The following is a 57,671-nucleotide window of genomic DNA, read 5'->3' as shown; positions in this document are numbered from 1 at the left end:
TAGCTTGCTGGTTGCCGGGCCAGAAAGTTACGCAAAGCTGCCCGTGCTGTCGGCCGCATTTGCCGCAATAGGCTGTGTTTTGGTCTTTATTGCTAAGTATTTTGAAAAAAGAATGCAGGCAGAACAACCCACTCAAAACGCAGCCTAAACAGACGCACACTTTACAAGGCTGGCAGGCCGTAAGCCTTATGGGGTGGGGTAGTTTTAGCCGTTACTCTTTGCAGGCTTTGCAGGCCTTTGGCGGTTTTAGGGGCAGTATTTTTTGCCCCTACTGCTCCAGTATGGCCGTTGCAAAAAGCCGCTGTGCTCAGCCAAAACAGCCCCATGTCCTCTCTCAGTTTTACGCATTTAAAATAGCCTAAAGGCTCTCATTGTTTGGGGGCGGAGGGGGTAGGTAGCTACACGGCAGTAGGGGGCAAAAAGCACAGGCCCTAGCGTAAAAATGTCGCTAAATGGGCAAAACTCTTTTCCAATAACTCCCCATAGCTTTGGGGCTTAAAAACTCAGCACAGCATCGCAGTTAAACGTCAGCATGTTTTCATCCCCATTGGTTATGGTGGGGGCGTCTACAGTGCCTGCGTGGTTAAAGGGGCGTGTACCATTTAAAGATTTATCAAGCCGTATTTCAGGCCGCAGGGTAAAAGTGCCCTTGCCCAAATGCCGGTTTATGGCTTCTGGCCGGTAGGTGGCGCCTAGGGTCAGGTCTCCATAAGTGGTGGGGGGCGCGTTATAGTAAGAATAAGGCTGGTTACGCAGGGCGTTTACATACGCCATGCTGCCCGTGTACTGGCTAATAACCGCGCCGTTATTATCCCTAAATATTTCCCCGCGTGCATTAAGCGTTAAAGACGGGTTTATGTCCCACGCTAGGTAGGTTGAAATACCGTAGGCATCATCGCGCGTGGCGTCATCATGCAGGTAAGTGGCATCAAGCGTAACAGAGACGGTTTTGCTGGCGTGGTAGGTTACCATCACGTCTGGGTTGTATTGCATCAGGTGGTTGGCCTTGGGGCCAATACCCGCGCTGCTCCACCCTAGGGCAGATATGCGGGTGGGGCCATTATTGCCCCCCGGCCCAAAATGCCCCACTGCATGAATGTTCAGCCTGCCATCAAGCAGGTTGTTCCATGCAAACCCAAAATACCCTTTGGGGCGGCTGTTATTGCCTGCCTCACCAAAGGTAACAGAGCTGCCAGCATCAATGCCCAGTATCCAGTCCATATGTTTGCTTAGGTGCATGGTGGCGACAATGCCTACCATTTCAAAGGGCATAATATAGTCTGCGGCGTAGCTGAAAGAATACATCTGCCGTGCCAAGGCAGGCGTGCCCTCTGTTCCCATAAGCCCATACATCTGGCCTATTTGCACATCTATGCCGTGTTTAAATATCCATGGTAGGTGGGCATCTAGGTGTATTTGGGTGGGGGCCCATTGGTATTGGCCTGTCAGGCTGCCATCACCCATGCCAATGGTGGGGTCGTAGCGGGCGTCAGAGCCGTACATGGCCTCTATAACAAAACCCACCCCATACCCGCCGCCTATAGGCGTTATGGGGTGCGAGAGAGACCCCATAATCTGGTTCAGGGTCGCGGTGTTGGCCCTGTCCATATAATACTGGCCAAAGTTGCGGCCTGTGTGTGTCCATGGGTTGCCAGAAATGCCGCCTTCTATGCTCACATGCCCCACCAGCCCGTCCCAATAAGAGCGGGGTTGCCCATTAGGGGGGGTAAACAGGTTGCCCACACGCATGGTGGGCAGGTCTGGGTCTGTTTCTACAGTTTGTTTAAGGGGGGCTGCTTGTGCTGTAGCCTGTACCGGCCCTTGCCCCGCAGCGGGTTGGGCCGCGTTGCTACCCTGCATGGTTTGCGCGTGTGCCAAGGCTGGTAGGGCAACGCCCCATAATAGGCACAAAAACGCAGGGGTGTGTTTACAGGGCATAGGGTGCTCCGGCTTTTTATGCCTATTTACCGGGCTGCGCTGCAAATAAAATAGGCAAGTAGCGCATTTCGGCTTTGCACGCTCCTAGCAGGTGCCCATGCCCTTACGCCACTGCGGTTTGTGGTGGTCAATTCCTAACCCTGCCCTTGCACAAGTCTGCTCTGTGCAAGGGCGGGGTCTCACATTTCTGTTAGCCCATTGGCGGCGTGGGGGCAGGGTATTTTGGTACAGCCCGACTCTGCACCGGGCCGGAGGGCACGGGCAGGGGTTAGTGCTCCCGCCATGCCCCCACGGCCAGCAGGGTTTGTGCCAGCAAGGTTTCTGCACGGGGTATGCTATCGGCTTCTACATACACACGTAATTCTGGTGCATTGCCAGAGGGGCGCAGGTGCACAATCTCGCCCGAGGCAAAGCTCATGCGTACGCCATCGGTGTCATCAACATCGCACAGTACGCCGCAGGCCGTGCTTAAACCAAGGTTTGCCACTCCTTGCTGGGGGGCGGCCCGTAGGGCTTCAAGGTGCTTCTGGCTTAGGGTGGTTGGCATATCTTTGAGCCTGTCGCTTACGGTAAAGCGGGGCGGCAGAGTGGCAACAAGGCTGCTTAAGTCTTGCTTTTGGGCTTTGGCTGTTACCAGGGCACAGAGCATGGGCAGCACGGCATCTCGTGTTGGGAGCGCGTCTAGGGTGCGGCCTTCTTGTTGCACGGCACTGGCCAGCAAAAAGCCGCCATTTGCCTCGTACCCTACGACAGGGCCTTGGCCCGCCTGTGCGGCGTGGCTCATGGCTGCCACGACATACGGTGAGCCAATGCGCGTGCGGTATATGTTGGGCACCGCGCCAGATTTTTCGAGCGCTGTGTTACTGCTTACCGGGGTTGCAACACTCCCAGCGCCTAAAGTTTGTGCGGCCAGAATACCCAGCACATCACCGCGCAGCCATGTGCCGTTTTTGTCTGCCAGCAGGGGGCGGTCAGAGTCCCCATCTGTGGTTAAAATGGCATCAAAGCCGTGGGTTGTGGCCCAGTCTCGGGCCAACACAACATCTTCAGGCCGCACGGCTTCTGTATCGACCGAGACAAAGCGCTCTGAGCGGCCTAGTGGCACGACCGTAGCCCCAAGGGCTTCTAGCAGGCGCACCAGCACATCGCGCCCAACGGCAGAATGTTGGTACACCCCAAGGCGCATACCCTTTAAGGCAGTTGCCCCAAAAAAAGTGCGGTAGCGGTCTATATAGGCGTCTTCAATTTCGGTTACGGCGGGTAGGTCTATGGTGCGGGTTAAGGTACCGTGTGCATCAAACCAGCCATCGGGCAGGGTTACGTCCTGCATTTTCATGGCTGTTTCGTCTGTTTTTAAAAACTCACCCTTTGCGCGGTTAAACTTAATGCCATTGCGGTCATCGGGTATATGGCTGCCTGTTACCATTAAAGATGGCATAGCTCGCGCAAAGGCAAAGTGGCACAGCGCAGGGGTTGGCACATAGCCGCAAAACACGGGCACACCGCCTAGGGCTTCAACCGCAGCAACGCAGGCCCGTAAAATGCGCGGGGTGCTTGGGCGCAAATCTCCAGCAAGGGCTACAGGCTTGCCGGGCGCAAACTCGCCCAAATTTTGCAAATGCAGCAAAAACCCCATGGTGTACGCGCAACAGACGGCATCTGTCATGGCACTTACTAAGCCGCGGGCACCACTTGTGCCAAACGCTACGCCAGACTGTTCCATCCATGTTGCTATTTTCATTGTGTTTCCGTTGCGGGTTGTTTGGTCTTGGCCCTAGTTTACACCAAATGGGCTGCGGGTAGAAATTGGCGGCCTGTATGCGGGTTAGCACGGGCAAATTTTAAAGTATTTTTTAAGGGGGATTTTGCCGCGCTGCTGCGTCTACATAAAACCTAGTTTCTGTCTACCAAGAGTTTTATGACACTTATATTGCATTCCGGCTGGCGGGTTGCAAAGTCTAAACAGAGGGCGCAATGCTTGCCCCGCATATGTGGTCTTAAACGTATAAGTTTGGTGTTTTCTTAGTAAAGCGCTAGCTATTTTGTGTTTCGTTATTTTTGCCGGTCATAAGCTGTAGCGTCTTTAAGTGTGGTTGGGCGGCATATAGGTATTGATAAAAGCAGGAAGTGTCGGTCTATGTTTCGCTCACGCCCCTCAACGCGCCGCCGCCTTATAACCGATGCCGCGCGTCTGGCAGCGCTTAGCTCTGCTGCAACGCTCATGCCGCCTAATGTGCGCAAACTTATGGCGCAAACCCCTAAACGGGCAGGCTCGCTTAAAGACATTAAACATGTTGTTCTGCTCATGCAGGAAAACCGCTCTTTCGACCATTATTTTGGTACGTTGGCGGGTGTGCGCGGGTTTAACGACCCAGACGCTCTCACCCTTAAAAACGGCAAAAGTGTTTTTTACCAACCAGACCCAGATAATTACCACTCAGACTATCTGTTGCCTTTCCACCTTGATACCAAAACAACCAACGCGCAAAAACTGCCCTCAACCAGCCACGCATGGAACGTGCAGCATATTGCCTGGAATGGCGGCAGAATGGACCAGTGGCTTTTAGCTCACCGTTTGGTCGATAAAGAAAATGCCCCTTATGTTATGGGCTATTTCAAGCGTGAGGATATTCCATTCCATTACGCCTTAGCCGATGCCTTTACAATTTGTGATGGCTACCATTGCTCGGTTCTGGGCCCAACGGGGCCAAACCGCCTGTACTACATGACCGGTATGATAGACCCAGACGGCACCGGTGGCGGCCCCATTACCAGCAACATTCAGCCAGAAGAAGGCTTTGGCTGGAAAACCTACCCAGAACGGTTAGAAGAGGCCGGTGTAAGCTGGCGCATTTACCAGTGCGGCAAGCATGGCCGCCCCTTTAACCAGTTGCAACATTTCCGGCAGTTTATGGATGCCCCCCATAGCTCTGCCCTGTACCGCAAAGGTGTGCCAGAACCGTCTGAAGGCGAGTTTGAGTATGATGCCTTGCACGACCGCCTGCCAACGGTTTCTTGGCTATGCCCCCCCGGCTGGGCGTGCGAACACCCTGACCATATGCCCGCTGCCGGTGCTGAATTTATTGCGCAAAAACTAAACGCACTTGCCGCCAACCCAGATGTCTGGGCAAAAACGGCCTTTATTCTCAATTATGATGAAAATGACGGCCTGTTTGACCATGTGCCCCCACCGTTTGCCCCCCGCGGCACACCGGGCGAATATGTTGATAAATGGCCTATTGGGGCGGGCTTTCGCGTGCCGTGCATCATTATTTCTCCATGGACAGTGGGCGGCTGGGTTTGCAGCGAAACCTTTGACCACACCTCAACACTCCAATTTCTTGAGCGTATAACAGGTGTGCGCGAGCCTAATATTACCCAGTGGCGGCGCGATACGTTTGGAGACCTCACTTCAGCTTTTCGTTTTGGAGCAATGCCAGAAGCCGCGCCCGCTCTACCGCCCACAGCAGACCTGCTCAAGCAGGCCGAATACGCCACTGAGCATTTTAGTGACCCTGTTTTTCCAGATAAGCACCAAGTTGCCCCCGTGCAGGAAGCAGGCACCCGCAAACGGGTAGACCAGTAAAAGGGTGCCTAGCATGCAAAGCATACTGCGTTTTACGCAAATAACCGCGTGTGGCCTGTTGGTGGTGCTTCCCGTGCAAGGGCGGGCGGCCCCGCAGGCGGCGGGCAGTGCCGCTCCCTCACAGCAGGTGGCGCACGGGGTGGCGCTTTATAAACAGCGTTGTGGGGCATGCCATAACACCCCCTCTCGGAGTTTAGACGAGGCCCCACTCCTTGCAGGCCCAGCGTTTGCGCAAAAATGGTTGGCACGGCCAGCCGCATTGTTCCAAAAAATCCGCTATTCCATGCCGCAAGATAACCCCGGCACTTTAAGCGATGAAGAAGCCCAAGCCTTAGTCGCGGCGTTAGCAAGTGGGTATATTAGCGGTAAAGCCCCGGCAAAATAAGGGCGACCACAGGCAGCTACAGCGCGGCTTGCGGTCTGAGGGCCGCCGTGGGGTTACTCTGCTTCTTACACTTAAGCCGGTCTCAGTTCAGTGTTGCGCAGACATTTTTCAGCACTTTTGGCAGGCAAATATTCTTACAGCACCACTCTATTGTTTATAATGAGAGAAATTAAATGTAACACACTGAAAAACAATAACAATATGAGCGGTTCGGGTGCTCTATTAAGGTGCGGGGAATGCCCCAATACATTTTATACTATGACGGTTTTATGAAATGTAACCCGTTTTGTTGAGGAAACAGCGCAGCAGAATTGTCTGCTCAGTAGACCCTGTTTTTTCAGAAAGCTGAACTCTCACCATGCGTATCAAAAAAACCAAGGCTACTTCCCTAAGTTGCGCTGCATTCCTTGGTGGCACGCTTTTTACGCCGCTGCACGCATGGGCTGCCCAAGCTGGCGCAATTGCCGGTTCGGCTATGCCAGTGCATATTCCTGCGCAAAGCATGGGGAGTGCGCTAGACGCTTTGGGGCAACAAACGCATACAATGGTTGTCTATACGCCAGATGCCGTAAAAAACCTGCAAGCGCATGCGGTTAATGGCGTATTTACTCCCCACGATGCACTGACCCAACTTTTGGCAGGCAGCAATTTAGAGAGCATAGAAAAACCGGGTGGTGGGCTCATCATCAAAAAAAATAAGGCCGGCAAAGCAGTTAAAAAAAGTGCACGCAAAGAACCAGATGATGCTGAAACAGTTTTCTCTGTCGGGCACCGTTACGTTAAGGCTGAAAAACGCACGTCCAATATCGTTATGGACAGTATCGCCTATGACCCCTACGAAAACCTTGGCGGCAACTCGTCCATTGCGTCTTCTTTGGTGCTTTTGCCCGGTGTTACAGGTATTATTAACGGTGACGAACCGCGTTATGTGAGCTTGCGTGGTATTAGCCCAGACCTTAACCACACAACGGTCGATGGCCTTACCATGGCCTCCATTGGTGAAACAGGGTCAGGCACGCGGCGTGTAAACCTGCAAGATACACCAGTCGAAATGACATCGCGTACCAATGTTTATAAAAGTTTTACCGCTGAACAATCAGGCGATGCAATTGGCGGTATCATAGATCTTATTCCCATGAGCGCGTTCGACCATAAAGGGTTTTATGCACATCTAGATGGGTATGGTATTTATTCTACCTATAAAGGTTCCGTTGGGAATAATGGTATTAAAGGGTACTCCCCCCATTTAGGTGCGGGCGAAAAATCCAACATTTCTTACCGGTTTGGTAAAGAAAAACAATTTGGTATTGTTATCTCCAGCCGCTACCAAGACCGAGTTACAAACCAGACAGGGTCATCAAGCGGTTTTCAATATCTTGATAAATCCGGAAAAGCCCTTTCAACGACAACAGACCCAACAACCAACCCAAACTGGAACGGTAGAATGACCCCGTCCAGTTACTCCAATTCAGAATATGCCAATATGGTCACCACGTTGGGTGGTTCAGGTAAACTCGAATGGCGACCTGTTGGTACAAATATTAAGGCCTCTATTCTGGGTTGGACATATAGACGTTCAGAAAATGTTATGGGTGATATGAATGTTTATAATTTAAAAAATACCGTACAAAACCAAACAGATAATAGCGGCACTATACAAGTTAACTCTTTATATGTGCGTCGTATTCAAAGTACCTACTCTCGTAATTCAAATGGCATAATGGGCCATCTTGACTGGAAACATGGTAATCATTCTGTTGTGGTGCGTGCAGGGTACACATGGGAAGGGTATGATAACTACCAGCCTTTAGAGCGCATGCGCGCATATCCCAAAAAACTTTACGCAACCTATTCTGGTAACGCAAAAGATGGTGATATTATCCGCCTGACATCTCTTTCCAGTGCTACCGCGCTACAAAACTCCACATGGTCTGCTTACCAAATGCAGCAACAATGGCGCAGCGCGGAAGAAGGTATTCCCACTGTGCGGGCCGATTACACCTACAATACAGATTACAAGTCCCGCGGTTTCGGCCTCGCTGCCGGTTTTGAATGGCGTGAATTGTCGCTCGAAAACAATATCAGAATGCAGGAATATGATACTGGTTTTGATATGACAAATTATGCAAATTTTACAAATTATGTGCCATCAAAATGGAACCTGCCTTACGTCTTTCTTAATGCAGATGGGCGCAAATTTGATTGGAGCAGTCTAACGCAGGGGTCTTCTAAATTAGCAAGTAGTATTTACGATTCAAAAATAAGTAATTTTAGATACAAAGAAGACGTAACAGACGGGTATGTTTCTCTGCATTATGCTCTCAAAAATACTGTCTTTATTGCAGGTGTCAGAGCAGATGATACCAGTTACTCAGCCTGGATGCCGACTGTATCAAATAACCTTGTGTCAGATAACTTCACGAAAAAAAGCGGTAATTATATTAACCCGCTGCCTTCTTTTGATTTTGTGCACCGTTTTCCATGGAAAATGAACATCCATGGGGCTTATAGCCGTTCTATCGGGCGCCCAACCCCGTCCAATATTGCCCAAGCTGAAAATATTACTTGCGGCACATCAGATGAAGATGGTGGTGCAGCGTGCTCTATTAGTCGTGGCAATCCTAACCTTAAACCACGTAAAGCGCATAACTTCGATTTCTCTATCGACCAATATTTTGACCATAGTCAGGGTATGGTCAGTCTCGCTTTCTTTGACAAAATGATTCAGGACGATATTTACACACTCAGAAACTTAACCATGCAAGACGGTGTCTTATACAACGTCTCTCAACCCATGAATGCTACAGGTTCCAACATTCATGGGCTTGAACTGTCAGTGCTTGACCGTTCAGTTGCCCTATGGGGTCAATTCTTTGACCTGTCCATGAATGCAACATGGATGCAGGGCAACATGAAATATGTCAATTCAAGCGGCCAGCAAACACGCATTAACCACATGATTTACCAGCCCGATGTGTTGGTGAATGGTGCCGTAACATGGCATATTCCCGCCATTCAAGGTGGCCTACGTGCAACGGCAACCTATACAGATAAATACCTGACCAGCATTGGTAGTTACGCAAGCAACAACCAAGGGCAGGGTGCCTATTTTATGCTCAATATGGCTTTTTGGCATAAAGTTTATAAAAACGTCTCTTTCCGTTACGAGGTGCAAAACCTCACGGGTACACGGTTTAGCAACGTTGTTGGTAACAAACTACAATACACCAATAACACAAGCTATTTAGGGCGTGGTATCTACTTCCATGTTGTTCTTAACTCTCTGTAAGAAAAGCGATCTTCTAACTCAATGACATTTCGAGCAACCATTCTGGTGACAGCAGCTTTCTCGCTGCTGTCACCTTTGCTTTGTTATGCGGCATCCCGCGTTGCCCCAGCACAAGCCGTACCCCATGCCGCAGCAGGCGCAACCGTAACATGGGGGCATGCCCGTTTTACGGTTTTAACCTCACGCCTTATTCGTATGGAGTGGTCGGCAGATAGTCATTTTGAAGACCGTGCAACTCTTGTTTTTCTTAACAGGCAATTACCTGTACCACATTTTACGAAAACGTCAGACGCCAACGGCATAACGCTTGAAACACAAGACCTAACCTTAACCTACCACCCAGATGCGCAAGGGCAGTTTACCGACAAAACGCTGCAAATTACCCTAAAAGGTGGCCCAACACCTGTAACATGGCATGCTGGCCAAAAAGATACTGCAAACCTGCTTGGTACAACCCGCACGCTAGATGGCTCATCAGGCTCTCATCTCAAATCTCCTATGGAAGATGGGCTGGTGTCACGCTCGGGGTGGTCTGTGGTTGATGATAGCCAAAGCCCCGTGTTTAGCGTATCTCCCAAGCCGGTGGTCAGAAAAACCGTTGTTGATGGCGCATGGGTAGAAGAGCGCACAACAGCCCCCCACCAAGACCTATATTTCTTTGGGTATGGGCATAACTACCGTCAAGCACTAACAGACTATTGTGCAGTTGCGGGGCGTATTCCACTGCCACCTCGGTACGCTTTTGGGGTGTGGTGGTCGCGTTACTGGTCATATACCGACCAAGACCTGCTTTCTTTGGTACAACAATTCCATGAAAACAGCCTGCCGCTTGATGTAATGGTTGTTGATATGGATTGGCACCTTAATGAAGATCAGCTCAAAAAACGTGGCCTTAAAGATTTATCTGGCCACCGTTTAGGGTGGGATGGTTATACATGGAATAGCACGTTTTTCCCTAACCCCACGGCCTTTATGGCGCAATTACACGCGCAGGGTATCAAGGTTGCTCTTAATTTACACCCGGCCTCTGGTGTGCAATCTTGGGAAAGTGCATTCCCAGACATGGTAAAAGCCATGAACATGCCAGAAGGCACTCAGTATGTGCCTTTTTTAATTACGCAAAAAAACTATGCACAAGCCTATTTTTCAGTGTTGCACCACCCGTTGGAAAAACAGGGGGTAGATTTTTGGTGGCTTGATTGGCAGCAGGAAAAAACCACACCTATTGCAGGGCTTAATCCAACATGGTGGCTCAATTACCTGCATTTTACAGATCAAGAACGACAGGGTAAGCGGCCTCTTGTTTTCCATCGTTGGGGGGGCTTAGGCAACCATAGATACCAGATAGGTTTTTCAGGAGATACTATTTCAACGTGGGAGTCTTTGGCGTTTCAACCGTGGTTTACAGCGACGGCTGCCAATGTTGGGTATGCCTACTGGAGCCACGATATCGGGGGGCATTCTCCCGGCGCTATCGACCCAGAGCTTTACACACGGTGGGTGCAATATGGTGTGTTCAGCCCAATTTTTAGAACACATACCACAAAAAACCCCGAGGCTGAGCGCCGTATTTGGGCTTATCCTGAGCCATATTCAGATATTTTACGCGCCAGCTTTCGCTTACGGGCAGAGCTAAAGCCCTATCTTTATACAGAAGCCCGCAAAACATACGACACGGGTATCGCGTTTAATCGGCCTCTCTATTACGACTGGCCCGAAGAAAACGATGCCTACACCATGCCAAATGAATATATATTTGGTGATAATATGGTTGTAGCCCCTATTGTGCAGCCCGTAGACCACAAAACAGGCTTGGTGCAGGCTACCTTGTGGGTGCCGCCTGGCCAATGGGTTGAACGCTCAAGTGGTAAAACCTACACCGGGCCAACAAAAATTACGCAATACTTCTCTCTTCATCAAACACCAATGCTTATAAAAGCAGGCGCTATTATGCCGCTTGAAGAGGCTGTGTCAGGGCAAAGTGCTGAGCCCCAGCGGGTTATAGAAATTTGGCCAACATCCCAAAAAGAAAAAACATATTATAATATTTATGAAGATAACGGGCAGGGTGTAGAATACCAAAAAGGCGCATATGGGTTCATTACGGTAAGCGCTCAACAAACTAATACAGAAAAGCGCGTTGAGATAGCGCCCCTTTCTGGCCATTTTAAAGGCATGCCTGCGCTACGGCATTATGCACTACGTTTTCCCGCAGCTATGCCGCCCGCACGTATTCTGGTAAATGGCCATGTGCTGGCTCCTACCCCCTTTGCGGGCCAAGTCGGCTGGTATTACGAAGGCAATTTGTTAACAACCCATGTTGTGTTGCCCCCACAAGCTGCGCATACCCCGCTTTCTGTTGTGCTGGTTTACGATGCCAACCACCCCGTACAGGTGCCCACCCAAGGCTTTACAGGGCGTCTAACCCGCTTAATAGAAGCCTACCACGCCTTGGCCCCTTTTGAGCGTATGCAACAAGCCCCAGATGAACTGGTGCGGGCCGCGCAAACTGGCAGCAGGTTAGGCTACGCGCCAGAAACGGCAAAAGCAGAACTCGAGACTTTTTCTGCTCAGGCTGCCTTGGCTGAGCAGGTGGTAAAAGCCGATGCTGTGCAACTTCAGGCTGCTGTGCAGGCTGAAAAGAAAAGCCTTTTCTTTGGCCAAAAGCACAAGACTTTGGAACAAAAGCAAAAAATAAAAGACACCCTTTTGCAAGCTATAAACCAGGCCCTCACGTTGGTTCATGACGCACAATAATATGCAGGCAGCCGTGCCTTTAGAGCCAAAAAGGCACGGCAAAATGTCACGGAAGTATAACATAATCTGCTATGGTATTTCAGCTATGCCGGGCACTCTCTCCTTTGCGTTGGGAAAAGTGTTACCAGCATGATAAAAAATTTTCTGATGCACCAAAAGGAATGGTCTGTTCTGTACCGGAAAGTACGGTCTATTACCAAAGACAACGACGCAGAAGACCATGTGCAAGCTGCGTTAGTGCGTTATTTGGAAAAAAAACCAACAGAAGTAGAAAATAAAGAAGCCTATGTTGTAAAAAGTGCCGTTAACAATGCTAGCAACTCCAGAAAAAGAAGTAGCATTTTACAAATTTTCTCTATTCATAAAGATGATACGATTTTAGAAGAAGAGGCCTGCCCCAACCCCTTACCAGATGAGGTCTATGCAGCCCGACAAAGGCTTGAAAAATTTCAAGATGGTTATAATCAGCTTCCAGAGCGTACGCGGCAAATTCTTTTTTGGCACCGTATTGAAAAAGTACAATACAGAGACATTGCGCAACGCTTAGGTATCAGTGAAAGCGCTGTCGAAAAGCATATTGCAAAAGCCTTAGTTTTTTTAAGCACATGGGTTGAGAATTGAAACAAAGTACATCTGACCAGCACATACGGGAGCAAGCGGCAATTTGGGTTGCACGCCTGCATGCAGACCACGTGTCCGAGCAGGTCAAAACCAATTTTTGTGCGTGGCTTACCCAAGATACGCGCCACGCGGCTATATTTGAGCAGGTTTCAGATAGTTGGGACTTTATTGCTGGTGTGGCACGCCCTGTAGCGGTGCCGCCTGCCACTTTGTCTCCGTATATGCCCAAAGCGCAGCCCGTGTTAAGGCGGCGTGCATTACTGCCGCTTTTAGTGGCGGGGGCAGGGTGTTTGGTCTTATCGTACCCCCGCACGTCTGTTGCAGTCCGTGTGCTTAAAACGCGCACGGCACAAACACTCACTCACACTCAGCCGAATGGTGTAGAGTGGCGGCTGGATACAGATACAATACTCCTCCTAAACGAAAAAACGATGGAAGGGCGGTTGTTAAGAGGGCAAGTTTATTTAAATTGCCCGACAGCGTCAGATATCAAATTAATGGTGGGCAACTTACAAGCCACAATTCAAAAAACCGGCCAGTTTGATGCCTGCCTGACAGATACAACCTGCGAACTGTTAGCTCTTAACGGGCAGTTAAGTGTTAGCAACGCGCTCTCTACCCTGCCAGCCCAAATAATAACCAAGGGGCAGCGCATTTTTTTATCAAAAAATAGTAAATACCTGACAGACCACCCTAATATGCAAAACAGCCTTTCATGGACGCAGGGGTATCTTATTTTTCATGATAGTACTTTGCGTGATATGGCCACAAAAATAAACCGTTACTCAGAAAAGAAAATTAAAATACTCTCAAAGAAAATTGAAAATAAGAAAGTAAATGGTATTTATTATATTTCAAAAAATAATGAATTTTTAACGATGCTTTCAACCCTTCTTAAAATTCAATTTGATGAAACAGAGCATGAATACCTTATTTATGAAGCCTGAGAAATAGGCTTCATAAAGACCATTTCAGGCCGGTCTGCGTTATATTTAATATAACGCAACAATAAAATCTTATACCTGTTAAAAAGAAAAAAACACAAGAGCAATTATTTAGATAAAATTGAAATAATAACTAATAAACGGCAAGATATAGTTCAAAATTATTTATAAAAACGCCAAAATATTGGCAAAATTTTAACGTTCCTAATTTTACTGTCCCTTAGAATAATGGCAGTCATGCTGCATTTAAACGGCTCTTGCATCATGCGCTGCTGCACACGTTTCATATTGAAGGGAACAGCCCGCATGCGGCGTCATCAGCTTTGCTCAGCTCTTTTTAAAAAGAGGCTTCTTGGGCTTTCAGCACTTGTGTGTGCCGTACCGCTTGAGAGTGGGCTTCTGGCACAAAAGGGGTATGCCCAGGTGCAAGACTATACGGTGGGCGCAGGCCAAACGCTAACCGTTACTAATTTTTCTATCAAAAATTTATATAACAATGGTTTTACGAATATTTCCGGAAACTCCAGTATTGTTGGGCAAACAAATAATACCGGCACGTTGGCCAGCACATATATAAATTTTTGGAGCAACATCATAAACAGTGGCTCTGCCATGATAACGGGTGGCAACATTCAAGGGAATGTTGTTAACCAAAACGGTGGCACCTTTGCACAAACCAAAGGGGCAATAGTAGGTGACGTAACAAACTCTAGTGCAGCGCTTGTTTCCCAAGGTACAATAACGGGTACGGTTAACAACGCACAAAATGGCACGTTTACAGCGGTTAATGAAACCCTGAACGGTAATTTGAACAATTCCGGTGTTGCAACGCTGTCTTATGCCTCTGTTACGGGTGTTGTGACCAATAGTAACACCCTAACAGCCGATAACGCCTCTATGGAAAAAGATGTCGTTAACTCTGGGGCTGCGCTTATTAATAATAATAGTACCATTGGCGGCAATTTAACCATGCAAGATGGTAGCTCTACGTCTGTATCTGCCAGTATTGCGGGCACTATGCAGGCTAATGGCGGTACGTTTGAGGTGCTACAGGGTGGCACACAGGCTGCCTCTCTATCTGGTACGGCTGATGGCACATTAAGTGGCCAACTTACGCTTAATAATGCGCAAGATACATATTCAGGCCGTTTGGCTGGCTCTGGTTCTTTGCTGATTGCAGGCGGCAATGAGGTGTTAACCGGAGAGAGCGTTTATACTGGCTCTACAACAATTGAAGGTGCCAGCCTTACCTTAGGGAATGGCGGAGAAACCGGCAGCATTGCGAACACAAGCACGATTGTAAATAATGGCACCTTAAACATTAACCATAGCAATACCGTAACCTTATCGCAAAGCATGAGTGGCAGCGGTGTTTTAAATCAGGTTGGCCCGGGTACGACTGTTATTACGTCAGATAATAGCTATACTGGGGCTACAACTGTTGCTGCTGGTACTTTAGATGTTGTTGGTTCTATTGCGCCGTCTGCTGTTACTGTGCAAAGCGGGGCCAAGCTCTCTGGCACAGGGGCTGTTGGCACAACAGACATACAGCAAAACGCCACTCTTTCACCTACCGGGCCAACAGGTGTGCTTACGGTTAACGGTAACCTCACTTTGGGGCAGGGGTCTGCCATAACCGTTGAGGGTAACGGCCAAAAAACTGGCCAAACTTTGAATATGGACGGCATAACGTATAGCCAAATCCAGTCTGGTAAAGTGAATGTAACAGGCACGGCTGCGGTATCTGGCACCGTGTCACCTAGCATGACACCTGCAGATGCTCTGCGCGCCCACCAGTATTATACGGTGGTAACGGCGGCCGGTGGCTTTACAGATAGAAGTTACACCCTAACCGGCAATATTAATAACCCTTACACGTTTCTCTCGCCTCGGCTCTTTTATTATTATAACGACCTAAACGTTATGATGCTCAGAAACAGCGTGCTATTTTCATCGGTTGCAACCACACGTAACGAGATTGAAAACGCACGAGCACTGGACAAACTGCCTGAACGGAACGAGATGATACAGGCCGTTGAGCAACTAGACCCTGCACAAGCCCGCCACGCCATGAATGCCCTTTCAGGCGAGGTACATGCCTCTGCCCGCACAGCACTTATTCAAGATAGTTTCTTTGTCCGTCAAGCTGTTCTCGACCGCCTCGATACGGCTGAATGTGATGGCAGTGTGAGTGACAACACCATTCGCACTGTGGGCTTAAAGGGCGGTAAAACCAAAGATGGCTGCACCGCACATCGTTCTGCTTTTTGGGGCGAGGGCTATGGCAGCTTTGGCCATAACCGCACAGACAGCAACGCCGCAGGTATGCATTCTACCACAACAGGCGTGGTACTTGGGTTAGATACACTGGTAACAGATAACTGGCGTTTGGGCCTTATGGCGGGGTATGGCCGCTCCATGTTTGATGTGGGGGGTGGTCGTAATTCTTCAGGTAATAGCAATAATATTTCTGTTGGTGCTTATTCTGGCCACCATTGGGGCCGCTTTAACTTCCGCTTTGGTGGGTCTTATAGCTGGAACCTGATGAGCATAACACGAGATGTTAATTTTGTTGGATACCATGACCGCCTGCACAGCAGTTATAATGGCGGCACAGCGCAAGGCTTTGGTGAGGTCGGGTATAAAGTGCCCGTAGGCCAGCGTGGTGTGTTTGAGCCCTTTGGTAATGTGGCGTATGTAAACCTTAAAACCAAAAAATTTAATGAATATGGCGGTACGTCTGCCCTACATGGCCATGGCACAGATACAGGGGTAACTTTTGCCACGTTCGGCTTTAGGGCGGCAACATGGTATCAGGCTGGGCAAACACGCTTGGTGCCACATTTTTCGCTGGCCTATCGCCATGCCTTTGGCCTGACAACACCAACCCTGCATGAAACCTTTATTGGCACCAATAGTGGCGTTATGGATATTGCAGGTGTGCCTTTGTCGCAAGATTCAGCGGTGGTCAATGCGGGTTTGACCGCAAAACTAACAGACCGGATCGATATCGGTGTGTCTTACATTGGGCAATATGGCGTGCAGTCTCTTAATAGCGGTGCACGTGGCAATCTTGTTCTTAAGTTCTAGTTGTTTCTTAAAACAAGGCTTGCATCAGGTCTGGCAGGGGTTTCTCCTGCCAGACCTTTTTGCATAAAAGGCTTAGTAAACTTCAGGCACAATCATAGAGTCGGGCGTGGGTTGGCGCTCATAGTCTGGGTGGTACACACGCGGGGGTAGGGTTACCTCGGGGTGTTCAACCGGCTCATAGGGCACTTGTGCCAGCAGGTGCGCAATGCAGTTAAGGCGCGCGCGTTTTTTATCAACAGCTTGCACCACCCACCATGGGGCTTCTGCAATGCTGGAGCGTTCCAGCATGGTTTCTTTGGCGGTTGTGTAGCGTTCCCAACGGCTGCGGCTCTCCAAATCCATGGGGGAGAGTTTCCATTGCTTCAAGGGGTCTTCAATACGGGCTCTAAAGCGCATTTCCTGCTCTTCATCCGTAATAGAAAACCAGTATTTTATAATTTGTATGCCGCTACGCACCAGCATGCGCTCAAATTCTGGCACGCTGCGGTAAAATTCTTCGTAGTCTTCGTCTGTGCAAAAACCCATCACGCGCTCAACGCCTGCGCGGTTGTACCAACTGCGGTCAAACAGCACAATTTCGCCTGCGGCGGGTAGCTGTGCCACATAACGTTGGAAATACCACTGGGTACGTTCACGGTCGTTGGGGGCGGGCAGGGCGGCTACGCGGCAAATACGGGGGTTAAGGCGTTGGGTAATGCGCTTAATGGCGCCGCCTTTACCTGCGGCATCGCGCCCTTCAAAAATAACAACAACACGGTGGCCTGTGGCTTTAACCCAGTCTTGCAGTTTAACCAGCTCACCTTGTAGGCGAATAAGCTCTTTAAAGTAGGTGCGCCTAAAGGCCCGGTCAGCCGCGCCAAGTGTGCCACCTACGGCTTCTTCTTCCAAAGAGAGTTCAAATTCTTCGTCCAAATCATCAATAATTTCGCGGCGAATATGCTCGCGTTCCATGCTTTGTGCGTTTGTTGTGTTGCTCATAGCCTCAGCCTGCCCCTCACCCATCACGTCCTGCCTTTCGTTGCAGCGTGTTTCACATAACGGGGTAGTATAAAGCCTTAAGCAGGGGTAAAAATTGACGTTTCCATTAAATTAACGCCTAGGCCGCACTCTCAGCCCTGTTGCGGCTAAAACCCTTTAAAATGTGGTGGTTATGTTTAGCCCGGCCACAACGCCATTATGTATCCGTTTGCCGGTTGTGGGGTCTTGTGTGGTGCCACCTACATGCATGAAATACTGAAAATCGGGCTGCACAATAAGGTAGGGTGTGACAGCGGCTTGGTAGGTAAGTTCAAAATGGTGCTCGGGCGTTAGGCTGTAAGGCTGGCTTGTGCCTAGGCGCACGCTATCTTGGGCATAGTGGCGGGCTTGTGCACTATAAAGGCTAGTGCCCCACGCTATACCAATCGTGTCATCTGGGCGGTCGGGCAGGAGTTCATCAAAAGTAAAGCCGCTTTGTATTTCAAAAGCAAATTGGTTGCGGGTCTGGTTGGCGGCAATAGCACGGGCAAAAAAGTTGATGGTTTTGCCGGAGTTTTTGGCCTTGCGCCATATCATCTGGTCTATAACCGCATAGAGTATCCAGTTGCCGTGGTGGTAATAGGGTGCGCCAGAACTGTCTGGGCTGGCCAGAAGTGTGCCGTTGGCATCGTAACGCTGGTCAGGAAAGCGGCCAGTATCATACAGGCCGCCCAGCTTCCATGTGCCGGGCAGGGCGGGGGCGTCTGGCCCGGCTAGCTGGCGGGCCATATCCAGCCATAATTGGGCTTCTCCCATAAAGAGCACCCCACCATGGGTTGAAAATGTTGTGCCAGAGGGGTCGCGTTCGGTAGGGCTTATGGTGCTATAAAATGGGCCTTGGGTTGGGTTGTCATCTGTTATGGCCCCCATAAGCACAAGGGGCTGGGCAGGTGTCCATTTTATACGCCCCCCCAATGCTGAAAAAGGCCAAGATGGCCCACCAGAATATAAATTGCTCGAGGTAGAAAGCGGCCAGCCAAAGCTGGAGTTAAGAAAAAACGAGGCGTTCTGGCTCACCAAAAATTCAGTATCTAGGTCAAGCGAGCCTACACGCACATTGAGGTGGTTATTTAAAAACCCTTGCTCGTACCACAGCTCAAACAACCGGGTAGAGCGGCCTGCATCGTAGCCGCTTACGGTATTAAGCGCACCCAAACGCTCGGCTGTAAAAGAACGGCCCCGTATTTGCAGGGCACTTATATTAAACAGGCCGTTTTTAAGGCCAAACAGGGGCTGGGTATCAAGCATAAGGGCGGCTGCGGTCATGCCATCATAAGTGGCGCCCCGTTGCGTGCCGCCTGCGGGTAAGCCCCATATTTCTTCTACGTCTTGTATGGTTAGGCTTACGCCTTGGCGGGCCAGCCAGTCTCGTGCGCCACCGGCATGGCCAAGTAGTTCGGTGCTGCTATCTTCTGGGGGGCGCACAAAGCTGGGTGCGGGCACAGGGAGGGGCACGCCAGATGGCAAAATATCGGTTGCAAGGGGTACCGTCGCGGCCCAACTGGGCACTGTGCTGGCCAGCAGGGCTGCGCCTAGGCCAGTGGCGAGCAGGCATGTGGGGGTAACAAAGCGTAAGGCCTGCGGTAAAAAAGCCTTCACCAGTGTTCCACCCCTTTTGCAAAAATATCCAGTAGCTTACGCAGCTCGGGTATGTGCTGGTGTGGTTGCACGTTAACCCTTTGGGTAAAAATATAGAGCAAGGCCGTGTTGGGCAACCCCATAGCGTAAGGGGCTGGGCACAAGGCTGTGTCGCATAAAGTGCTACCTTTTGGGGCGTGCATAGCTGGTGTTGGGTGGCTCCATTGCACCAACTGCCCGGTGCGCCTATCAAGGGTAGCCCCCTTATACCCAATGCCGGAAACCCCTTGCCGCCATGACTGTGCCCAACAAACACGAAAGTGCTAAACGCAGTATTCTTGACAGCGCCCGCCCCCTTATTGGTGCGCGCGGGTTTTCTGCTGTGGGTATTGCACAAATATTGGTGCAGGCCCGCATACCCAAGGGGTCATTTTACCATTATTTTAACTCTAAGGAGCATTTTGGTGAGGAATTATTGAGCCTGTATATTACAGACTACCTTGCCACATTAGAGACTCTATTTGCGGCCCCTCACCACAATGGCTACGAAAAAATCTGTAGTTATTTGGAGTTTTGGCGCAACACGCACACAGATGGCAAAGTGGGCGACAAATGCCTGATTGTAAAATTAGCCGCTGAAATAGCAGATCTTTCAGAAACTATGCGCCAGATTATGCAGCGTGGTACAGCCCGCGTTATTGAGCGTTTGGCACAGGTTATACAAAACGGCCAGCAAGATGGCTCGCTATGCCAAACACTTCCAGCCCCTATGCTGGCGGCGGCTTTGTACCAAACATGGCTGGGGGCCACACTTATGGTTAAAATTACTAAAAACGCACAACCGTTTGAAGTGGCATGGCAAACCTCTAGCGTTTTACTTAAAGGTTTGCCCTAAGTGCTTTAATCTAGTCTAACAGGGGGGCGAATAATGCCCTCTATCCAGTCTGCTAAAATAGAGGCCAGCCCCCGGTAATACCCAAAAAGCTCAATCTGGTGCTTGCGGTAGAGCATAATATGCCCCAACCGGGCCGAAAGCCCATGCATAATACCCCCACCTAAAACAGTGCCGCCCGGTAAGGCTGCCCACCCATTATAATTACCCAAGGCCACAATAGCCCCTTTGTTATGAAAAATGCAGGATGGCACATTTTTACCGTGCTCTAACCACGCAGGTAAATGCTGGGCAAGGTGGTGGGCCTGCTGGCGTGCCACTTGCGCGGTCGCTGGTAGGGGTTCATCGGTAATAAAAGAGCAGTCTCCCATTGCAAAAATTCTGTCATCATCAACAGAGCTTAGGTTGGGTTTAACCAGTATTTGGCCAGATTTGTTTAAAGACAGACCACCATAGGCCTTGGTTACGTCTGGGGCTTTAACCCCTGCCGCCCAAACGCGAAGTGTCGCATTAACATGGGTGCCATCTTTTAAGGTAAAGCCAGTGGCATCAGCCGATGCCACGCGAGAGGAGGTGCAGACATTAACCCCCAAACGCTCCAGCTCCTGCTGTGCCGCAACCGAGACAGATTCGGGAAAGGCCGGTAAAATACGCGGGCCAGACTGTAAAAGCGTTACGCGTAGTTTAGGGGGCTTTTTTCCAAAAGCGTGCAGGCTTACGGGGTCAACAATCTCTAAAGATTTATGCAATTCTGCGGCAAGTTGGGTGCCCGTAGCGCCACCGCCCACAATGGCAATATCAAGCTGTGAGCTATTGGCAAAAGATTTCAGAATTTCCATTCTGAATTTTTCATTAAAGGCGTTGGCTTCAATCAGGTTATCAATAAATAAGCAGTTTTCTTTAACGCCGGGTGTGCCAAAATCGTTGGCGCAGCTCCCTACGGCCAGCACAATGGCATCATAGGTTAGGGTACGGCTTTCGAGCACTTTAGTGCCGTCAGAGGCATGGAGGGGGCTTAAAACCACCTCGCGTTTGTCTCGGTCAACAGACACAACCTCACCGGGCCAAAATTCAAAATGGTGGCTGCTGGCTTGAGAAATAAAGCTAATCCGGTCGTTTTCGTTCAGCACCGTGCCTGCGGCAAAGCAGTGCAGCATGGGCTTCCAGACATGCGAAAAACTTTTATCTACTAACGTAATACGCGCTTTTCCGTGTCGGCCAAGGCTTTTACCCAAACGTGTTGCAAGGGCCAGACCAGCCACCCCACCACCAACAATAAGAATTTCAGATTTGGATGCCATCTGGTGTATGCGCCTTTTCCAAAAGTAAGACGGGGCAGGGGTTCTTATGCCCGTGCAAAACCACGCTTCATAAAGAAGGTGTAAAAATTTTTGTTTTTAAGAAAAATAACAAAAAACAGCAGGCGCTTTTACACGCCTGCTGCCGGGTTCTGCTTAGAACGGTGCGTCAATATCCACAATATTAATGAGCTTGTGGTTTACAAACTCTTTAATACCAAGGCCAATAAGCTCACGCCCATAACCAGAGCGTGCAATGCCGCCAAATGGCAGGTCTGCTTTTGGCACCAGCGGGTGGTTAATAAACACCATACCTGTGCGAATTTTAGCGGCAACGCGTGCGCCGCGTGCTTCGTCTTTGGTAAAGACCGCACCACCCAACCCGTAAGGTGAGTCGTTGGCAATACGCACGGCATCAGCTTCATCTTTAGCGCGGTAAAGCTGCGTTACCGGGCCAAAAAATTCCCAGTGGCGGGCTTCGTTATCGCCATCAAGGCCGGTCATCAGCAGCGGGCGGAAGAAGGCGCCTTTACCCGGTACTTCTGGCCCAATAACTTCAACTTTTGCACCATGGTTAATGGCGGCGGTTACTTGGTTGTGCAGGTCATCTACTGCAGCGCGTGAGCACAGGGGGGCCAACGTGGTGCTGGCGTCCATTGGGTCACCGGCTTTAAGGTCTGCAACGCCTTTTTTATAAAGCTCTACAAAACGGTCATAAACGCTCTCTGCTACAATAATCCGTTTTGCAGAAACACAAACCTGCCCAGCATTCCAGTGGCGGCCAATAACAGCCCACTTGGCGGCTTTTTCTACATCGGCATCGTCTAGCACAATAAAGGCGTCTGCCCCACCCAGTTCCATGGTGGCTTTTTTCAGCGCTTTGCCTGCAACGCCAGCAATAATGGTGCCAGCACCTTCAGAGCCGGTAAGGGCTACGCCGCACACGCGCGGGTCATTCAAAATCATGGCGGTGTGGGGGCGTGCAGCATAAAGGTTGCGGAACAACCCTTTAGGCAAGCCAGCCTCAATCATCAGGTCATCGCAGGCGGCAGCGCACTGCGGCAGGTTAGAGGCATGCTTAAGCAGCACAGCATTACCAGCAGAAAGTTGCGGGGCAATAATGCGCACAACCTGATAGAACGGGAAGTTCCATGGCTCAATGGCAAACACAATACCAAGGGGTTCGTGTACTAGCGTGGCTTTGCCTTCTGCCGGGTCGGCTACGGGCAGGGCTTCTGGCTTAAGAAGCTCTTGGGCATATTTTGCATAATATTCGAAAATTTCAGCAGAAAGAATAACTTCTTTCTTCGATTCTTCAAATGTTTTGCCCATTTCAAGTGTGCCAAGGCGGGCATATTTTTCAACATCGCGGCGCAAAATAGCCCCGGCTGCTGTCATAACGCGGGCGCGTTCTTCAAAAGATGTTTCGCGCCATTTTTCAAAAGCGGCATAGGCTTCGGAAAGTGCGGTCTGTACGTCCTGATCCGTGGCTTCAGGGAAAGTCGCCAGCACTTCCCCGGTGTAGGGGTTTGTTGTCGCGTAAGCCATTTTTACCTCGTGGAGAATGGAAAACAGGCAAAAGAAAAACGACACCGCCTGCGCGGTTTATGAACACAAGAGCAAAATGCGGTCTTTTGTCTCATTATCGTCCTTCTGACCGCTAAAAAATAGACCGGTCAACTGCTACGAGAAAGGCAGAGCTAAGGCGTAGCGCCTTAAAGCTGAAAGAAAGAGGTTTAGAGCTTTTGCCCAGCTTTTTTCTCCTGCTCGGTCTCTGGTTGTCTGTATATTAACGGATATAGATATGGTCAACGCATAAGTCAGAGGTATAAATTAATAACTCTTATCAAATTCCTGATAGGTGGCGCACGGCACAGGGTCTAGGCGCGTGCCACCTGTAACGGCGGCACGTGTGCAGCCATAAAAGAGCAAAACAGCACACTGTACGCAAAAAATAAGGGCACCCGTGCTTGGGGTGGTTAGGTAAGAGCTTTTAGGTAGTCAGTATGACCACGCTCTCCTTAAACCATGCCGTAAACTGCATATTGCGCGTAGACTTTGGCATAAAGGGCGTTAAATTCTGCCTCATTAAACGGGTGCGACAGCTCAACATCAGGCAACGGCATACAGTGGTAAGCAATGTCTTTATTATACACAGCACGTTTTAACGTAGGGTCATGTTGAAAGGTTGGTAGGAGCGTGTGCAGCAGCTCTGCTTCATGCTGGGGGGCAAGTGTGCAGTAAATAAGGGCGCAAGTTGGCCCGGTTAGCGCGCCATATGGGGTGGTTTCACAGGCAATAACGCTGCCTAGCGTGTGCTCAAACAAGCGCATGGCCAGGTAGGCGGCTGTTATGCCGGGGCGGGGGTAGGGTTTTAGCGCGGTGTTGTTCGGGCCAGACCAAACAGCTTGGTGTAAAACAACAGTATGTACGGCCATAGCACGCTCCCTCAGGCTGGTTTTTATGCTCTGTACGGGGGGTATTAGGGGGCGTGCTGTTAGCATGGCACACCCCTGTGCCCGGTTTCAACATAATCTGGCATGGTGTGTTGCAGGCTCACGCATGCCTTACCCTGTGGGTAGGGTAGTGTTATAAAAAGGGGGGCGGCGGTAGCGGCCAATACGCTGTTACGGTGCCCGCTTAAACGGCCACGTTACGCCCCAAAAAAAGGACACACCGGTATGCTCAGCCACGCACTGCGTAAAAATCTTGCCGCTGTCGTTGGGGGCGTAAGCTTAACGGTTGCGCCCTTTGTTATGGCGGCGCGCGCGCATGCAGCCCCACAAACCTACCCCACCTGCCAAGCAGAGCAGCTTTCTCTGACACTTGATGATGAAGGCGGCGCCTTTAACGGCATGTCGCAAAGCGGCACGTTGCTGGTTGTGCGCAATATTGGTGCAGGCCCGTGCCAAATACAGCCTTTGCCTTTTGTGCAGTTTGCGAATGCCACCGGGCATGTGCTGCCCGTAACACGCCGTGCCGTTGGTGGCCCTAAGCCCCAACCAGCTATGGCCGCCGTTGCCTTTATGCCAGAGGCAGAGCTTACAGCCCGCCTGCATTGGGTGTCTGGCGCAGTGTACGACAACGCCCAGTGTGTTAGTCCGGCTACCTTGGTGCTTGCGCTACCCAGTGGTAGCCTGAGCCAGCCCTTTGCCCGGCACATGTGCGCCCCCGCAGGGGCAACCGCGTTTTTTGACCAAATGCCCCTGCGCCCAGATACAGCATTACCAACCGCTCACCCCGTTGCGGCCCCAACTGCTACCCCGTAAAAAAACCTTTCTTATATGCCCCCACCGGGTATATAAGCAGGCCGTTTAGTTTACACGCCACAGCACAGAAAGAGGGGGGAGGGATAAATGCACGCAACCACGGCTCCCCTCAGGTTTTGTCTTGGCGTGTTTGCCTGCCTTTGTGTGCTGTTTGCCCCTGTGTTTACAAGTGCGCTTGCGCACGCACAGCCCCAGTTGGGGCATGCCACTATGGCGCATAGCGCGTGCCACAGTGCCGCAACACAGCCAGACTGTGCGGCTATGCCCCACCCCACGCATACGCCAGCCGAGCACGGGCATGAAAAATGCTGTGACACGCATACAGTGTGCACACAAAGCATGGCCCCCCTTTTAATAGGGTTACCCGTGTTGCCGTTAGGCGTAGGGCAAGCCGCTTTGCTGCCACGGGCCAGCGTGCACTTGGTCGGTACAGACCGGCTCCCTTTGCTAAGGCCCCCAAAAACACAGGCTGCCTAAGCACTTTTTACAGTGCTGCCTTTGCCTTTTTGTGTTGTTTGGGAAAGTAATATTTTATGTCTAGCCCGTCTTTTTTACGGGGTGGCCTTACGCGCCGTCGGTTTGTAACCAGCTTGGCTGCGGGGGGCGTTGCAACGGCTTTTGCGCGCCCTGCTTTGGCGGAGGTACAGCAAGCCGGGGTCATACCCGCGCAGGCTGCTACCCAGTGGCAGCTTACAGTGGCCCATACCCATATAGAAATAGACCGTAAAAGCCTTAAAGCGCCCTGTATTGGCGGCAGTGTGCCCGCCCCAACTCTACGCTGGCGGCAAGGTGATGCGGTCGAGATTGCCGTAACCAACCACCTCAAGCACCAAGACACGTCGTTGCATTGGCATGGTATCCGCCTGCCTGCTCAAATGGACGGCGTGCCGGGTATTAGCTTTGCCGGCATTAGCCCCGGCCAAACCTTTACCTACCGCTTCCCGGTTACGCAAAGTGGTACATATTGGTACCATGGCCACTCGGGCATGCAAGAGGCACAGGGCCTTTACGGCGCACTGGTTATAGACCCCACCCAGCCAGACCCCAACGCCTGCCCCCGAGACTACGTTATTATGCTGTCTGAATGGACAGATGTTGACCCCCAAGACATACTCAACAACCTTAAAATGCAGAGCGATTATTATACGTTTCGCCAACGCACTGCGGCGTCTCTCCTGCCTGATGCAAAAGCAGCCGAAGGGGTTCTACCCGCCCTTAAAGACCGGCTGGCATGGTCAAAAATGCGTATGGCCGCCACCGATATTTCCGATGTGAGCGGCATTATTTACTCCTACCTCCTCAATGGCCAAGCACCAGACACAAACTGGCTAGGGCTCTTTACCCCCGGTGAGCGCGTGCGCCTGCGCTTTATCAATGCCTCATCCATGACCTTTTTTGACGTGCGCATACCGGGGCTTGAACTCCTGGTGGTGCAGGCTGATGGTAATGACATAGAGCCCGTGCCAGTTGATGAATTTCGGATTGGCGTGGCCGAAACATATGATGTGATTGTGCAGCCCAAGGCCAACCAAGCCTACACTATTTTTGCCCAAAGTGAGGACAGAACAGGCTTTGCCCGTGGCACACTGGCCCCCCGTGCGGGTATGTCGGCCCCCATACCGCCTTTAGACCCCCGGCCTGTGCGCACCATGGTCGATATGGGTATGGGCACAATGCAGCCCGGCCAAAGCATGCAAACCATGCTGGGCATGCCCAGCATGGCTATGCCGCCCCATACGCCTATGGCCACTCTGCCAGCAGCACCGGGTGCAGCGCATGGTGCTGCTGCCCCGCAGCACACGCACGCAGCCATGCCTATGGCCGCCGCCCCGCACCCCACAGCATCCAACACCATTGCCCCCGTGCCCACGGCCAGTACCCCAAAAGCTAAACCCCCTGCACAGCCCGATGACACTATGGATATGTCAGGTATGGACATGTCAGGCATGGACATGCCCGGTATGGATATGGGCGGCATGAGCATGCCCAGTAGAGCACACGCAAGCACGGCAGCACATAGCCCCCACGCCATGCCGCTAAGCAATACAACAAGCCCCATGGCGCACAGGGGCGGGCACATTATGGGCCACCATACAGGCCCAATAGACCAAGCGGTTCCCCCTGCCACGCCATCAACCGCCCCCCCGCTTTTGCAGGTAGATGACCCCGGCCCACCGCCCCTTAATGTTGAAAACCAGAATATTGCCGCCATGCCCACAGACCGGCTTGGCAGCCCCGGCGATGGGCTGGAGCATAATGGCCGCCGGGTGCTCACCTATAAACAGCTGCGTGCTACCCGGCCCGGCACAGACTCACGCCCCCCAACGCGTGAGATTATTTTGCACCTTACCGGCAATATGGAGCGTTACATCTGGGGTTTTAATGGCCGCAAATTTTCAGAATCCGGCCCCATACGCCTTAAAAAAAATGAGCGTGTTCGCTTCACACTCATTAACGACACCATGATGGAGCACCCCATACACCTGCACGGTATGTGGAGCGAACTAGAAAACGGGCAGGGGGCATACCAACCCTATAAGCACACCCTTATTGCCCAACCGGGGTCAAAATTAAGCTATCTGGTTACAGCCGATGCACCAGGCATGTGGGCCTACCACTGCCACCTTATGCTCCATATGGATCAAGGCATGTTCAGAACGGTGATTGTCGCATGACCTATCACCATATTTTAGCAGCAGGCCTTATGCTGGCCCTCTGTAGTGGCCATGCTTATTCAGCCCCTACCACCCCCACATACCATGCGGCAGATGCGCCGGAGGGCACGCCGGTTATGTATGTCGGCCACATGCCCCCGGTTATGGATCAAGGGCGCTATTTTCATGGTATTTTTAACCAGCTAGAAGGCCGCTATAGCGCCACCAGCACAGAGTTTAAGTGGGATGGAGAGGCGTGGTATGGCGGAGACTACAATAAACTCTGGCTCAAAACCGAAGGCACTCTGCAACGTGGCCGCCTGCATGATGGAGACCATGAGCTGCTTTATAGCCGTGCTATTTCAACCTACTTTAATCTGCAAGGCGGTGTGCGGGCCGATATTGATGATGGCCCAACCCGCACATGGGCTGCTTTTGGCGTGCAAGGGCTGGCGCTGTACCAGTTTGAACTCCAAGCCACTGGCTATGTAAGCGATCGTGGTCGTTTTGCCGCACGGCTAGAAGGTTCTTACGATTTTTTGTTAACCAACCGCCTTATTTTACAACCGCAGGCAGAGGTAAACCTCTACACCAAAGCAGATGCCGGGCGGCAAGTGGGGGCTGGTTTGTCAGATATAGATACCGGCCTGCGCCTACGTTATGAAATTTGGCGTAAATTTGCGCCTTATATTGCCGTTACTTATTCTGGCTACCTTACCCAAGCGCGTACAATAGCCCATAGCCAAGGTGAAAAAACAGGAGACCTCCGTTTTACCTTTGGTATAAGAAGCTGGTTTTAAGGTGCGTATAAACTGCAAAAATTCTTATAATAAAAGGAAAAGACTGCTTTACATAAAAGGCGTGTAAAGCAGTTGAGCTATACCCACAGTGCAGTGTTAGCTATTTGGGCTAACCCTGCCTGTGTTGGGTTTTTCTTATAAGATCACACTGGTCAGAACCATGGTAGAGGGGTAGGTTCAAAACTTTATCGTAACAAGGTTAGCGTGCATGTCGATCATCTTTCTTAACGGGGCATTTCTTGCAGCAGAAGAGGCCCGTATCTCTCCCTTCGACCGTGGGTTTACCTTTGGTGAAGGCGTTTATGAGGTCTGTATTGTCGTTAAAGGTAAGTTGATAGACGCCCCAGCCCATCTTGCCCGTTTAGAACGCTCACTTAAGGCCTGCGATATGGCCCCACCACCAGAAATGGCAAACCTGCCTGCACTTATGGCAGAGCTTTTGCAAAAAAATGCCATTCACAATGGTTCTGTCTATGTGCAGGTCACGCCCGGCGTAACACCGCGTAATTTTACCGCACAGCCACAAGGGCGCTCAACGCTTATGATGGTGGCTAACACCGGTCATTTTGAAACAAGCCCCGCTTTTACCGCAGGTGTGCACGTACAGTTACAACCAGATATCCGCTGGCTGCACAGAGATATTAAAACAACCATGCTCATGCCGCAGGTTATGGCAAAGCGCAATGCACTGGCCAATGGTCTGGCCGATACCCTGTTTTACGATGCCGATGGCCTAACCGAAGGCGCATCTTCTAATGTGTTTATGGTGGATACGCAGGGCAGCCTTATAACGCGGTCTTTGTCTAACCTGCTCTTGGCGGGCTGCACACGAGAGCGCGTACTTACTCTGGCGCAAAATGCTGGTTTAACTCTGCAAGAGCGCCCCATACGCCCAGAAGAATTACCACAGGCAGCAGAGCTTTTTGTAACAAGTGCAACCTACCTGATTGCCCCTGTGCTTTCAGTAGATGGCATAAAAATTAATAATGCAGTGATTGGCCCTAAAACACGGCAACTGCAAAAATTGTATCTCAATTACATAGCGGCTTAAAAAGTTTAAAAGCTACACTGGCCCGCATTGTTACTCTGCTGGCCAGCGTGGCTCTCAATACGCAGCTTAAAAAAATAGGGCTGCGTTTTATGTGGCTGTGCGCGCAGTTACACCAAGGCGGTAGCCTTCACGCTGCAAAATTTTAATAGCCGCTTCTGAATATTTACCCACCAAAGGGGTTACATTACCCGGTGCACACCAAAAGCCCAGCGTAACCTGAATATTGGCAGGCTTTGGCGAAAAAGAAACAGAAGGGGCAGGGGTTTTTAAAATTAAACTATCCCCTTCGGTCAAGCCAAGTAAAAGGCTGCGTGCTTTGTCTAGGTCGTCCTGATAATCAATTAATAGGCTAACAGAGCCCAGAATACGCTCAGATTGTGAGCTGTTAACAACAACGTTATTAGAGAGCGTACCGTTAGGCACATAAATCACTTCGTTGCTGGTATCAATCAGCACGGTACGGAACATCTCAATTGATGTAACCGTGCCAGAGCTCCCGCCAGCGGTAATGGAGTCACCCACTTTAAAGGGGCGAAACAGCAGAATAAGCACCCCGCCCGCAAAGTTAGCCAAGCTGCCTTGTAGCGCCATACCCACGGCCAAGCCCGCAGCACCTAAAACCGCCACAAACGACGTGGTGGCAATACCCACCATAGAGGCCACGCTAATAAACAGCAGCGCCTTAAGAAAGAGCCCAACAACACTCAGCAAAAAGCCGCGTAATGTTGGCTCTATGTGGCTGGCCTCCATCATGCGGCCCATAGCGCGGGTTACGGTGTTAATTAGCTTCCAGCCAATAAACAACACCACCAGTGCAAGTAAAAACTGGCTAACATAGCCTAAAATAACTGGTAACAGCCCGTTAAACTGTGCCCAGATTGAATGCACCTGTTTTTCCATACTTACCTCTACAGTTTCTTTTAGGTTACGCGCTATAAGCCCGCATAACCGTCTCCTACCCGCATGCTAGGTCATTTTTGGGGCGTAAGTCACTGTTTAGATGGTTATGTTCGCTTTTTAGGGGGTATTAAGGCAAAAAAGCCGCTTAAACTGTATTCTACCGGCTCTTTTTTGCGTTTGGGGCACACCGCAACGCGGTATAATACCGCTTGTATAGAGCGCACCCTACGCTTATGCACAAAGCCCCTTTACCTGTACTGTGTAAAGGGGCTTTGTTACAGACTATGTTTTTTAAAACCTAACTTCTATTTTGTAGTATAGCCGCCATTTACCAAAATGGTTTGCCCGGTCATCCACCACCCATCAGACACTAAAAAGCGTACATGGGGGGTAATGTCTTCTATGTCGGTCAGCCCGGTTTTACTAAAAGCAGACAGAGCGGCGGCAGTTTTGTGGTATGCAACAGCCTCGGGCGCTTCTTGGCCGTAAAAGAAAGGCGTATCCATTGGCCCCGGCCCTATGGCGTTAACCGAAATACCCCGTGCGCCATATTCTTTAGAGGCCGCGCGGGTAAAATGCTCCACTGCGGCTTTAGAGCCTGCATAGGTGGCATAAAAAGGGGTGTAAGCACCCAGCAAAGAGGTTACCAGTGTTAACAGTTTGCCGTGGTCGTTTAAGTGTAAACCGGCCTCTTTAATAAAAAAGTACGCCGCCTTGGTGTTTACGGCAAACATGTCATCAAATTCTTGCTCTGTTGTCTCAGCAATAGGTTTTTTAAGCACTTTACCAACAGTGTTAATGGCAATATCTGGCTTGCCAATGGCGGCTATGGTGTCTGTAAATAATTTGGTATGGGCCGCGGCCGTGGTTAGGTCGGCTTGAAACGCAACGGCTTTAACCCCTTTGGCCTGTAGGGCAGCCACTGTTTTTTCTGCCTCGGGTTGTGTGTGTGCACTGTTGTAATGAATGGCAATGGCTTTTGCCCCTGCCGCAGCAAGGTCTCGGGCAATAAGTCCGCCTAGGTTTTTGGCGCCACCGGCAATAAGAACGGTTTTGCCTTTAAGGCTATGGTCAACCATGTGTGATACTCCGTGCAAAAAGGTAAGAGCCGCCCAGCCGCTCCTTAGTCTGTGCGCAGGGTATCATCTTGATTTTTTGCACAAAGCGTAATTATCTAACAACACATGTCGTAAAACCCGAACAATACCGGGTAGTGTCGCAGCGGGGCAAAGACTGGTGGATCGTATCGATCTTTTCCGTATTTTTACACGGGTTGTAGAAACCTCCAGCTTTACCCGTGCGGCAGATACACTGGGCATGCCGCGCTCAAGCGTTTCTACCGCCATACAAGAGCTAGAAACCCGCCTAGGGGTGCGCCTGCTGGCCCGCACCACCCGCCAAGTTGCCCCCACAACAGATGGCAGCACTTTTTACACCCATTGCTTACAAATTTTGCAAGATATAGATGACCTAGAAACACTTTTTAAAAAAGAAGGTATGGGTTTACAAGGTGTTGTGCGCGTCAATACCCCTGGCCGCATTGGCAGGCTTATTGTGGCCCCCGCTTTGCCCGAGTTTTTGAGCCGCTACCCTACTCTTAAAATTGAACTCGGCGTGACCGACCGTTCCGTCAATTTAATAGAAGACCGCCTAGATTGTGTGGTGCGTGTTGGCCCACTAGAAGATGCCAACCTTATTGCCCGCAAAATTGGAGACCTGCCGCTTATTAACGTGGCCAGCCCCGCGTATTTGGCGCGGTATGGTACGCCAATAACCCCGGCAGACCTAAGCCAACACCAAATGGTACGCTACGCCTCGCCCTCTACTGGCAGGGTAGAAGAGTGGGAGTGGCAAGAGGGCGCAACCCTGCACAGCCGTGCTATGGCAGGCTGCGTTACGGTTAATAGTGCAGAAACCTCTATTGCCTGCTGCCTTGCTGGCCTTGGGCTTATTCAGGTGCCACGGTATGATGTACAATCGTACCTGCAAACAGGCCAGTTAGTTGAGGTCTTGCCCCAATGGCAGCCAGAACCCTTACCCATGAGCCTGCTTTACCCACACCGCAAACATCTCTCCCGCCGCTTAACAGTGTTTATGGAGTGGTTGGTCACGCTTTTAAAACCCTGTGTTTCATAAAATAGTATTTTAAATCATGATCTTTTTCTCTCCTGCTTTTAGGGTATCGTGCATTAACTTGGTGGGCACATATATTTTTTACAAAGGCAGCAGCGGGGGCGCGTGCCACATTCGGTCTAGGGGTAGGTACCACCAGCATGGACAAACAGGAAAAACAGACAATGGCTAACACCACCGCCAGTCAGCCTAATACCGCACAGCCGCATGGTGCCCAGCCCAATACGCCTGCGCAGCAGGCAGCCCCATTGCATGCGGCCCCTTTTACTCCCCCACAGGCAGGCCGCGCGCAGTCTTACCTGCACGACCCGGCTGATATGCCAGCCCCCTCTCGCACCAGCAAAAGCCACCAAGCCTACCAAGCCTTAATAGAGCAGGCCAAACACCTACCCGGCGCAGTAAGTATGGGCATTGTCTGGCCCTGCGAGCAACACGCCCTAGAAGGCGCATTAGAGGCCGCCAAACACAGCATTGTTGCCCCCGTGCTTATTGGCCCGCGCACTCTTATAACCGATGTTGCCCAACGTTACGGGCTAGCGCTGGGCGCTACCCCCATTATAGACACCCCCACCCCGCAAGAGGCCGCAGCCCACGCCGTGGCTTTGGTAAAAGCAGGCCGCGTGCAGGCCCTTATGAAAGGCAGCCTACACACAGATGTGTTGATGCACGCCGTTGTCTCACCAGAGAGTGGTTTGCGTACCGCGCGGCGTATCAGCCATGTTTTTCTTCTTGCTGTGCCTTTGTATGATGATCTTATTTTTGTGACAGATGCCGCCATTAACATTGCCCCAGACCTCAGCGTTAAGCGCGATATTGTGCAAAACGCCATAGATCTGCACCACGGCCTTGGCTTGGGTACCCCCCGCGTAGCCCTGCTGTCTGCGGTAGAAACCATCACCCCCAAAATTCCCGGCACGGTAGATGCCGCAGCCCTGTGCAAAATGGCAGACCGCGGCCAAATTGAAGGCGGCGTACTAGACGGCCCCTTGGCTATGGATAACGCGGTAAGCGCCACTGCCGCCCAAATAAAAGGCATTACATCACCCGTGGCGGGGCGGGCGCAAATTCTTGTGGTGCCCGACCTAGAGGCAGGCAACATGCTTGCCAAAAACATGATTTTTCTGGCCGGGGCAGAAGCAGCCGGTGTGGTGTTAGGGGCCAGTGTACCCATTTTACTCACCAGCCGGGCAGATAGCGTGCAGGCTCGCTTAGCCTCTCTTGCCGTGGGGGCGCTCTATGCACGCTACCTACCCCCCCAAAGTACTGCCCAAAGCCAGTAGGCCATTAAAAAGAAGAGCCATGTAAAGGGTATAAAAAATGCATGATGGTGTTGTGGTTTTTAACAGTGGCTCTTCCAGCTTAAAATTCAGAATTTATGATAAAGCAGCCAGCCAACAGGCCACAGTGCTTGTTAAGGGCGAAATTGAACATACCCCCAACGGGGCGCGCTTTTGTGCCCAAAACCACGATGGCACGGTTTTAGCGCAAGAAGACTGGCCCCAAACAGGGCTTGCTATTTACGACCAGCTTTTTCAGTGGTTGGAGCATTTTACCCCAAAGGGCAGGGTGGTTGCTGTTGGGCACCGCATTGTGCACGGCGGGGCAGATTTTCTAAAACCCGTTAAAATTACACCAGATGTGCTCGACAAACTCGAACGCCTTACCCCGTTTGACCCCCTACACCAACAGGCTACGCTGGCCCCGGCTAAAGCCATTGCCCAAAAATGGCCCGGCCTTGTGCAGGTTGCGTGTTTTGACACAACCTTTCACAGCACTATTCCTAAAATAGCACGGCTTTTGCCCCTACCGCGCCGTTATCAAGCGCAAGGTATTGTGCGTTATGGCTTTCATGGCATTTCGTATAGCTACATTGCAAAATGCCTTACACAACTAGACCCCACACTGGCAACAGGCCGCACCATTATTGCCCATTTAGGCAGCGGGGCCAGCTTGTGCGCTTTAAAGGCAGGTAAAAGCCTTGAAACCACAATGGGTTTTTCTGCACTTGATGGGTTAATGATGGGTACCCGCTGTGGGGCAATAGATCCCGGCGTACTGCTTTATATGGTGCAAGAAGAAGGGGCCGATTGGCACACACTGGTGCAAACCCTCTACCATGACTCTGGCCTGCTGGGTGTCTCTGGCATCTCGCCCGATATGCGCATATTACGCGCTTTACGCGCTAAAAACCCCACATCAGAGCAAAGTGCGCGCATTACCGAGGCCCTTAGCTTGTTTGTCTACCGCATTGTGCAAGAAATTGGGGCGCTTACAGCCGTTATGGGCGGGCTAGATGGTCTGGTTTTTACCGCTGGCATTGGGGAGCACGACCACATGCTGCGCCAAGAAGTATGCCAAGCCCTAAGCTGGGCCGGTGTGGTGCTCGATACCACAGCCAACCAGCAGCACGCGGCCCTTATAAGCGCCTCGCAAAGCCGCGTAAGTGTGCGCGTTATACCAACAGATGAAGAGCGCGAAATTTATTTAAGCACGCTTGCCTTACTATAAAAATGCTTTTTACCCCGTAGGGTGTAGGCAGGTATGGGGCGGTTAAAACAGCCGCCCCCCATTAGGGATAGGTTTTTCAGGGGTTACCAACACCACATTGCCCTGCGCATCGGGAAAGCCAAGTGTCAGCACTTCAGAAATAAACGGCCCAATCTGGCGGGGGCCAAGGTTTACAACGCAGGCCACTTGCAGCCCCTGTAGGTCTTGCGCGGTGTAAAGTGCAGTTATTTGTGCGCTAGAGCGTTTGGTGCCTAGCTCTGGCCCAAGGTCAATGGTTAATTTCCATGCCGGTTTACGTGCCTCGGGAAAAGGCTGCACATCGGTTATAGTGCCCACGCGCACGTCTATTTTTGCAAAATCGTCAAAAGTAATGGGCGGCATGGGGCTAAACTCCATTTTCGGGTAAGGCGCTAAGGGCCTTCTGGCGTTTGGTCGCTTGCTTTTGGTGGCCAGAAACACAGGTAAGCACACTTAAAACCAGTAGCCCAAAGGCCGCAATTTCAAGGGGGCGGGGCCAGCGTTCCTCCCATAAAAAACCATAAATAAGCGCAAACAGGGTCTCAAATAAAATCATTTGCCCGGTCATGGTAAGGGGTACAAGGCGGCTCATGCGGTTCCATAAGGCGTTACCAACAAGCGATGCAATAACAGCAACCGCCAAAGACACAGCGCCAAACTGCCCCCATTGCAGTGTGCTGTACTGTAAGTGCCCGCTTAACAGCACTACAGGGAGCAACAACACAGCCTGCGCCCCGGTTACCAGCCCCACAAGCAGGTTCCAGTCATGGATAGAGACCGTGGGCAGCCGCATAAGGCAGCGGCTATTGCCCACAGCATAGGCTGTCCAGGAAATAAGCGCGGCCAATGCATATATAAGCCCCGTAACCGCATTGTTACTGGCCCCCGGTGTGGCAATAGCCTGCCACCCTATACAAACAGCCCCAGCAGCACAGCACAGTAAAGAGGGCAGCAACACCCCAAGGGGGGCGGCCCCTTTATCTCGGCTGCCAATAAGCGTGACCGTTACCGGCAAAAAACCCAGCACGAGCGATGTCAGGGCAATACCGCCCGCTTGTACCGCCATAGACAGCAAAATATAGTAAAGCGTATTGCCAAACAGAGAGAGCCAAAACAACGCGGCCCAGTCTTGCCGCTTTACAGTAAAAAGCAGGCGCTGCCAGCGGGGGGCTATAAGGGCTGCAGACAGCGCGCCATAAGCCAAATACCGCCCCACGGCTAATTGCAGTGGGGTAAAGGCGCGTACAAGCTCAGGGGCTAAAAACACCAACCCCCACAATGCGCCCGCCCCAATGCCACACACCGTGCCCAATACAAGGTTGTGCTCGGTGCCTGCCTGTTTTTCTGTTTGCATGGTGGTTACACTCAATTTTTTAGACAGGCAGAGACATATCATCGCAAAAGTGAGTTTTGCGCTCTTGATTGCCCAGCAAAATGCAACAAAAACTCACTTATGACGAAAAAGACCATTTTTAAATCTTTAGATGAGTTCGACCGGGCCATTTTGCGCCTTATCCAGCGCGATAATAAAATGCCCCAACGCCATATAGCCGAGCGGGTTAACCTGTCTGCGGCCGCTGTGCAGCGCCGCATTGCCGCTATGGAAAAAACGGGCGTTATTACGGCCAACGCCGCCATAGTAAACACACATGCCGTGCATATGAGCATTACCGCCATTGTCGAGATAGACCTGAAAGACGAACGTCTGGAAACGGTCGATAACGCCAAGGCGCTCTTTCGCAAAGCGCCAGAGGTGCAGCAATGTTACTATGTGGCAGGCGGCATGAGCTTTATTTTAGTGGTGGTGGCACCAGACATGCCCGCGTATGAAGAAACAACACGCCGCCTTTTTGCTCAAAACAGCGCGGTTGCCCGGTACCGCTCTCTTATTGCGCTAGACCGCGTTAAAGCAGGCACAGAAATCGTTATTCCCTAAAGGTTGGCCTAGCAGCATGGGTGCGCTTTACGGCCCGAGTAAGCACGCGTGGCGCAGGCCCAGTTGTTCGCAGGTTGTCCATTGAAAGACAAAGCATTTGAGCAGGTGAGCAACGGATAACCTGCGTTGTGAGAGGTTTTACCGTTACTCCCTAGCTCACCCCTCATGCTCTCTCGTGTTCAGTGCCAGGCTCTTGCAAGGCCGTTTTGTTGGCAAAATGCTCCTCAATGCTTAGTACGCGTAAGCGTGAATAATTACCGTCTTTGTTATCTACAAAGCCTACGCTTGAGACAAATGGCTCAATAATGTGTATTTTTTGTAAAGGTGTAATAATAAGAAGCTGCATATTAAGTTGCTGAAACAGCCGTAAGCCATATTGTGTCGAATCATCAGAGCCGCGGCCAAAGGCCTCGTCAATCACCACAAAGCGGAAGGAGCGTGAGCGTACTTCCCCCCATTCTAGCCCGAACTGATAGGCCAAACTGGCGGCCAGAATAGTATAGGCCAGTTTTTCTTTTTGCCCGCCTGATTTACCGCCTGAATCTGTGTAATGGTCAAACTCGGTTTCATCAGCACGCCAGCGCTCGCTTGCCGCAAAAGAAAACCAGTTGCGTACATCAGTCACTTTATTCGTCCAGCGGCGGTCGAGCTCTGCCCGGCCTTCACGCCCACGGAAACGCTCTATAATGGTTTTAACCAAAGAAAAACGCTGTTCAGAGTAGTGCTCGCTCTCATCGCCCGATACGGTATTTTCAGTGCAGGCGCGTAAAGCGGCTTGAAAATCGCGAATTTCAGGGTCGAGTGTCTGGTGTGCTTCAAGCCTAATATAGCGGTCTGGGTTATAGTCAATTTGGGTCAGAGACGTATTAATAACGGCAATACGCTCTTTAATAATTTCTCTCTCTTGTGCAAGATGTGCATTAAAATTAGCAATTTCATTAATCGTATTAACTGTCAAAAGGCTTTTAAACCGGCTGACAAAACGCGGTAGGTCATCTTTTTTGAGTTGTGCCAGTAAATGGCAATATTCCGGCCCGGCCCTTAGTGTGCTGTCAATATCTTGCGCTTCTACCGGGTACGTTGTTTTAAATTCGCGCATGTCGCGCAAAATGCTGTCACGCAGGCTATCGAGTGTCCGTTGTTGGTGGTCAATTTGTGTGTCTAACGTATTTCTCAGCTGCGTTTCAGCAATAACGCAGGCATCCAGGCTGGCCAGTTCGGCAGTGTTTTGTGCGGTTTGCAGGCGGTTAAGTTCTTGCTCATACTGTGGGGTTAGCGTGTAAGTGCTTAACACAGTTTGGCATTGCTCTAGGTTTGCTTGCAGTGTTGTTACGGACTGTTCTAACAAAGCCTGCTTTTTATACAAAAGCATATAGTCTGCTTCTGCTTGGTGTAGGGTTTGTTCTGCGTGGTCTTTTTGCTGTTTAAGCTCACGTAGCACGTCAGATGTCGCCGTTAGCGCTTCTCGCTCTGCTGTAAGCTGGGCCGCAGTTTGTGCAGCGCTGCGCCAGTCTAGTTCTGTATAATCGGGGTAACGCTCTAGGCGTGTTAAAGTCTCAAACCGCTCAAGCAGCATTTTGCGGGTGTTGTTGGCCTGTGCAATGTCCTCAGCATGTTTTTGAATAAGGGCTTGCTGTTTCTTCTGCCGTTCTTCAAGGGCGGCAATTTTTATTGCGTTATTCCACCCCAGCACATAGCGGCTGCGGTCATCAATACGGTGGCGGTCGTCTTTTTCATGGCGTCCACCGGGTTCTTTTACCTGCCCGGCTCGGGTTATGGCTTTGCTGGAGCGGCGGAAATCGTCCTGCGTTTCGCAGCAGGTAAAGCTAAAACGGTACGCAAGTTCATTTTCTAACCAAAGGCGCATGGAAGAGTCTGGGTGCACCTCTAACTTCTGCGCCAGCGTATTATGGTGGTGCGCAGCAGATGACCCTGTGCGGTTTTTTTGAATATGGTAATAAACCAAACGGCCTTTTAGCTGGGTGCGCTCAACCCAGTCTACCACCTGTGTGTAAAGGTGCTCGGGCACAAGCAGAGATAAGGCAAAACCGTGCAGCAGGCGCTCTGCAGCACCTTCCCATTCCCGTGCATCATCTCTTACACGAATAAGCTCCCCCGCAAACGGGAGCTCTTCGGCAGAGACACCCAATGCGTCACACAACATGGTGCGCATACGGATTTGCCGTTCATCAATATTACTCTGGCGCTTTTTTAAGCCATCTAGCTCGCTAACAATTTCGTCGTGCTGGTTTTTTTCTTCATGAAACAGAATGCTTTGTTCAGTCAGGTCTTTTGCAAGCCACGTATCTTGCTTTTTCCATTCTGTTTTCTGTTTTTTCAGGTGCTGCACTTGCTCCTGAAAGTCTTCGGCAGAGTTAGCGGGTTTAGAGTTCAGTTTTTCTATCAGCGTTGCGTAATGAGATGCATTTTTACGCCGCTCTTCGTGCGTTTTTTCTGCTTGCTGTATAGCAACAGCCAACTGCTCCAACCGGTCGCCACCATTGGCGTAAATGGCTTGTTTAATCTCTTCAAGTTGGTGCTGGCTGGTTGTGCGGGTTGTCTCTTGTGTTGCAAGTTGTTGCTGGTTGCTTGCACAGACCTCTTGCTCTTTGGCAATTTGCTTGTCCAGTAAGGTGGCTTTCTGGCTTGCAAAATAACCGGGCAGCGCTTGGCGGCAGGCTTTTAATGTTTCACTTTGGGCTTCACTGTCTTTGTAAGCGGCAAAGTCTTCAGTAAGGGGGGTAAGGAGGCTTATCTGCTTTTGTGCTTTCAGCACAGCTTGGTATGAATCGTCCAAGTCTTCAAAGTGCGAGATAAGAGCATGAATTCGCTCTGTCGGGTCAAATTGTGCCAACATATTTTCGCGTACAAAATCTGTTATATTATCAACAGATTTCATGGAGACTGTTTGCAAAAAGAGGTCTAACGCCTGTTCGTTTTCAATGCCAAAACGGCGGCGAAACCATGCAGCATACCGGTTGAAGCTGTCTTCTACCTCAGCCCCCAATGCGCGTAAGTTTTTGCGTAATTGTAAAATATCGGCATCAAACCCGGTAAAATGCTCTTGAATGGAGAGTTCTTTTTCTGCGCAAACAAAAAAGCGTGCTGGTTGTACTTGTTGTTTTTTAATCCAGAAGACCTGCGCCAGCGTTACAGTTTGCAAATACCCTTCATTTTTAAAAACACCCAAAATAACAGTATAGCTTTGCGTATCGCGCAGGCTGACAGATTTAGTGGTGCCGGTGGCATCGTTACGTTCAGACTTATAATGGCCTGTTACATAAGAGCGCAAAGAGCGTTCGCGCGTGTCGGCTCCGGCGGCTTTATTGTAAATAATGCGTTGTGCAGGCACCAAAAGTGTTGTGATAGCATCTACCAGAGTAGATTTGCCCGAGCCAATATTACCCGTAAGCAGGGCGTTTCTACCATTAAGTTGAAAGCGCCATACCCGTTTATCAAACGTGCCCCAGTTGAGCACCTCTAGGCGGTGTAACCGGAAACCGGCCAAACGGTCATCGACCGCAAAGTCGAGCGGGGCTTGCTGGGTGTCAGTCACGGTTGGTTAGTCCTGTATCGGCTTGGTCACAAAAAAAATCGGGGTCGTGCTGGGGGGCGGGGTCGTGCAGGTTCGTTGTGGGGGTAAGTAGCGGTCTCTCTGCCTGCTCTAGGCTGCGGGCATGTGCCAGATAGGCTTCTAGCCGTTCGTCCAGCGTGGCCAGCCAGTCTGCATCAATATACGCCTTAAGAATACGCCGCACCTCATAATGGGGTGTCGCATTAGGGGCTTCTGGGCTTGTAGGGGGTATAAGGCGCAAAAAACCTAACTCTGCCACGCGGCGAATATAGGTTTCAATCTGGCCAAGCTGCCGGACTTCGTTGCTGCTTTCTGGCAAAAATGTCTGGAGCATATAGGCAATTTCATCTCGGCTGAGAATAAGGTGTGTTTCACCGCCTATGGCATCAAACTGCAAAAGTTTCTGGCGTAGTAAGGCTAAAAGCAGGCTCACATGAAAAGAAAGCGGGCGGCGTGCAATTAAGCGCGGCATACGGGGGGCTGCTGCGTCTTCTTCCTCTGTGTCTGGCACGCTGCGTAGGTAGGCATAGCCCTCAGTCGGGTCGATTATTAACACCAGCCCAAGCACAGAGACGTAGTCTCGTACCTGGTTTTGCAAGTGGAGCAGGTGCCCCCAAGCGCCTTCATCTTCTTCTCGGTAGATCACGCCTTTCAGCAAAGTAATTGCCAGCGTGGAAAGAGAGGCCGGAGTTTGTGCCGTAGCCTGTGTGCTTTCTGGGGTATTAACAGTCTGGCTCATACCGATCTCACAAAAATGACGCGTTGCAGGGTGGCATGCCGCGTTATACTCGACCCGTCTGCGGTCATAATATCCCAGCTTACATGATCGTTGGTTTTTTCATCAATGAGGCTCTCAAAGCGCTCACTGCTAAGTTGAAGATAAGCAACCAGTTCAGAAAGCCCTTGTTCTAGCGGGTGGCGGCGCAGGAGGGCGGCAAGGTTAATCTGCGGGGCTTCGGTCAAAGCCTGCTGTATATTTTCGGTTAAGCGCAGCTTATCGACCACAATTTGTTCGTACAGGGCCGTTGGGTCTGCATCATCCGCTATTTCTTCCAACATAGGCTCAAGGGATAGAACCGTTGGGTGGGGTGGCGCATAAAGGGGGCGTTCCATCACAAGGTCTGGGGTAGCCGCCATGGCATCAAGCTCTATTAGCGCCTCATGAGGCGGGCTGTCAGCTAGGTAGGGGCGCAGCGCAAAAGCGTGCGTTTCGATATTATGCAGAATTTCCATAATACGCCGCGTTTCTTGCCGGTTCTGGGTATCCAGAAATTGGCGCAACCGGTGGGAGAGTTGTGCCACCACGCGCTGTGTGTGGTCGCCCGCTTCCAGCCAGTCATAATGGATACGGCGTAGCCGGGGGTCTGGTTGCATGGCCGCAATAACGGGCAGGGAGAGAATATGCTCCAACTGCTGCGACAACTCCTCCTGCCTGCTGTTGGACATAAGAAAGTTCCAAAAAGCCTGAAAGCTACGCCCTTGGTCAGACTCATTAATAAGGTCGTGTTGCGTTAAAATTTCATCCAGCAACGCCCCTTTGGTGCCATCCCACAAGGCCACCCGCTCTCGTACTGCGCGGTCAAGGCGGCGAAAATTATGCTCCACCTCCCGGAAGTCAGCCAGCAGATCACGCGCCATACGGGTAAACTGTGCAAAGCGCTCTTTAATGCCGGTATCGTCCATCAGGGCCAGATCGCCGTTTTGAATACGGGCAATTTCAGCATCAATGTCAGCCCGGCGTTGCAGCAGGTCTGCTAGGCGCTGGTCAGGGTCGCTCTGGGTACCTTCATTCATCTGGCGGAGCAGGTCAAACAGGGTTCTCAGGCGGGATTCTGTGCCAACAAAGCTACGTTCTGCCAACTGCTCCAGCCACGAAAGGGCTTTCTCTGTGGTGGGCGTCATGTCGAATAACGCCGTGTCCTTACCCGGCTGATAAAATTTTCTTAGCCACCCTTTGTCAGGAGAGGCCCACTCTTCCAAATACTCGCGTGCGGTTCTGGGGAAGGCTGTGTCATCAAGGTGCTGGCGTATAGCATACAACGTGTCCTCTAACGCTTCAGCCATACTCTCGGCTTCTAGGTTGCGCACATTGGGCCGGACAAACACCTGATGCAAAAAGCTAAGAATAAGGGGCGCATGGTCTGAGCAGAGCAGCCGCCAAGCAGGGTTGTGCTGGCGCATACCATTCAGCGTTGCAAAATCAAATTTCATCTGCGCCACTCCCACTTGCCTCCTCGTGATCGTCAAAAGACAAGTGTTACAAGATGCAGGCGGCTAAGGCGAGAGAGTGGGGGAGCTGAGAACCTTTCTGGCTCTTCAGTGCACGCCTGGTGAAGGGCAGTGAGGGAGATAGGGCTGTTTCTCTCGTGGGGGTAGAGATTTTACCAGCAACGAGGTTTAGCGAATGAAAGAGAGCTTTGTAACAAGAGAGACAAGTTCATTTTGAGTATTGATATTCAGTTTTGAAAAAATTTTTTTTAAGGAGGAGCGGGCTGTTTCATAAGAAATACATAGGTTTTGCGCACTTTCTTTTAAAGTTTCTAGGTGGCCTATTCTTTGTGCAAGTTGTGCTTCTGAATGAGAGAGACCTAATGAGCGCAAGAGATCGATGATGTTATTTTGAGAAGGTTTAAGGTCGTAAAAAAACACCATCTGGCAGCGTGCGGTTGTACCAAAATGGTCTGCTATTATAGTGGGTAGTGGCATAATACGTGCAAGAATTTTATGATTGTTTTTATCAATAAATGTAGTCATTTCTGAATGAATATTTGAAGAAATAATATCCTTTTTAGAATTTAAAAGTTTTCTCCATAAATTTTCATTGTGGTTTGAATAAAAAATAATATTATCTTTTGATACATAGAATAAATCATTTTGATTTTCCTGTATTGATCTATTTAAAAATAATATTTTTTTATCGTGTGTTATTAAGCAAACGCCAAAATCCATTCTATCATAAAGTCCAGATAATTTATAATTTAGAGAATTATCTAGGTTCATTTTCTTCAAAAATAAAAGAGACATTTTAATATGGTTACTGAATAGATCAATAGTTAGTTCTGGTGGCGTGTCGCGGTTTAAGTATTTGAGTCCGCGCTGTGCTGCAATAGTGCAGGAAACATTTTTCTCTGATATGTGAAGTCTTTCACTGTAAGCGCATTCATATTTATTTAAAAAATCAACATAATAAGCAGATTTAGCCATTTGTTCTTTGCTTATATAGTTCAAATCAGAGATAACTATTTGTTTTCCTTTGTATAAATGGGAAAAAGTGCGCATTGGGTTTTGTGAGATATAATGATTATAATATTCAAAATCAGATTGTTTATTCGTGCTAGAGCTGATTTTTAAAAGGGTTTCTTCCTGATCATCCGGAACAATGGCAATCCCTTCGTAATCAAGCGCTTGAGCTATAGACGCTAAAGTGCTGTCCCAGTGTTCTTTTTCCAAAGAAGACTGGTAGATATTCTCTACTATTTTATTGTAGAGATTTCTTTTCATTGAATCCCGTTTCGTATTTTTTCAATAACGGGTTTTAATAGTAATATTTAATCTGGAAGTCAATTTTGTTGGCTATGGAATAGTAGCAACAAAAAAGTCACTTCACTTAAAAAAAGAATAATTAAATATATTTTAATTATTCAATTACTCCCCCCAAATGGGAGTATTCTGTGGTTGGTCAGGTCAATTATAAAGCGGCCCGCAAATTCGGTTGGTAGTTCTATGCCACATCCGTAAGCAATATGCCTTAGTCAATAAATTTAGGATGCTTGCATGCTACAGCCCTTTTCTTGCGGGAAAATGCCCCTAATAGCGCTGTATGGTGCTGGTGTTAGCATCTTAAATTGTGCTGGTATGGCCTCTGTGGGCAGAAGTGTTGTCTGGCGGAATGGTATACCAGAATACCAGAGTGCTTGCCTTGCGGCTTGTGTTGCAACATGCCACAAGCAAAGAGAGCCGTTACTATGAGTTTTTATTTCAGACTCAAGACGTACATTGATGAATTTTCAAAACAGGCTTTTACCTCACCTCAGAGGAAAGAATAGTGTCGTGCTAAAAATAACTTCTCGGTTGATCTGGCCTCTCGGTGCCTGCGGAATCGTCATGAATATGGGCTGGGGGAGCTGTGCTGTTGCATGGGGTGCTCCGGTATCAGATTCGGCGCAGTATGAGGTGCCTGAACGCCCAAGCCAGCCGCTTGCTGCCTCAGATGTGTCTCCTAATGCGCGTATGCCGTTGCATCAGGCTCTACCAGTCCAGCCAGGCCGTGTAGAGGCACCAGCAGCGTCAAGTTATCCAAGCCGATCAGGGGGAGAACAAGGGGGTGACCTCCCTGCGCCAACGCTGCCAGAAAGTGGCGCTATGGTTGTGCCGCCCCCACCCGTGGTGCCGCAGGCCCCCGCAGTGTCTCCTGTTATGCCCTACGGTAGTCCAGAAGCCACGGTTGATACATCAACCATTACCCGCACGCTTACCTTTCGAGATTTAGGCGTTCTTGGCCCCATGACTTTGCGTGGGTTTTCGCCACTCCAAGGGTTTGATATCCCGCTCCCTTCTGATGAGGTCGTTACGAGGGCGCAAGTGGTGCTTGATGGCGCTCTTTCTCCTTCTTTGCTGCCTGAAGCCAGTAGTCTTACTCTCACTTTGAATGAGCAATATATTGGCACAGTACAGGTAGACCCCAAAAACTCGCGTTTTGGGCCACTGGTGTTTGATATAGACCCAATTTTTTTTACACGTCTCAGTCATCTTAATTTTCTGTTCGCGGGGGAATACCGGCGCGATTGTAACGACCTCCATAATGGTGTGTTGTGGGCGCGTGTATCAGACCTTTCTAAAATTATTATCACCACCTCAAAACTACCACCTGTGCGTAGACTTTCCCGTCTGCCAAACCCATTTTTTGAAAAATATATGCGCAATACTGTGCGTGTGCCTTTTGTCTTCCCACATTATAATGGGCAAACAGACCTGAAGGCTGCCGGTATTGTTGCATCATGGTTTGGTAAGCTGGCAGATTTCCGTGGTACGTCATTTCCCGTTACTCAAACTATTCCAGCACAAGGGAACGCTATCGAGGTTGGTGAAAATCTGCCAATTGATAGTAACGGCAATATGCCTTCCGGCCCAATGCTGTTTGAAGTCCCTAACCCCAACGACCAATGGGGCACGGTTTTAGTCGTTACTGGCAGAAACAAATCAGAAGTTGAAACAGCTGCGCGTGTTTTGGCTTTCTCCTCAGATACGTTGGGCGATGTCCCGTCACGCCTTGTTAATGATGTTAGCTTGGCACCACGGCGTCCGTACGATGCACCAGCTTTTGTGCCAACAGATCGTGCTGTGCGGTTGGGAGAGCTGATTGCTGCAACAGACCTGCAAAGGCAAGGTGGCGCTCCTATCGGTATTCAGGTGCCGTTCCAGATACCGCCAGATTTGTTCCGCTGGCGGCAACACGGTTTCCCGCTAGACCTGCATATCAGAACACCCGCAGCAGAAGCCTTCGAGCATGAAGGGGCCCGGGTCGATGTTCTGGTAAATAATGCCTACATACAAAGCTTCCCGCTCTTTGCAGATAGTATGTGGGATAAAATTACAAAAAAGGTTCCGCAGCAGCATGCTGGTGCGCTCGCACTCGCTGCTTCTGTGCCGCCATGGTTGCTGTTTGGTGGGCGGAATCAGCTCGATTTCAGCTTTAATGTCTTGCCCATAGACCGGGGTGCGTGCCGTCGCGTCAATGACGCTTTCATTGCAGAGGTTGATGCTAATTCAACATTGGACTTCCGAAACACCTATCACTACGCAAGGTTGCCAGATCTATCATACTTTGCAGGGTCTGCCTTTCCATTTTCAAAAATGGCAGATTATTCGCAAACAGTGGTTGTGCTTCCTCCTCAACCCGATATGGAAACAGCAACTGCTTTTCTTGACCTTATGGGTTTCTTAGGGGCCTCTACAAAGTATCCTACTGTGGGTATTGAGGTAGCATCCAGTGCAGACCTGAGTGGTGTATTAGATACTAAAGACATTATTATTCTGTCTTCGCTCGACCAGCTTGGTGCAGCTAAGCAGTTGCTTTCTCGTTCTGCGTATGAAGTTGATGGTGCCTCTGTCCGTCTTGGTCAAAAAAACTTTCTTGATGGGCTTTGGTATCTGTTCCAAGATCAAGATGGTGCAGGGCAAAACAACAATGCTAAGCCCCTGCTGACTACACCTATTGTTAAGGCTTCTCTCTTAATCGGTGGAGAATCTCCACTCGCGCATCATAAATCTGTTGTGGCTATTCTGGCAGACCAATCTGCACAACTTAAGGAAATGGTCGCAAGCCTACGGGATAAACAGGCCCTACCGGCTGTACAAGGTGACTTAGTTATTAAAAATGGGGCGGTTCTTACCAATTATCGTAATGCGCATAGTTACAGCGTAGGAGATTTGCCGCTCTGGCTGCGTGTTGAGATGTTGCTTGAGCGTCATATGGTGCTCTTGGGTCTTTTGGGCTTGCTCGGCGTTGGTATGGTGACAGTGGGTACGGCAAAATGGCTGCGTAATCGCGCACGCAGCAGGTTGCAACGCCGCTTGGCAAAAGAGGATGACCCGATTGAACCTTAAGGATACCGCGCGTTAAGAGCGCTCTCCTTACCTCTTCCCTTCATAGAATGACTATTTGAAGGGAAGAGTATTTTTTACTCAGATGTTGCATGGAAAGAAAAGGTTAGAGTTATGAGCACGCTTCTTGCAGGGTTAACTTTGCTGATTATTGGCGATAGTCATGTTACTTTTAAAGATTCATTGCTGAATATTCTGCCAGAGGCCTACACGCAGGCAGGGGCAAAAGTCGTAACCTATGGTGTGTGCTCGTCTACTGCCGCAGACTGGGTTGTACCTAACCCTAATAACGGCTGCGGCGCCTATACGCGTGTTGGGGCAGAACCAGTGACCGCTCCAAGCATGGTTCCCACAGCACCACCGCCTATCGCTTCCTTAATTGAAAAATGGCACCCCGATGTAGTGATGGTTGTTTTGGGTGACACCATGGCTGCGTATGGACAAGCTGAAATTTCCAAAAATTGGGCTGATGAGCAGGTGAAAACACTCACCATGAGCCTTAATAACACTGCTTGCGTTTGGATTGGCCCAACATGGGGTGAATACAGCCCACGATATGCCAAGACAGATAAACGTGCACAAGAAATGGCAACTTTCTTAAAAGATGAAGTTTCACCTTGTACGTATATCGATGGCACAAAGCTGATGCAGCCAGGCGCTCCCAAAACTATTGATGGCGTACACCTAACGCCAGCTAGTTACAAAATTTGGGGCGCGGGTATTGTGCAGCAAACACTACCTGTTCTTGAAAAACTGCGTAAAAAATAAAGTCTTGTGGGTATGGCTTGCACATACCCTCTACTCTTGGTGGCTTTGTTTATTCTTTCATTGTAGTGGTTAGATCATGCCTTTTTCTCAGCTTCAGTCCTCTTGGGCACAGAAAGTGAGCGCACTCTTATTCCCAAGCAATAGGCGTCGGGATATTGATGGCTTGCGTGGTCTAGCCATTCTTTTGGTCATATTTTTTCATGCTGGTTGGCTAAAGGGTGGTTTTATCGGAGTTGATATTTTTATTGTCATTTCCGGGTATTTTATGGGGCGTTCAGCATTTATGCAGCACCCCTTTCAAGCAGAGCGCTTTGTGTTTCGTCGTCTTTATCGTCTTTTGCCAGCTCTACTTGGTATGGTCGCTATTGTCTCAGCGGCTATGCTGTGGTGGGTGCTCCCCAGCGACCGGGCAGATATTGCTCAAAATGGGGCGTATGCTCTAATTTATTTATCAAATACATGGGCCAGCCATCATGTTGGGTATTTTGAAGGACAAAGTATAGCTTATCCGTTTTTACACACATGGTCTCTTTCATTAGAAATGCAATTTTACCTTGTCATTTTTCTTATTGCATGGCTGTTGCCAAAATTGAAAAATAGACAAATTCTCCTTTTTTCTATGCTGGCAGGGTCTTTTTTATATAGTTTATTTGCAACGTATAAAGCAGACCATGCTGCGTATTATAGTCTTGCTTCTAGGTTATGTGAGTTTTCGCTCGGCACTGTCATTTGGTTGCTGCCTCCCTTACCGCAGTCTCGGCTATTTTCAGCCGTGCGGTATGCTGTGGCTCTAGGTGTTTTGCTGTTATGCGGTATTTTTTACGACCTTAGCGCTGCATCACCTTCTCCTATGGTGCTGCTTCCTTGTCTTGCAACGATGCTTATTATTATGCAGCCAGATGCCTTTACGCGGCGAATTTTAGAAATTCTCTCACCTATAGGGGTTATTTCGTATTCGCTCTATCTGTGGCATTGGCCTGCTATTGTCTGTGCCTCCTACTTTGCACCTGTATATGGGGCAAAAATGGCGTTGGTGCTTTTAGGCGCTCTCGTAGCAGGTAGCCTTAGCTATATGCTGTTAGAGCGCCCCCTTCTCGCTTACGAAAAAGCGGCACACCCCCTTGCTGTACGGCGGGGTGGCCTGCTCATGGTTGGACTATGTGGCCTGCTTGCCGCAGTTTTATCATGGGTTTCTTTTGTTTCACGCGTGCATTGAGAGATATGGTGGCTCAAATGCCTCACAGATACGCTCCGTCATTATCCTTTCTGCCGCGTAGAACTATGCTGAAACACGCACAGAGTTTTGCCTTGTGTGTCGGGGCTTTAACCGTAGCACCGTATGTCCCGCATCTGTCAGTGCTGGCATTGGCGCAAACGGCTTACACGCCTATAGCTGCCAAGGTGTCAGACCCAAGCCAAAAACAGGCAGGTCTTGTGTCTCGCTTTGTCTCAGAAGCCAAATATTGGCTTTCTCAGCAGCAGTTTGAGCATGCGTTAGACACCGTAGAGCGGGCACTTAATATAGAGCCGCATAACCCACAAGCGCTTTTACTGCTTGGCACGATTCAAAAGCGGCAGGGAGATATCACAGGGGCAGAAAAAACTCTCTCCCTTATGCAGGCGGCGGGTGTTTCTAGTACGTATACACAACAGTTGCACGACGTTTTGGATGCCCCAACTGTTAACCAAGATAAACTTGCACAAGCACGTGCCATAGCGGCAACGGGCAAAATGCTACAGGCCTCCATGGCCTATAAAGCGCTTTTTGCGGGTAAGCCACCGCCAGATATGGCGTTGGAATATTACTCAGTGTTGGGTTCAACTATTTTAGGCTATCAAGAGGCCGTTACAAAATTGCAGGGTATGCTCCAGCATGACCCTAAAAACCTTGATATGCACCTGCTGTATAATCGTATTCTTACATACCGTGAAACATCGCGTCCGGCTGGTCTGGAGGGGTTAAAGCGGCTGGCCTTATCTGATATTTCTCCACGTATTCGCCAACAGGCTTATGCTGCATGGAGACAAACGCTTTTATGGGAAGCTATTCGAGGTAGTTCCATACCGCTCTATTACGAATGGCTCTCTCAACACCCTAAAGATACAGAAATAGCAGACCGGTTAGAAAAAGCACGCGAAGTACAAAAACGCTTTGATGCCGATAATTCCCGTGTTGATGGGTATAGTTTTTTAAATACCGGCCGGCTTGATGACGCCACAGAGGGCTTTCAGAATGCTTTGTCTTATAACGATAAAGATGCCGCAGCGTTAGGTGGTTTGGGCCTTATTGCTGAAAGACAGCATAATTGGCATCAAGCAGAAAACTACTTCCAGCAAGCCATGGCGGCAGACCCAGCGACAGCCAACCAATGGCAGGGTGCCCTTGTGGGGTTAAAGAAAAGTATGGCGGGTAATAACCCGCTTTCTGCCCAAATTGCCCGTTCTATTATGGCTCACCGGTATGATGAGGCACGGCAAAATATTGCTCGCTTGGCTCAACAGTCTGGCCAGCAGGAAAATGCTCTCCTTTTGCGCGCACAACTTGAAATGCGAGAGGGCCACCGTGCTGAAGCAGAAGAGGCCTACCGTGCTGCTTTAGCGCATGGTTCACACAATACTGGTGCTTTGGTCACGTTAGTTACGCTCTTATTGCAAGATAACAGGCTAGAAGAAGCCGAGGATATTTTGTGGCAAAGTGGTAACCGCCACCCAGATTTGATGGCACGCGTGCAAAGTGCACGTTTTGTGCAACAAGCCGAGCAGGAAACGAATGCTGACGAGCGTATAGCCCTTCTTCGGCAAGCTGTGGCGGCTACCTCGCAGGATGCATGGGTACGCCTTAAACTAGCGCAGGCGTTAGCGGCTAATAATCAGGCCGTAGAAGGCCAAGCCGTTATGCAAGAGGCTGTTTCTCGCCCGCGTCCTTCTCAGGAAGCGCTCGTGGCAGGCATTATCTATGCTGATGGGCAAAACGATTTTGCAACTTCGGCCGCATTGCTTAAGCGTATGCCGCGTACTGCACTCTCGCCAGATATGCACCAACTGCTTGAGCGGGCGAATGCAGGGTTAGATATTAGTGCCATTGAACAAAATGATACCCATGCAGTGGCCGGCTTAAAAGCGTTGGCACGTAAACCAGACACAAGTGGTTACAGAAGCCTTCTTATAGCAGATGCTCTTATAAAGCATGATGATATTGCTGGTGCTTATACGGTTTTACAACAAGGGCAGGCACAAGCTCAGGCGCTTTCTCCGTCACAAAGGCTGAATTTCGCTGGGCTTTATTTACGCATTCTGGCTATGCCCGGCAAAGCAGGTTTTCATAAACGGGTCAGGCAGGATATCGCACGGTGTTTAAATGATTTTGACGCTCAGGTCACAACGCCAACTACAGAGGAAGCTGAGGCAAGGAGCAAAATTGAAGATGGTTTTGTTGCTATCCAAGCTGATAATTTTGCACGCCAAGGTCTCTCTAAAGATGCACGTTTCACGTTAGAGCATTTTATTGCAACGCACCCAGATGCTTTAGAATCTCGTCTTGCACTTTCGCGTGTTTATGCGGCGCAAGATATGCCCGAGCGCGCTTTGGCAGAAGACTTAAAAGTGCTGCAAACAAAACCAGATAACCCACGTGTTCTCGGCGCCGCTGTGCATGATGCTACTATGGCGGATAATACCTCAATGGCAGACAGCCTTTCACAGCGGCTGCAAACCGTGGCCCCCAACGCGCGTGAAACGTGGCAAGCTATTGCTGAAAGTGCGTCAGCGCGGGATGATATGCGTGCGCAGCAGGTAGCTGTTCAACATTTACAAACCCTGCAATGCGCAGATAACGAGAGCGATGCTTGTGAGGTAAGTGATGTTCTAAGGCCAGATTATCGTTGGCCAGTTATTGAGGGTAGTTATAAAGAACAGCAGGGTGTTTTATTACCAAGCAGTGCGCACTACCTGCCAGAAGATAGTGCAGAAGAAGCGACACAACGTAATATTGTTCATTTACATGATGCTCTTTCTACACAGCTAGACGGAAATATTTTCATCAGGAGCCGTTCAGGCGTTGCAGAAATGAGCCGCCTCACAGAACTAGCCGATCCAGTTACGCTGAGTGTTCCTTTTGAGTCGTGGAACCACCGCATTTCTTTCTCCATATCACCTACTTTTTTATTCTCTGGTAATTTGTCAAGTCATCCCGATAGTGATCATCAGTTGGGTAAATGTGCTACAGTTTCTTCTGTTTTCTGTCAGGGGCCGATACAGGATGCTCATGGTAAAATCTCCAATCAATTTGCAGGTGGTATAGGGTTAAACGTTAATTACGTTAACCGCTGGTTCAGTGCAGATGTAGGCTCAACGCCGCTTGGTTTTCCAATCGTTAATATTGTTGGCGGGCTAGAGTTTGCTCCGCACCTTACGCGTAACCTCGTGCTACGTATGAGTGGTGGCAGGCGCATGGTCACAGATAGTGAGCTTTCCTATGCTGGCCAGAGAGACCCCGTGTATGGCCACAAATGGGGTGGTGTTACCAGAGACTATGGCCATGGCATGCTAGAGTGGGGGCACCCACTCTGGTCGTTATATGCCGGGGCTGGTTTTGCCTACCTAGATGGCACGCATGTGGTAAGTAATACAGAGTTAGATGTAGAGGCCGGGGTTAACGCTATTGCGTGGCAGGATAAAGAAAAACGGCAAACGGTACGTACTGGCCTAGATTTTTCATATTATGATTATCATCGTAACAGCTATCTCTTTAGCTGGGGGCAGGGCGGTTACTTCTCGCCGCAAGGGTATTATGCCATTATGGTGCCTGTAACCTGGCAGGGCCATTACGATAGATGGACTTGGCTGCTCCGTGGGGAAGGAGGGTTCCAGCATTATCATAGCGATGCTGCTGATTACTTCCCCCTTAATGATGGTTTGCAGCCCCAAGCCCAAGGTATCAAAACAGAAGGTGCACAATCTGCCAGTGGGGCTGCGGGTAATGTTATGGGCCGTATTGTGTACCAAATTACGCCGTCGCTCCGTTTAGGGGCACAAATTGGCTATAGCCGGGCAGGAAGCTGGTCAGAAGTTACTGGAATGCTTTTAGCGCATTACACGTTGGATGGGTTTTAGTCAGCCAGTGATGGAGCGCAGGCCAATACCGACCCAACCCAGAGCATAGCATACCATAAAAGGGGCATTACCATGAAGCAGGCTCAGTTTTACATTAGTCTTATAGTGCCATGTGCGTGTGGGCTTCTGGCTTCTATCGCTTCTGCCGCGCCTTTGGCGCTTCCCCAAACATGTAGTGGGTATGATGCTGCGTTCGCTCCAAGTAAGCGTGCTGATAGCCAGCATGGCTTTAAGGTGGATGATCTATGGCAGGCTTGTGGTACGGTATGGACTGCTGTTTCTGTTAGTCGTAATGCTGCTAACTGGCAGAAATTACAAATTACTGGCCTCCCTACAGATTATTTGGGTGAAGGTGTTGTGTTTTCAGGTGGCACGACCCGGTTGGTTTCAGGGTATGTCGGGCCGGCTCTTGATGTCAGGTTAAGCCTTCACGGGCAATCACAGGTCGTCACGTTGCCTCTTACACAAGAGGGACATCTCGATAGCCGTCTTTTACAACAAAGAGATGCCGGAACCTCAGCAACTGTTCTCAAAGTGTATGATCAATCTGGCCATGGAAACCACCTACTCGCAACAACAGGCAAAGAAGTTGTGCATGTAGGAGAAGTCAAAGTCGGTCAGGACGAGGCTCTTTCATGGGGGGAAGCAAACGGGCCGGGTGGTTTTGTTCTGCCCTCATCAATGAAAGTTTCTGCCAATAACTTCTTTTTTGGCACAATAGGTGGTTTTTCATCGTCAAACTCGGGTCATGCCGCGTACCCAGTGCCACTGCTATTAGGGCAAGGTGGTGCGGGGCATGAGCTTAAAGTCTATTTTGGCGGCTATCAGCTCGATGGCTTTGTTCATGTTTCTGATCCTTTTAACCCAGATCAGATTTTAAATCTCGTTGTTAATAATACAAATTCTGTATTTTCTATATGGTCACATAAGACAACGTATTCGGTGCAGTCGGGTAACACGCAAAGTGTTGGGCACACACAGCAAAGTGCGGCCTTTCTACAAGGGGGGTATATTGGGTATAATGCAGATGGAGGCCAGTGGTTTGAGCAAGGGCCTAACACAGGGCTATGGACAGGTATTGTGCTGGCTAACGCAGTAGACAGTGCGCACCGTATCCAAATGTTTCATGCTTCTGCTGCATTGCATATGCAGCAAACACCACAAAGTAAATCAGCCGTTGTGACAATAGGCGATAGTCGCACAGAAGGTTATCTTGTGGCAGATGGTCAAAACTGGCCATGGCTTATGCAGCAAAAAGGGCAGTATCAAAGCTATAATCTTGCTGTTTCTGGCGCTACATCGCGGCATATGCTTGCTATGTTGCCAGCGGCTAAAACCATCGCGGCACAGTCAGATAAACATATAGCTATTGTTTTTGGCGGCTTTAATGACCATTTGCCACAAAATAAAATAAGCTATACGGAAACTGTTCATAATTTAGCACAAATTGTAGATACGCTTCAAAAAATGAGCTATTATGTCATTCTTGTTTCCGAAAGTCAGACAGATCCCGTTTTGCGTCAGCAGCTTGTAGATGCGCTGAGCCATGGTAGCTTGCACCCCAATGTGGTTGTCGATCCGTTTAGCCAAGGTATGCCGTTGTTTGATCTGCATAACACGACCTATTGGCATAATGATTTCACGCACCCTACAGCTGCGGGTCAAGTCGAACTGGCTAACTTCTTATGGCCGTCTGTCTCAGAAATTTTGCAACAAGAACGTCCGTAATCGTGGTGTTGTTTGTATTGTCTCTTGAAAACAGGTCACAGCACTTTAGCAACGGTCGGCGGCGTTAGGTAATATTTATTATGATATCTTTTAAAAACAATGTTTCACATTTTTACCCCTATCTCCTTATTATTGTGGGGGTGTTTTTCATTATTTTAACAAGTCAGGCTGTTATTTCTCCCATTTCTCAAATCTATTTGAGCATAGGTTTTATTTTAGCCACGCTTTTTATCCGTAATAAAACCGGCCCCGCAGCAAGATTGTTAATGATCGGTCTTTCTACGTTTGTGTCACTTCGTTATATTTTCTGGCGTCTTTTTTATACCCTAAGCTTTGAAAATCCTATTCAAACATTCCTTATGTTGACTCTGCTTGCCGCAGAAATTTATTCTTGGATCATTCTTTTCTTGGGGTATTTACAACTTTCATGGCCGCTAAACCGTAAAGAGTATCCTCTGCCAGATAATCATGACCAATGGCCGAGTGTTGATGTGTTCATACCTACATATAACGAAGACTTGGAAGTGGTGAGAAGTACAGTTCTTGCCGCTAAAGCTCTTGATTATCCAGAGAATAAACTTACCGTTTATCTTTTAGATGATGGTCGACGCAACTCGTTTCAGGAGTTTGCACAAGAAGCTGGGGTAGAATATTTAACGCGTCCCAATAATTTTCACGCAAAAGCAGGAAATCTTAACCACGCATTATCTCAAAGTAGTGGTGATTTAATTGCTGTTTTCGATTGTGACCATATTCCAGTTAAAAGTTTTCTTGTGCGTACCATTGGGTGGCTGCATAAAAATCCACGTATTTCATTGCTTCAAACACCACAGCATTTTTATTCACCAGACCCTTTTCAGCGCAATCTTGATACGCATGAGCGTATTCCACCAGAAAACAACCTGTTTTACGGCTTGGTGCAGCCGGGTAATGATTTTTGGAATGCAACGTTGTTCTGTGGCTCTTGTGCTGTCTTGCGTCGTAAAGCGCTTGAAAGCATAGGTGGTTTTGCTGTTGAAACCGTTACTGAAGATGCTCACACGTCTCTTAAAATGCAAAGAAAAGGCTGGGAGTCAGCCTACCTGCGCATGACACTAGCCGGGGGGCTGGCAACCGAGAATCTGGCACTACATATTGGCCAACGTATGCGTTGGGCACGTGGTATGGTGCAAATTTTCAGGGTTGATAATCCTCTCTTGGGGCGTGGCCTCACTCTTGGGCAAAGGTTATGCTATCTTTCTGCTATTTTGCATTTCTTTTTTCCAGTGCCGCGTCTTGTTTTTCTTATAGCACCTTTATCTTTTCTGTTTTTTGGACAAAACATTATTTATACAACACCTTTGGCTGTTATGACCTATGCTATCCCACATTTAATACAATCCTTTATGACCCAGTCACGCGTGCAGGGGCGTTGGCGCTACTCAATTTGGAATTATGTCTATGAAACAGCTATCGCCATTTTCTTGGCTCCTGTCGTTTTAAAGACTCTTTTCTTTCCAGAAGGTGGTTCTTTTAACGTAACGGCTAAGGGCGGTCTTATTACACATAACTATCTAGATACGAAAATTATTACACCTAATATGATAGTTGTCGTTTTACTTATTTTGGCAAGTATTGTTGGTTGCGTGGGTATGATAGTAAACCACGGCAACTCAGATCTTGCACAAACTTACATGATGAATTTACTCTGGGTATTGGCTAATCTTTTGGTGGTTATGGCGGCGGTCAGTGTAGGTTATGAGCGGCGGCAAATACGCCGCACGCCACGTATTTCAGCGCGCTTGCCAGTAACGGTGGTTGACCCAGTAAACCATCAGCGCTTTGAGGCGGTTACTGTTGACCTTTCAAAAGGGGGGCTATCGCTGCAAGTATCTGGAAATTTACCAGATGAGTTAAAAGAAATTGTGGTTGAATATCAAAATTCTGAGGATAAAATTTTTTCTTCTATCCCAGCAGTTATTGTAAATCGTCATGGTCATATTGTTCGTTTATCATGGCAAGCACGTAGCATTCAGGAAGAGTGTGATATTATTGAAATGATTTTTGGACGAAGTGATACATGGTTACATTGGGGAAATTATAGTTCAGACAAGCCATTACATAGTCTTCTTTTGCTTGCTCGTAGTATCGTGAATTTTATACGTATTGTGGTGCTGCGCCAGCATATAGGCTAGTCTATCAGTAATTCTATGTTTCATTTTCTTTCTTTATAAATTTTTCTAAACTTGGAGGGTTCGAAAAAAAGCCCCTCTAGCTTTGGAAATATCTCTACGATTCCATTCCTTCTGTTTATGTGAAGAGGAATGGAATGAGGCGGCTATGTTGCTTTGATATTAAAAATAATATTCTTAGCAGCGTGATTTTGGTAATGAACTTGAAAGATTTTTTCGCTCGAAGTGCTTCTGTCTGCCCTGAGGGCGGTGCTGACCTATCCCGCGATGGGACAAAGGCAGATGTGGGTGTTTGATCCGGCTTCGATATTCAAAATTCTGCTCATGCAGGCGTTGAACACTCTGCCCGGTGTGCTGGCGGAGTATATCTGATTAAAGATTATTTTTACTTCAGGCACGTCATCTGCCTTGGGCTGTGGACGCGGGTGGCTACCAAAATAATCAGGCAGTCCCGTTGCTCTGAGGTTTAGGCAAGTGTGATTGATGGTTTATCTAATATTTTTGATGCAACGCTGCGGAACGTCGGTTATCCGCTCATCTTAGGCCAGTTTCTGAGTGCAAAGCTCGTGGCGGCTATAAAGTGGCGCCATACGAATGGTGAAAGAGCAGATTTCCGAGCCGGATGCCCGCTCAAGTGCTGGCAGGATAAGCCTGCCCAACTTCCTAACAGGCTCGTCAGGCGCGTGGGGTGCTGAAGCGCGTCACAGTAAAACCGTAAGACGAGGAGATGATCTCATCAATGGATTTTACCATCCTGCTTATGGCCATAAAGCGGCTGGTTTCATCGATCGGGAACCCAGATCTAGCTGGAAACATCAAGAGAGAGATGCAGCGTAACAACTTGCTTTTGGAACCATTAATGCATGGATGTTGAGATTAAAATCAGCACATAGCGATTTCAGATAGTGGTTCTTTGCCACATTTAAGTGGTTTTGTTCAGTGTGCCACGAGAGGAGTGTACGATGTTCCTCGCGATAGTGCGCAAACTAACATTTTTTGGAAGCATATCGCCAAAAAACACTGTAAAAACAATGGTATCCCGTACGGGATT

General features: G+C 49.6%; 40 protein-coding genes (1 of these 40 running past the window's edge). 24 read left to right on the top strand and 16 right to left on the bottom strand.

The features are described 5' to 3' along the window. A protein-coding gene (locus Abor_RS08545) for an MFS transporter (protein WP_048841443.1) crosses the window boundary here: on the top strand, positions 1 to 148 show its 3' end. 1,031 nt of this gene lie to the left of the window's left edge; 148 of the gene's 1,179 nt are visible here — the last part of the coding sequence; its start codon lies beyond the left edge, outside the window; it ends in the stop codon at positions 146 to 148. 13 nt (positions 149 to 161) lie between these two features. Here Abor_RS08545 and Abor_RS08540 read toward each other — a convergent pair whose 3' ends face one another. From Abor_RS08540 to Abor_RS08530, 3 genes are all read right to left on the bottom strand, one after another. Then, a complete protein-coding gene (locus Abor_RS08540; RefSeq protein ID WP_158319727.1) occupies positions 162 to 326 on the bottom strand; it encodes a hypothetical protein in 165 nt (54 codons plus the stop codon). A gap of 169 nt (positions 327 to 495) precedes the next feature. Next, positions 496 to 1,938 (bottom strand): outer membrane beta-barrel protein, encoded by a 1,443-nt coding sequence (locus tag Abor_RS08535; RefSeq protein WP_048841442.1) that lies wholly within the window; start codon positions 1,936 to 1,938, stop codon positions 496 to 498. A 268-nt stretch (positions 1,939 to 2,206) separates the two neighbouring features. Beyond that, positions 2,207 to 3,661 carry a phosphomannomutase gene (locus Abor_RS08530; RefSeq protein ID WP_181014221.1) on the bottom strand — a complete coding sequence of 485 codons (1,455 nt, stop codon included), beginning with the start codon at positions 3,659 to 3,661 and terminating at the stop codon, positions 2,207 to 2,209. A gap of 414 nt (positions 3,662 to 4,075) precedes the next feature. On the opposite strand from Abor_RS08530, the gene Abor_RS08525 reads away from it, so the two are divergent. The 7 genes from Abor_RS08525 (at position 4,076) to Abor_RS13135 (ending at position 16,610) form a co-directional block, all read left to right on the top strand. Next, entirely contained in the window at positions 4,076 to 5,524 is a 1,449-nt protein-coding gene (locus Abor_RS08525; protein ID WP_048841440.1) for an alkaline phosphatase family protein, read from the top strand. Positions 5,525 to 5,537: 13 nt separating this feature from the next. Next, on the top strand, positions 5,538 to 5,909 hold the full coding sequence (locus Abor_RS08520; protein ID WP_048841439.1) for a c-type cytochrome: 372 nt from the start codon (positions 5,538 to 5,540) through the stop codon (positions 5,907 to 5,909). A 358-nt stretch (positions 5,910 to 6,267) separates the two neighbouring features. Further along, on the top strand, positions 6,268 to 9,198 hold the full coding sequence (locus Abor_RS08515; RefSeq protein ID WP_232014998.1) for a TonB-dependent receptor: 2,931 nt from the start codon (positions 6,268 to 6,270) through the stop codon (positions 9,196 to 9,198). Positions 9,199 to 9,219: 21 nt separating this feature from the next. Further along, the gene (locus tag Abor_RS08510) at positions 9,220 to 11,955 is read left to right on the top strand and encodes a glycoside hydrolase family 31 protein (protein WP_048841438.1); all 2,736 of its coding nucleotides are present in this window, start codon (positions 9,220 to 9,222) and stop codon (positions 11,953 to 11,955) included. 129 nt (positions 11,956 to 12,084) lie between these two features. Further along, positions 12,085 to 12,576, top strand: coding sequence for an RNA polymerase sigma factor (locus Abor_RS08505; RefSeq protein WP_048841437.1), 492 nt, complete (start codon positions 12,085 to 12,087; stop codon positions 12,574 to 12,576). Beyond that, positions 12,573 to 13,523 (top strand): FecR family protein, encoded by a 951-nt coding sequence (locus Abor_RS08500; protein WP_048841436.1) that lies wholly within the window; start codon positions 12,573 to 12,575, stop codon positions 13,521 to 13,523. Before Abor_RS08505 ends, Abor_RS08500 begins: the two co-directional genes overlap by 4 nt. Before the next feature lie 303 nt (positions 13,524 to 13,826). Continuing rightward, entirely contained in the window at positions 13,827 to 16,610 is a 2,784-nt protein-coding gene (locus Abor_RS13135) for an autotransporter outer membrane beta-barrel domain-containing protein (protein WP_048841435.1), read from the top strand. Positions 16,611 to 16,682: 72 nt separating this feature from the next. Here the strand turns inward: Abor_RS13135 and ppk2 are convergent, their stop codons facing one another. Both ppk2 and Abor_RS08485 read right to left on the bottom strand, forming a co-directional pair. Then, positions 16,683 to 17,588 carry a polyphosphate kinase 2 gene (gene ppk2 / locus Abor_RS08490; RefSeq protein WP_048841470.1) on the bottom strand — a complete coding sequence of 302 codons (906 nt, stop codon included), beginning with the start codon at positions 17,586 to 17,588 and terminating at the stop codon, positions 16,683 to 16,685. Positions 17,589 to 17,744: 156 nt separating this feature from the next. After that, complete coding sequence (locus tag Abor_RS08485; RefSeq protein ID WP_232014999.1) at positions 17,745 to 19,226, bottom strand: carbohydrate porin; 1,482 nt, start codon at positions 19,224 to 19,226, stop codon at positions 17,745 to 17,747. Positions 19,227 to 19,500: 274 nt separating this feature from the next. Between Abor_RS08485 and Abor_RS08480 the strand changes: the two genes are divergently transcribed. Continuing rightward, positions 19,501 to 20,100: a TetR/AcrR family transcriptional regulator gene (locus Abor_RS08480; RefSeq protein ID WP_048841433.1), complete on the top strand. Its 600-nt coding sequence runs from the start codon at positions 19,501 to 19,503 to the stop codon at positions 20,098 to 20,100. 5 nt (positions 20,101 to 20,105) lie between these two features. On the opposite strand, the gene Abor_RS08475 is transcribed toward Abor_RS08480, so the two are convergent. The 3 genes from Abor_RS08475 to Abor_RS08465 all read right to left on the bottom strand — a co-directional run bounded on the left by Abor_RS08475 (position 20,106) and on the right by Abor_RS08465 (position 23,833). Beyond that, on the bottom strand, positions 20,106 to 21,398 hold the full coding sequence (locus Abor_RS08475) for an NAD(P)/FAD-dependent oxidoreductase (RefSeq protein ID WP_048841432.1): 1,293 nt from the start codon (positions 21,396 to 21,398) through the stop codon (positions 20,106 to 20,108). A 153-nt stretch (positions 21,399 to 21,551) separates the two neighbouring features. Continuing rightward, the gene (locus Abor_RS08470) at positions 21,552 to 22,943 is read right to left on the bottom strand and encodes an NAD-dependent succinate-semialdehyde dehydrogenase (RefSeq protein ID WP_048841431.1); all 1,392 of its coding nucleotides are present in this window, start codon (positions 22,941 to 22,943) and stop codon (positions 21,552 to 21,554) included. A gap of 473 nt (positions 22,944 to 23,416) precedes the next feature. Then, on the bottom strand, positions 23,417 to 23,833 hold the full coding sequence (locus tag Abor_RS08465) for a hypothetical protein (RefSeq protein ID WP_126621306.1): 417 nt from the start codon (positions 23,831 to 23,833) through the stop codon (positions 23,417 to 23,419). A gap of 243 nt (positions 23,834 to 24,076) precedes the next feature. Between Abor_RS08465 and Abor_RS08460 the strand changes: the two genes are divergently transcribed. From Abor_RS08460 to Abor_RS08440, 5 genes are all read left to right on the top strand, one after another. After that, the gene (locus Abor_RS08460; RefSeq protein WP_048841429.1) at positions 24,077 to 24,664 is read left to right on the top strand and encodes a DUF4232 domain-containing protein; all 588 of its coding nucleotides are present in this window, start codon (positions 24,077 to 24,079) and stop codon (positions 24,662 to 24,664) included. Between the two features lie 87 nt (positions 24,665 to 24,751). Beyond that, positions 24,752 to 25,141, top strand: coding sequence for a hypothetical protein (locus tag Abor_RS08455; protein ID WP_048841428.1), 390 nt, complete (start codon positions 24,752 to 24,754; stop codon positions 25,139 to 25,141). 56 nt (positions 25,142 to 25,197) lie between these two features. Next, positions 25,198 to 27,339, top strand: coding sequence for a copper resistance system multicopper oxidase (locus Abor_RS08450; protein ID WP_048841427.1), 2,142 nt, complete (start codon positions 25,198 to 25,200; stop codon positions 27,337 to 27,339). 29 nt (positions 27,340 to 27,368) lie between these two features. Then, positions 27,369 to 28,118, top strand: a complete 750-nt coding sequence (locus tag Abor_RS08445) for a copper resistance protein B (RefSeq protein WP_048841468.1) — start codon at positions 27,369 to 27,371, stop codon at positions 28,116 to 28,118. A gap of 208 nt (positions 28,119 to 28,326) precedes the next feature. Further along, positions 28,327 to 29,169, top strand: a complete 843-nt coding sequence (locus tag Abor_RS08440) for an aminotransferase class IV (RefSeq protein WP_048841426.1) — start codon at positions 28,327 to 28,329, stop codon at positions 29,167 to 29,169. An 87-nt stretch (positions 29,170 to 29,256) separates the two neighbouring features. On the opposite strand, the gene Abor_RS08435 is transcribed toward Abor_RS08440, so the two are convergent. Together Abor_RS08435 and Abor_RS08430 are read right to left on the bottom strand one after the other, a co-directional pair. Next, positions 29,257 to 30,069, bottom strand: coding sequence for a mechanosensitive ion channel family protein (locus Abor_RS08435; protein ID WP_048841425.1), 813 nt, complete (start codon positions 30,067 to 30,069; stop codon positions 29,257 to 29,259). Positions 30,070 to 30,374: 305 nt separating this feature from the next. Next, positions 30,375 to 31,148: an SDR family oxidoreductase gene (locus Abor_RS08430; RefSeq protein ID WP_048841424.1), complete on the bottom strand. Its 774-nt coding sequence runs from the start codon at positions 31,146 to 31,148 to the stop codon at positions 30,375 to 30,377. 157 nt (positions 31,149 to 31,305) lie between these two features. Here Abor_RS08430 and Abor_RS08425 point away from each other — a divergent pair, with 157 nt between their 5' ends. The 3 genes from Abor_RS08425 to Abor_RS08415 all read left to right on the top strand — a co-directional run bounded on the left by Abor_RS08425 (position 31,306) and on the right by Abor_RS08415 (position 34,710). After that, entirely contained in the window at positions 31,306 to 32,205 is a 900-nt protein-coding gene (locus tag Abor_RS08425) for a LysR family transcriptional regulator (protein WP_048841423.1), read from the top strand. A 314-nt stretch (positions 32,206 to 32,519) separates the two neighbouring features. Continuing rightward, the gene (locus Abor_RS08420) at positions 32,520 to 33,482 is read left to right on the top strand and encodes a bifunctional enoyl-CoA hydratase/phosphate acetyltransferase (protein ID WP_048841467.1); all 963 of its coding nucleotides are present in this window, start codon (positions 32,520 to 32,522) and stop codon (positions 33,480 to 33,482) included. A 37-nt stretch (positions 33,483 to 33,519) separates the two neighbouring features. After that, positions 33,520 to 34,710 carry an acetate/propionate family kinase gene (locus tag Abor_RS08415; RefSeq protein ID WP_048841422.1) on the top strand — a complete coding sequence of 397 codons (1,191 nt, stop codon included), beginning with the start codon at positions 33,520 to 33,522 and terminating at the stop codon, positions 34,708 to 34,710. Between the two features lie 42 nt (positions 34,711 to 34,752). On the opposite strand, the gene Abor_RS08410 is transcribed toward Abor_RS08415, so the two are convergent. Together Abor_RS08410 and Abor_RS08405 are read right to left on the bottom strand one after the other, a co-directional pair. Continuing rightward, positions 34,753 to 35,091, bottom strand: a complete 339-nt coding sequence (locus tag Abor_RS08410; protein WP_084594450.1) for a tRNA-binding protein — start codon at positions 35,089 to 35,091, stop codon at positions 34,753 to 34,755. A gap of 4 nt (positions 35,092 to 35,095) precedes the next feature. After that, positions 35,096 to 36,082 carry a DMT family transporter gene (locus Abor_RS08405; protein ID WP_126621309.1) on the bottom strand — a complete coding sequence of 329 codons (987 nt, stop codon included), beginning with the start codon at positions 36,080 to 36,082 and terminating at the stop codon, positions 35,096 to 35,098. 99 nt (positions 36,083 to 36,181) lie between these two features. On the opposite strand from Abor_RS08405, the gene Abor_RS08400 reads away from it, so the two are divergent. Then, positions 36,182 to 36,664 carry an Lrp/AsnC family transcriptional regulator gene (locus Abor_RS08400; RefSeq protein ID WP_048841420.1) on the top strand — a complete coding sequence of 161 codons (483 nt, stop codon included), beginning with the start codon at positions 36,182 to 36,184 and terminating at the stop codon, positions 36,662 to 36,664. Positions 36,665 to 36,827: 163 nt separating this feature from the next. Here the strand turns inward: Abor_RS08400 and Abor_RS08395 are convergent, their stop codons facing one another. From Abor_RS08395 to Abor_RS08380, 4 genes are all read right to left on the bottom strand, one after another. Then, complete coding sequence (locus tag Abor_RS08395; RefSeq protein WP_048841419.1) at positions 36,828 to 40,220, bottom strand: ATP-binding protein; 3,393 nt, start codon at positions 40,218 to 40,220, stop codon at positions 36,828 to 36,830. Further along, on the bottom strand, positions 40,213 to 40,977 hold the full coding sequence (locus Abor_RS08390; protein WP_084594446.1) for a DUF4194 domain-containing protein: 765 nt from the start codon (positions 40,975 to 40,977) through the stop codon (positions 40,213 to 40,215). Before Abor_RS08390 ends, Abor_RS08395 begins: the two co-directional genes overlap by 8 nt. Beyond that, the gene (locus tag Abor_RS08385; protein ID WP_048841418.1) at positions 40,974 to 42,449 is read right to left on the bottom strand and encodes a DUF3375 domain-containing protein; all 1,476 of its coding nucleotides are present in this window, start codon (positions 42,447 to 42,449) and stop codon (positions 40,974 to 40,976) included. Before Abor_RS08385 ends, Abor_RS08390 begins: the two co-directional genes overlap by 4 nt. Positions 42,450 to 42,635: 186 nt before the next feature. Continuing rightward, entirely contained in the window at positions 42,636 to 43,739 is a 1,104-nt protein-coding gene (locus tag Abor_RS08380) for a helix-turn-helix transcriptional regulator (RefSeq protein WP_048841417.1), read from the bottom strand. Between the two features lie 603 nt (positions 43,740 to 44,342). On the opposite strand from Abor_RS08380, the gene Abor_RS08375 reads away from it, so the two are divergent. The 6 genes from Abor_RS08375 (at position 44,343) to bcsA (ending at position 56,623) form a co-directional block, all read left to right on the top strand. Further along, complete coding sequence (locus Abor_RS08375; RefSeq protein ID WP_052946403.1) at positions 44,343 to 46,844, top strand: cellulose biosynthesis cyclic di-GMP-binding regulatory protein BcsB; 2,502 nt, start codon at positions 44,343 to 44,345, stop codon at positions 46,842 to 46,844. 111 nt (positions 46,845 to 46,955) lie between these two features. Further along, positions 46,956 to 47,609, top strand: coding sequence for an SGNH/GDSL hydrolase family protein (locus tag Abor_RS08370; protein ID WP_048841415.1), 654 nt, complete (start codon positions 46,956 to 46,958; stop codon positions 47,607 to 47,609). Between the two features lie 76 nt (positions 47,610 to 47,685). Beyond that, complete coding sequence (locus Abor_RS08365) at positions 47,686 to 48,825, top strand: acyltransferase family protein (RefSeq protein WP_048841414.1); 1,140 nt, start codon at positions 47,686 to 47,688, stop codon at positions 48,823 to 48,825. Between the two features lie 65 nt (positions 48,826 to 48,890). Continuing rightward, positions 48,891 to 52,721, top strand: a complete 3,831-nt coding sequence (locus Abor_RS08360) for a cellulose biosynthesis protein BcsC (protein WP_048841413.1) — start codon at positions 48,891 to 48,893, stop codon at positions 52,719 to 52,721. Between the two features lie 72 nt (positions 52,722 to 52,793). Next, the gene (locus Abor_RS08355; RefSeq protein ID WP_052946402.1) at positions 52,794 to 54,449 is read left to right on the top strand and encodes an SGNH/GDSL hydrolase family protein; all 1,656 of its coding nucleotides are present in this window, start codon (positions 52,794 to 52,796) and stop codon (positions 54,447 to 54,449) included. An 80-nt stretch (positions 54,450 to 54,529) separates the two neighbouring features. After that, positions 54,530 to 56,623: a UDP-forming cellulose synthase catalytic subunit gene (gene bcsA / locus Abor_RS08350; protein WP_052946401.1), complete on the top strand. Its 2,094-nt coding sequence runs from the start codon at positions 54,530 to 54,532 to the stop codon at positions 56,621 to 56,623. Positions 56,624 to 57,671: the final 1,048 nt, after the last annotated feature.

This window comes from Acetobacter orientalis (assembly GCF_000963965.1).
GTDB classification, from domain to species: domain Bacteria; phylum Pseudomonadota; class Alphaproteobacteria; order Acetobacterales; family Acetobacteraceae; genus Acetobacter; species Acetobacter orientalis.
The sequence above is the reverse complement of the archived record's forward strand: the minus strand, read 5'-3'. Positions and strand labels throughout refer to the sequence as shown.

Bases quoted from the DNA above. Each gene is read 5' to 3' on its own strand.
- Abor_RS08540 (WP_158319727.1), bottom strand. From the start codon at position 326: ATGGGGCTGTTTTGGCTGAGCACAGCGGCTTTTTGCAACGGCCATACT.
- Abor_RS08535 (WP_048841442.1), bottom strand. From the start codon at position 1,938: ATGCCCTGTAAACACACCCCTGCGTTTTTGTGCCTATTATGGGGCGTT.
- Abor_RS08530 (WP_181014221.1), bottom strand. From the start codon at position 3,661: ATGGAACAGTCTGGCGTAGCGTTTGGCACAAGTGGTGCCCGCGGCTTA.
- Abor_RS08525 (WP_048841440.1), top strand. From the start codon at position 4,076: ATGTTTCGCTCACGCCCCTCAACGCGCCGCCGCCTTATAACCGATGCC.
- Abor_RS08520 (WP_048841439.1), top strand. From the start codon at position 5,538: ATGCAAAGCATACTGCGTTTTACGCAAATAACCGCGTGTGGCCTGTTG.
- Abor_RS08515 (WP_232014998.1), top strand. From the start codon at position 6,268: ATGCGTATCAAAAAAACCAAGGCTACTTCCCTAAGTTGCGCTGCATTC.
- Abor_RS08510 (WP_048841438.1), top strand. From the start codon at position 9,220: ATGACATTTCGAGCAACCATTCTGGTGACAGCAGCTTTCTCGCTGCTG.
- Abor_RS08505 (WP_048841437.1), top strand. From the start codon at position 12,085: ATGATAAAAAATTTTCTGATGCACCAAAAGGAATGGTCTGTTCTGTAC.
- Abor_RS13135 (WP_048841435.1), top strand. From the start codon at position 13,827: ATGCGGCGTCATCAGCTTTGCTCAGCTCTTTTTAAAAAGAGGCTTCTT.
- ppk2 (WP_048841470.1), bottom strand. From the start codon at position 17,588: ATGAGCAACACAACAAACGCACAAAGCATGGAACGCGAGCATATTCGC.
- Abor_RS08480 (WP_048841433.1), top strand. From the start codon at position 19,501: ATGACTGTGCCCAACAAACACGAAAGTGCTAAACGCAGTATTCTTGAC.
- Abor_RS08475 (WP_048841432.1), bottom strand. From the start codon at position 21,398: ATGGCATCCAAATCTGAAATTCTTATTGTTGGTGGTGGGGTGGCTGGT.
- Abor_RS08470 (WP_048841431.1), bottom strand. From the start codon at position 22,943: ATGGCTTACGCGACAACAAACCCCTACACCGGGGAAGTGCTGGCGACT.
- Abor_RS08465 (WP_126621306.1), bottom strand. From the start codon at position 23,833: ATGGCCGTACATACTGTTGTTTTACACCAAGCTGTTTGGTCTGGCCCG.
- Abor_RS08460 (WP_048841429.1), top strand. From the start codon at position 24,077: ATGCTCAGCCACGCACTGCGTAAAAATCTTGCCGCTGTCGTTGGGGGC.
- Abor_RS08455 (WP_048841428.1), top strand. From the start codon at position 24,752: ATGCACGCAACCACGGCTCCCCTCAGGTTTTGTCTTGGCGTGTTTGCC.
- Abor_RS08450 (WP_048841427.1), top strand. From the start codon at position 25,198: ATGTCTAGCCCGTCTTTTTTACGGGGTGGCCTTACGCGCCGTCGGTTT.
- Abor_RS08445 (WP_048841468.1), top strand. From the start codon at position 27,369: ATGCTGGCCCTCTGTAGTGGCCATGCTTATTCAGCCCCTACCACCCCC.
- Abor_RS08440 (WP_048841426.1), top strand. From the start codon at position 28,327: ATGTCGATCATCTTTCTTAACGGGGCATTTCTTGCAGCAGAAGAGGCC.
- Abor_RS08435 (WP_048841425.1), bottom strand. From the start codon at position 30,069: ATGGAAAAACAGGTGCATTCAATCTGGGCACAGTTTAACGGGCTGTTA.
- Abor_RS08430 (WP_048841424.1), bottom strand. From the start codon at position 31,148: ATGGTTGACCATAGCCTTAAAGGCAAAACCGTTCTTATTGCCGGTGGC.
- Abor_RS08420 (WP_048841467.1), top strand. From the start codon at position 32,520: ATGCCAGCCCCCTCTCGCACCAGCAAAAGCCACCAAGCCTACCAAGCC.
- Abor_RS08415 (WP_048841422.1), top strand. From the start codon at position 33,520: ATGCATGATGGTGTTGTGGTTTTTAACAGTGGCTCTTCCAGCTTAAAA.
- Abor_RS08410 (WP_084594450.1), bottom strand. From the start codon at position 35,091: ATGCCGCCCATTACTTTTGACGATTTTGCAAAAATAGACGTGCGCGTG.
- Abor_RS08405 (WP_126621309.1), bottom strand. From the start codon at position 36,082: ATGCAAACAGAAAAACAGGCAGGCACCGAGCACAACCTTGTATTGGGC.
- Abor_RS08400 (WP_048841420.1), top strand. From the start codon at position 36,182: ATGACGAAAAAGACCATTTTTAAATCTTTAGATGAGTTCGACCGGGCC.
- Abor_RS08390 (WP_084594446.1), bottom strand. From the start codon at position 40,977: ATGAGCCAGACTGTTAATACCCCAGAAAGCACACAGGCTACGGCACAA.
- Abor_RS08385 (WP_048841418.1), bottom strand. From the start codon at position 42,449: ATGAAATTTGATTTTGCAACGCTGAATGGTATGCGCCAGCACAACCCT.
- Abor_RS08380 (WP_048841417.1), bottom strand. From the start codon at position 43,739: ATGAAAAGAAATCTCTACAATAAAATAGTAGAGAATATCTACCAGTCT.
- Abor_RS08375 (WP_052946403.1), top strand. From the start codon at position 44,343: ATGAATATGGGCTGGGGGAGCTGTGCTGTTGCATGGGGTGCTCCGGTA.
- Abor_RS08370 (WP_048841415.1), top strand. From the start codon at position 46,956: ATGAGCACGCTTCTTGCAGGGTTAACTTTGCTGATTATTGGCGATAGT.
- Abor_RS08365 (WP_048841414.1), top strand. From the start codon at position 47,686: ATGCCTTTTTCTCAGCTTCAGTCCTCTTGGGCACAGAAAGTGAGCGCA.
- Abor_RS08360 (WP_048841413.1), top strand. From the start codon at position 48,891: ATGCTGAAACACGCACAGAGTTTTGCCTTGTGTGTCGGGGCTTTAACC.
- Abor_RS08355 (WP_052946402.1), top strand. From the start codon at position 52,794: ATGAAGCAGGCTCAGTTTTACATTAGTCTTATAGTGCCATGTGCGTGT.
- bcsA (WP_052946401.1), top strand. From the start codon at position 54,530: ATGATATCTTTTAAAAACAATGTTTCACATTTTTACCCCTATCTCCTT.